The sequence below is a fragment of the Pseudoxanthomonas sp. genome (assembly GCF_051953815.1).
Taxonomy (GTDB): domain Bacteria; phylum Pseudomonadota; class Gammaproteobacteria; order Xanthomonadales; family Xanthomonadaceae; genus Pseudoxanthomonas_A.
The window spans coordinates 1-51997 of record NZ_JBQCIJ010000023.1; the positions used below are offsets into that span (position 1 = coordinate 1).

General features: G+C 67.3%; 47 protein-coding genes and 1 pseudogene. 32 read left to right on the forward strand and 16 right to left on the reverse strand.

Features of this window, described 5'->3' with window-relative positions; genetic code table 11:
- From ACTHN1_RS06175 to ACTHN1_RS06195, 5 genes are all read left to right on the forward strand, one after another.
- Positions 1-1621 (forward strand): M1 family metallopeptidase (locus tag ACTHN1_RS06175; protein WP_440470083.1); only part of this gene is annotated, 1621 nt, incomplete at its 5' end.
- The gene (locus ACTHN1_RS06180; protein WP_440470084.1) at positions 1618-2508 is read left to right on the forward strand and encodes a hypothetical protein; all 891 of its coding nucleotides are present in this window, start codon (positions 1618-1620) and stop codon (positions 2506-2508) included. The genes ACTHN1_RS06175 and ACTHN1_RS06180, both read left to right, overlap by 4 nt.
- Positions 2509-2600: 92 nt before the next feature.
- Positions 2601-3593, forward strand: a complete 993-nt coding sequence (locus ACTHN1_RS06185; protein WP_440470126.1) for a YheT family hydrolase — start codon at positions 2601-2603, stop codon at positions 3591-3593.
- 52 nt (positions 3594-3645) lie between these two features.
- Positions 3646-4248 (forward strand): YbhB/YbcL family Raf kinase inhibitor-like protein, encoded by a 603-nt coding sequence (locus ACTHN1_RS06190; protein ID WP_440470085.1) that lies wholly within the window; start codon positions 3646-3648, stop codon positions 4246-4248.
- 57 nt (positions 4249-4305) lie between these two features.
- On the forward strand, positions 4306-5373 hold the full coding sequence (locus ACTHN1_RS06195) for a glycosyl hydrolase family 28-related protein (protein ID WP_440470086.1): 1068 nt from the start codon (positions 4306-4308) through the stop codon (positions 5371-5373).
- 45 nt (positions 5374-5418) lie between these two features.
- On the opposite strand, the gene ACTHN1_RS06200 is transcribed toward ACTHN1_RS06195, so the two are convergent.
- Positions 5419-6246, reverse strand: coding sequence for a DUF4377 domain-containing protein (locus ACTHN1_RS06200; RefSeq protein ID WP_440470087.1), 828 nt, complete (start codon positions 6244-6246; stop codon positions 5419-5421).
- A gap of 130 nt (positions 6247-6376) precedes the next feature.
- The gene (locus ACTHN1_RS06205) at positions 6377-7171 is read right to left on the reverse strand and encodes an undecaprenyl-diphosphate phosphatase (protein ID WP_440470088.1); all 795 of its coding nucleotides are present in this window, start codon (positions 7169-7171) and stop codon (positions 6377-6379) included.
- Between the two features lie 211 nt (positions 7172-7382).
- Between ACTHN1_RS06205 and glnA the strand changes: the two genes are divergently transcribed.
- The 6 genes from glnA to ACTHN1_RS06235 all read left to right on the forward strand — a co-directional run bounded on the left by glnA (position 7383) and on the right by ACTHN1_RS06235 (position 14125).
- On the forward strand, positions 7383-8792 hold the full coding sequence (glnA, locus tag ACTHN1_RS06210; RefSeq protein WP_440470089.1) for a type I glutamate--ammonia ligase: 1410 nt from the start codon (positions 7383-7385) through the stop codon (positions 8790-8792).
- Positions 8793-9129: 337 nt separating this feature from the next.
- A complete protein-coding gene (locus ACTHN1_RS06215) occupies positions 9130-9468 on the forward strand; it encodes a P-II family nitrogen regulator (protein WP_055941078.1) in 339 nt (112 codons plus the stop codon).
- 90 nt (positions 9469-9558) lie between these two features.
- A complete protein-coding gene (locus ACTHN1_RS06220) occupies positions 9559-10965 on the forward strand; it encodes an ammonium transporter (RefSeq protein WP_440470127.1) in 1407 nt (468 codons plus the stop codon).
- 61 nt (positions 10966-11026) lie between these two features.
- Positions 11027-12076 carry a two-component system sensor histidine kinase NtrB gene (locus ACTHN1_RS06225; protein ID WP_440470090.1) on the forward strand — a complete coding sequence of 350 codons (1050 nt, stop codon included), beginning with the start codon at positions 11027-11029 and terminating at the stop codon, positions 12074-12076.
- Entirely contained in the window at positions 12066-13502 is a 1437-nt protein-coding gene (gene ntrC, locus ACTHN1_RS06230) for a nitrogen regulation protein NR(I) (RefSeq protein WP_440470091.1), read from the forward strand. Before ACTHN1_RS06225 ends, ntrC begins: the two co-directional genes overlap by 11 nt.
- 56 nt (positions 13503-13558) lie before the next feature.
- Entirely contained in the window at positions 13559-14125 is a 567-nt protein-coding gene (locus ACTHN1_RS06235) for a superoxide dismutase family protein (RefSeq protein WP_440470092.1), read from the forward strand.
- A gap of 86 nt (positions 14126-14211) precedes the next feature.
- On the opposite strand, the gene ACTHN1_RS06240 is transcribed toward ACTHN1_RS06235, so the two are convergent.
- Complete coding sequence (locus ACTHN1_RS06240; protein ID WP_440470093.1) at positions 14212-15099, reverse strand: hypothetical protein; 888 nt, start codon at positions 15097-15099, stop codon at positions 14212-14214.
- Between the two features lie 97 nt (positions 15100-15196).
- On the opposite strand from ACTHN1_RS06240, the gene ACTHN1_RS06245 reads away from it, so the two are divergent.
- Complete coding sequence (locus ACTHN1_RS06245) at positions 15197-16477, forward strand: acetyl-CoA C-acetyltransferase (protein ID WP_440470094.1); 1281 nt, start codon at positions 15197-15199, stop codon at positions 16475-16477.
- A gap of 70 nt (positions 16478-16547) precedes the next feature.
- On the opposite strand, the gene ACTHN1_RS06250 is transcribed toward ACTHN1_RS06245, so the two are convergent.
- From ACTHN1_RS06250 to ACTHN1_RS06260, 3 genes and pseudogenes are all read right to left on the reverse strand, one after another.
- Positions 16548-17810 carry a heme biosynthesis protein HemY gene (locus tag ACTHN1_RS06250; protein ID WP_440470095.1) on the reverse strand — a complete coding sequence of 421 codons (1263 nt, stop codon included), beginning with the start codon at positions 17808-17810 and terminating at the stop codon, positions 16548-16550.
- Entirely contained in the window at positions 17807-18823 is a 1017-nt protein-coding gene (locus ACTHN1_RS06255; RefSeq protein ID WP_440470096.1) for a uroporphyrinogen-III C-methyltransferase, read from the reverse strand. Before ACTHN1_RS06255 ends, ACTHN1_RS06250 begins: the two co-directional genes overlap by 4 nt.
- Before the next feature lie 39 nt (positions 18824-18862).
- Positions 18863-19634, reverse strand: a pseudogene (locus tag ACTHN1_RS06260) (uroporphyrinogen-III synthase).
- A 16-nt stretch (positions 19635-19650) separates the two neighbouring features.
- On the opposite strand from ACTHN1_RS06260, the gene ACTHN1_RS06265 reads away from it, so the two are divergent.
- From ACTHN1_RS06265 to ACTHN1_RS06285, 5 genes are all read left to right on the forward strand, one after another.
- Positions 19651-20109: a YiiD C-terminal domain-containing protein gene (locus ACTHN1_RS06265; protein WP_440470097.1), complete on the forward strand. Its 459-nt coding sequence runs from the start codon at positions 19651-19653 to the stop codon at positions 20107-20109.
- 30 nt (positions 20110-20139) lie between these two features.
- On the forward strand, positions 20140-20562 hold the full coding sequence (locus ACTHN1_RS06270; protein ID WP_440470098.1) for a hypothetical protein: 423 nt from the start codon (positions 20140-20142) through the stop codon (positions 20560-20562).
- Between the two features lie 58 nt (positions 20563-20620).
- A complete protein-coding gene (locus tag ACTHN1_RS06275) occupies positions 20621-21055 on the forward strand; it encodes a rhodanese-like domain-containing protein (RefSeq protein WP_440470099.1) in 435 nt (144 codons plus the stop codon).
- 90 nt (positions 21056-21145) lie between these two features.
- Positions 21146-21661, forward strand: coding sequence for a protein-export chaperone SecB (gene secB / locus ACTHN1_RS06280; RefSeq protein WP_440470100.1), 516 nt, complete (start codon positions 21146-21148; stop codon positions 21659-21661).
- Between the two features lie 52 nt (positions 21662-21713).
- Positions 21714-22736: an NAD(P)H-dependent glycerol-3-phosphate dehydrogenase gene (locus ACTHN1_RS06285; protein WP_440470101.1), complete on the forward strand. Its 1023-nt coding sequence runs from the start codon at positions 21714-21716 to the stop codon at positions 22734-22736.
- 461 nt (positions 22737-23197) lie between these two features.
- Here the strand turns inward: ACTHN1_RS06285 and ACTHN1_RS06290 are convergent, their stop codons facing one another.
- Positions 23198-23785: an OmpO family porin gene (locus ACTHN1_RS06290; protein WP_440470102.1), complete on the reverse strand. Its 588-nt coding sequence runs from the start codon at positions 23783-23785 to the stop codon at positions 23198-23200.
- Positions 23786-24083: 298 nt separating this feature from the next.
- Here ACTHN1_RS06290 and ACTHN1_RS06295 point away from each other — a divergent pair, with 298 nt between their 5' ends.
- Complete coding sequence (locus tag ACTHN1_RS06295; RefSeq protein WP_440470103.1) at positions 24084-24593, forward strand: DUF305 domain-containing protein; 510 nt, start codon at positions 24084-24086, stop codon at positions 24591-24593.
- On the opposite strand, the gene ACTHN1_RS06300 is transcribed toward ACTHN1_RS06295, so the two are convergent.
- The 5 genes from ACTHN1_RS06300 to ACTHN1_RS06320 are packed head-to-tail and all read right to left on the reverse strand — an operon-like array spanning position 24583 to position 30090.
- Positions 24583-25881 (reverse strand): APC family permease, encoded by a 1299-nt coding sequence (locus tag ACTHN1_RS06300; protein WP_440470104.1) that lies wholly within the window; start codon positions 25879-25881, stop codon positions 24583-24585. The genes ACTHN1_RS06295 and ACTHN1_RS06300 overlap by 11 nt on opposite strands.
- A complete protein-coding gene (locus ACTHN1_RS06305; RefSeq protein WP_440470105.1) occupies positions 25878-26678 on the reverse strand; it encodes a L,D-transpeptidase family protein in 801 nt (266 codons plus the stop codon). Before ACTHN1_RS06305 ends, ACTHN1_RS06300 begins: the two co-directional genes overlap by 4 nt.
- 20 nt (positions 26679-26698) lie before the next feature.
- Positions 26699-27550 (reverse strand): MurR/RpiR family transcriptional regulator, encoded by an 852-nt coding sequence (locus tag ACTHN1_RS06310; protein WP_440470106.1) that lies wholly within the window; start codon positions 27548-27550, stop codon positions 26699-26701.
- Between the two features lie 40 nt (positions 27551-27590).
- Positions 27591-28688, reverse strand: a complete 1098-nt coding sequence (locus tag ACTHN1_RS06315; RefSeq protein WP_440470107.1) for a dipeptide epimerase — start codon at positions 28686-28688, stop codon at positions 27591-27593.
- A 7-nt stretch (positions 28689-28695) separates the two neighbouring features.
- The gene (locus ACTHN1_RS06320; RefSeq protein WP_440470108.1) at positions 28696-30090 is read right to left on the reverse strand and encodes a C40 family peptidase; all 1395 of its coding nucleotides are present in this window, start codon (positions 30088-30090) and stop codon (positions 28696-28698) included.
- Between the two features lie 373 nt (positions 30091-30463).
- Between ACTHN1_RS06320 and ACTHN1_RS06325 the strand changes: the two genes are divergently transcribed.
- From ACTHN1_RS06325 to ACTHN1_RS06345, 5 genes are all read left to right on the forward strand, one after another.
- Positions 30464-31894 carry a transglutaminase-like domain-containing protein gene (locus tag ACTHN1_RS06325; protein WP_440470109.1) on the forward strand — a complete coding sequence of 477 codons (1431 nt, stop codon included), beginning with the start codon at positions 30464-30466 and terminating at the stop codon, positions 31892-31894.
- Positions 31895-31936: 42 nt separating this feature from the next.
- Positions 31937-34933 carry a TonB-dependent receptor gene (locus ACTHN1_RS06330; protein ID WP_440470110.1) on the forward strand — a complete coding sequence of 999 codons (2997 nt, stop codon included), beginning with the start codon at positions 31937-31939 and terminating at the stop codon, positions 34931-34933.
- A gap of 62 nt (positions 34934-34995) precedes the next feature.
- On the forward strand, positions 34996-36564 hold the full coding sequence (locus ACTHN1_RS06335; RefSeq protein WP_440470111.1) for a serine hydrolase: 1569 nt from the start codon (positions 34996-34998) through the stop codon (positions 36562-36564).
- 1 nt (position 36565) lies between these two features.
- Entirely contained in the window at positions 36566-37276 is a 711-nt protein-coding gene (locus ACTHN1_RS06340) for a M15 family metallopeptidase (RefSeq protein WP_440470112.1), read from the forward strand.
- Positions 37273-38553 (forward strand): NAD(P)/FAD-dependent oxidoreductase, encoded by a 1281-nt coding sequence (locus ACTHN1_RS06345; protein ID WP_440470113.1) that lies wholly within the window; start codon positions 37273-37275, stop codon positions 38551-38553. Before ACTHN1_RS06340 ends, ACTHN1_RS06345 begins: the two co-directional genes overlap by 4 nt.
- An 11-nt stretch (positions 38554-38564) precedes the next feature.
- Here the strand turns inward: ACTHN1_RS06345 and trmL are convergent, their stop codons facing one another.
- The 3 genes from trmL to ACTHN1_RS06360 form a co-directional block, all read right to left on the reverse strand.
- A complete protein-coding gene (gene trmL, locus ACTHN1_RS06350) occupies positions 38565-39041 on the reverse strand; it encodes a tRNA (uridine(34)/cytosine(34)/5-carboxymethylaminomethyluridine(34)-2'-O)-methyltransferase TrmL (RefSeq protein ID WP_440470114.1) in 477 nt (158 codons plus the stop codon).
- Between the two features lie 319 nt (positions 39042-39360).
- A complete protein-coding gene (locus ACTHN1_RS06355) occupies positions 39361-39753 on the reverse strand; it encodes a hypothetical protein (protein WP_440470115.1) in 393 nt (130 codons plus the stop codon).
- A gap of 392 nt (positions 39754-40145) precedes the next feature.
- Positions 40146-40850: an SDR family oxidoreductase gene (locus ACTHN1_RS06360; RefSeq protein WP_440470116.1), complete on the reverse strand. Its 705-nt coding sequence runs from the start codon at positions 40848-40850 to the stop codon at positions 40146-40148.
- Between the two features lie 114 nt (positions 40851-40964).
- On the opposite strand from ACTHN1_RS06360, the gene ACTHN1_RS06365 reads away from it, so the two are divergent.
- From ACTHN1_RS06365 to ACTHN1_RS06380, 4 genes are all read left to right on the forward strand, one after another.
- Positions 40965-43844 (forward strand): M16 family metallopeptidase, encoded by a 2880-nt coding sequence (locus ACTHN1_RS06365; protein WP_440470117.1) that lies wholly within the window; start codon positions 40965-40967, stop codon positions 43842-43844.
- A 149-nt stretch (positions 43845-43993) separates the two neighbouring features.
- A complete protein-coding gene (locus ACTHN1_RS06370; RefSeq protein ID WP_440470118.1) occupies positions 43994-44305 on the forward strand; it encodes a DUF4156 domain-containing protein in 312 nt (103 codons plus the stop codon).
- A 364-nt stretch (positions 44306-44669) separates the two neighbouring features.
- Positions 44670-45686, forward strand: a complete 1017-nt coding sequence (locus tag ACTHN1_RS06375) for a 3-oxoacyl-ACP synthase III (protein ID WP_440470119.1) — start codon at positions 44670-44672, stop codon at positions 45684-45686.
- 66 nt (positions 45687-45752) lie between these two features.
- Entirely contained in the window at positions 45753-46646 is an 894-nt protein-coding gene (locus ACTHN1_RS06380; RefSeq protein ID WP_440470120.1) for an alpha/beta fold hydrolase, read from the forward strand.
- A 25-nt stretch (positions 46647-46671) separates the two neighbouring features.
- Here the strand turns inward: ACTHN1_RS06380 and ACTHN1_RS06385 are convergent, their stop codons facing one another.
- Positions 46672-47103 carry a YkgJ family cysteine cluster protein gene (locus tag ACTHN1_RS06385; RefSeq protein WP_440470121.1) on the reverse strand — a complete coding sequence of 144 codons (432 nt, stop codon included), beginning with the start codon at positions 47101-47103 and terminating at the stop codon, positions 46672-46674.
- Positions 47104-47201: 98 nt separating this feature from the next.
- Between ACTHN1_RS06385 and oleC the strand changes: the two genes are divergently transcribed.
- The 5 genes from oleC to ubiB form a co-directional block, all read left to right on the forward strand.
- On the forward strand, positions 47202-48848 hold the full coding sequence (oleC, locus tag ACTHN1_RS06390) for an olefin beta-lactone synthetase (protein WP_440470122.1): 1647 nt from the start codon (positions 47202-47204) through the stop codon (positions 48846-48848).
- Entirely contained in the window at positions 48845-49858 is a 1014-nt protein-coding gene (gene oleD, locus ACTHN1_RS06395; protein WP_440470123.1) for a 2-alkyl-3-oxoalkanoate reductase, read from the forward strand. Before oleC ends, oleD begins: the two co-directional genes overlap by 4 nt.
- 61 nt (positions 49859-49919) lie before the next feature.
- The gene (locus ACTHN1_RS06400) at positions 49920-50078 is read left to right on the forward strand and encodes a DUF1328 domain-containing protein (protein ID WP_141454537.1); all 159 of its coding nucleotides are present in this window, start codon (positions 49920-49922) and stop codon (positions 50076-50078) included.
- A 61-nt stretch (positions 50079-50139) separates the two neighbouring features.
- The gene (locus tag ACTHN1_RS06405; RefSeq protein WP_440470124.1) at positions 50140-50781 is read left to right on the forward strand and encodes a ubiquinone biosynthesis accessory factor UbiJ; all 642 of its coding nucleotides are present in this window, start codon (positions 50140-50142) and stop codon (positions 50779-50781) included.
- On the forward strand, positions 50778-51997 hold a 1220-nt coding region (gene ubiB / locus ACTHN1_RS06410; protein ID WP_440470125.1), incomplete at its 3' end, for a 2-polyprenylphenol 6-hydroxylase. The genes ACTHN1_RS06405 and ubiB, both read left to right, overlap by 4 nt.

A 51997-nucleotide genomic window follows, 5' to 3' on the forward strand; every position in this document is an offset into this window, starting at 1 on the left:
CACCACCCTGGACATCGACTTCGACGCGCAGCTGCCGCGGGTGATCGCGCGCACCGGCTACTTCGGCAGCTTCCACCTGATCGCGCAGTGGTTCCCGAAGATCGGCGTGCTGGAACTGCCGGGCGAGCGCGGCGCCACCACCCCGCGCTGGAAAGGGCATGAGTTCCACCAGCACACCGAGTTCTACGCCGACTTCGGCAGCTACGACGTGACCCTGGACGTGCCCAGCGACTATCGCGTCGGCGCGACCGGTGAACTGCAGGGCACGCCGGAAACCGCCAACGGCCGCAGCCTGCATCGCTACGTGCAGCACGACGTGCACGACTTCGCCTGGACCGCGGACAGGAACTATGCCGAACCGCTGCTGGGCGACTGGACCGGGCCGGGCAGCCCGCCGGTGAAGATCCGCGTGCTGTATCCGCCCGAGTTCAAGGCCAGCGCGGCGCCGGCGCTGAAGGCGACCCAGGAATCGCTGACCTATTTCTCGCGCACGCTGGGCCCGTATCCGTATCGCACGGTGACGGTGGTGATTCCGGCCCACAACGCGACCGAGGCCGGGGGCATGGAGTACCCGACCTTCTTCACCGCCGATTCGTTCGAGAAGGTGGCGCCGCTGGGCATGAACGCGCTGCTGCTGGATTTCGTCACCATCCACGAGTTCGGCCACGGCTACTTCTACGGCATCCTCGCCTCCAACGAGTTCGAGGAACCGATGCTGGACGAGGGCCTCAACGAGTACTGGGACCAGCGCATGCTGCGCGAGGCCGGCCGCCGCTACGTCATCGCGCCGGAATGGATGCGCCGGCTGGGCATCCGCCCGCACCTGGGCGAGTTCGAACTGGAGCGGCTGGGCGCGCGGCTGGACGATCCGGCCGACGGCACCGGCGCCAATTCCTGGGGACGGCTGTCGAGCAGCAGCTATGGCGCGGTGTACTCGCGCACCGCGACGGTGATGCGGGATCTGGAAGCGCAGCTGGGCACGCCCGCCATCGAGAAGGCGTTCAAGGAGTATTACGCCACCTGGAAGTTCCGCCACCCCAGCATCGCCGACCTGCGCGAATCGCTGGCGGTGTCGACGGGACGTCGCGACGTGGTCGAGCGGGTGTTCGCCCAGCAGGTGTACGCCACCCGCAAGGTCGACGACCGCATCGAGCGTTTCACCAGCAACGAAGTGCTGCCGCTGGCCGGTTTCCAGATGGAAAAGGGCAAGCGCGTGGATGTGAGCGAGGCCGAACGCGACAAGCGGATCAGCCAGCAGCGCGAAGCATGGAACAAGGCCAATCCCAAGGCCAAGCCTGGCAGCGGGCCGTTCCCCTGGCGGACCACCGTGCTGGTGCGCCGCGAGGGCGCGACGGTGCCGCAGACGCTGGTGGTCACCTTCGCCGACGGCACCCGCAAGACGATGCAGTGGGACGACGACGCGACCTGGAAACGATTCGTCTGGGAGGGTTCGAGCAAGGCGGTGTCGGTGCAGATGGATCCGCAGAAACTGCACTACCTCGATGCCAGCAAGCTGGATGACAGCCGCACGCTGGAAAGCGACGGCAGTGCCGCCCGCCGCTGGAGCGCCGACTTCGCGGCGCTGTTCCAAGCCCTGCAGACCTTCCTGGTGAGCCTATGAACGCGAGTCCCCGTTTTGGTTTCTGGCGCCACCTGTTCGGCGCGCTTGCCGGCGCCCTGCAGTGGCGCGTGCTGGTGCTGTGGATGATCGCGCTGGGCGTGGTCGCGTTGATCGCGGCCTTCCCGGTCTGGCGCGCGCTGGACGGTGCGCTGAGCCACACCATCGATGCCGCCCGTCATGCGGTCGGCCTGGATGCGCTGGCGCTGGCGGATCTCAACAAGGTCTTCGACAAGGACGCCAGCGTCGGTTTCGGCGTGCTGATCAGCCTGGTGCTCAGCCTGCTGCTGTCGCCATGGTTGACCGGCGTGATGCTGGCCGGGATCCGCTATGGCGCGGCGGGCCGGCTCGGCGTGCTGGCCGGGGAAGGCATGCGCGAATACGGACGCCAGCTGCGGCTGATGATCTGGTCGCTGCTGCCGCTGGGCATCGCCATCGGACTGGGATCGTGGTGGATGGAGATCGCCGCCACCCACGCCGAGGAGGCGGTGCTGGCCTCCAGCGCGCGCAATGGTGGCCGTCTGGCATTGGCCGGCGCGGTGCTGGTGTTCGTCCTCATGCACGCGGGCATCGAGCTGACCCGTGCCCGCATCGCGGTGCTGGATGACACCCGCTCGGTGATCCGCGCGTGGTGGCGCAGCTTCAGGCTGTTCCTGCGCCGCCCGTTCGCGGTGCTCGGCCTGTACCTGATGGTCTGCGTGATCGGTTTCGCGGTGGCGCTGGCGCTGGCATGGCTGCGCAGCCGCGTGGCCGGCATCGGCTGGGGCGCGTTCGTGCTGGCCGTGGTGTGCGCGCAACTGGTGGTGGCGGCGCTGGCCTGGGTCCGGCTGGCGCGCCTGCGCGCGCTGGCCGCGGTGGTCGAGGACGATGCGGCGCGCCGGGCCGCCTGACGGAACGCAGCATGCCGCCGCGCGTCTACCGCGCGGCGGCCATTTTGGAGCGACAATGGCCCACCCTCCACGGGCATGGTTCGCCGTCGATGTTGACCGCCGCTGATTACCGACCTCCTCGCTGGTTGCGCAATCCGCACGTGCAATCGGTGCTGGGTTCCAGCCCGATCCGCCGCAGGCGTGGCGAGCACGCATTGCAGCGCGTCGGCGCGACGAGCGAGGAAGTCATCGTCGACGGTGGCGACGGCGTGCGCCTGCAGGGTTTCCACAGCCGGGTGCCCGGCCGCGTTCCGCGCGCGCTGGCGGTGCTGCTGCATGGCTGGGAAGGCAGCGCCGATTCCAGTTACATGCGGATGACCGCCGCCGAGCTGCTGCTGCGCGGCTTCGACGTGTTCCGGCTGAACTTCCGCGATCACGGCGATACCCATCACCTCAACGAGGAACTGTTCCACTCCAATCGCATCGACGAAGTCGTCCACGCGGTGGGCGATGTCGCGATTCGCTATCCGGCCCGACCGATGGTGCTGGCGGGTTATTCGCTGGGCGGGAACTTCGCCCTGCGCGTGGCCCTGCGTGCGCGGCAGGCCGGCCTGCCGTTGCAGCGGGTGGCGGCGGTGTGCCCGTTGCTGGATCCGCACCGGACCATGGATTACATCGAGAACGGGCTGCAGATCTACGACTGGTATTTCCGTCGCAAGTGGCGCAGTTCGCTGCTGCGCAAGCGCCAGCTGTTTCCGGAGCGCCACGCCTACGACGACGCGGTGCTGGCGCAGGACATGCGCGGGCTGATGCGCTGGGTGGCCGAGCGCCATACCGGTTTCGGCACGCTCGAGGCCTACTTCGACGGCTACTCGATCGCCGGCGAGCGCCTGGCCGGACTGGAGATTCCGTCGGACATCCTGATGGCGCAGGACGATCCGGTCATTCCGTTCGAGGATTTCGAGCATTGGCACCTGCCCGCGAACGCGCATCTTGAAATCGCGCCGTGGGGCGGGCATTGCGGCTTCATCGAGAATGCCGCCTGCGATGGTTTCGCCGAGCGCTGGGTGGCCGATCGCCTGGAGGCGGCGCTCGCCGACGCCTGATTCGCCACGCGTTACCATGGCGGCCGTTCAACCTCACCGAGGAGTTCCGCGCATGCGCATCCGCAGCCAGAGTTTCGACGCCGGCCAGCCCATTCCCGCCGAGTTCGCCATGGGCCGGCCCGACGGATTCGCCGGCAACCGCAATCCGCACCTGGCCTGGGACGACGTACCCGCCGGAACACGCTCGTTCGCGTTGCTATGCATCGATCCCGATGCGCCGACGGTCGCCGAAACGGTGGGGCGCGAGGACATGGAGATTCCGCACGACCAGCCGCGCGCGGATTTCGTCCACTGGACGATGATCGACATTCCCGCCGAGGTGCGCGAGATCGCGGCCGGCAGCTGCAGTGACGGCGTCACCGCGCGCGGCAAGGCGTCGCCGCCCGGCCCGGCCGGCGTGCGCCAAGGATTGAACGATTACACCGGCTGGTTCGCCGGCGACGCGCAGATGGGCGGCGATTACCTCGGCTACGACGGCCCCTATCCGCCGTTCAACGATCAGCGCGTGCATCGCTACTTTTTCAAGCTGTACGCACTGGACGTCGCCTCACTCGACGTGCCCGCCCGCTTCACCGCCGCGGATGTGCAGCGCGCGGTGCGGGGGCACACACTGGCCGAGGCGGATGTGCATGGCACCTATTCCCTCAAGGCGTAGTCATCAAGACGTGACATTCCAACGACCGAACCCCTTCACCCTGCAGGCCAGAACACCATGAATCCCATGCGCAGAAACATGCTCATCGGAGCATCGGTTGCGGGTGGTGCGCTGCTTGTTGGGAGCGCCGGCGGAACGCCCGCCCAAGGCGTGGCCTATGGCCACAATGTCACCGACTACGGTGCCGATCCGACGGGAGTCGGGGACAGCACACTGGCATTTCAGAACGCGATTGCCGCGGCAACCGGAAATGGTGGGCATGGGGGACTGGTATTGGTTCCTCCGGGCCACTATCGATTGAACTCGACCATCGATCTGCCCAGCTATCTGAGCCTTCTTGGTCCAGGCACTCCACACTCGGCAATTCTCGATTTTTCCGGGCAGACCTCAGGTTCCGCGCTTCGGGTCACGGGTTTCGGCCACGTGAGAGTTGCTGGCCTGGCGATCATGGGAGCTGCCGCCCACGGTATCGAGGTGACTAGCGACAATCCCCAAAGCTACAAGAACTTCTGCCAGTTCTCTGATTTGTACGTGTTCGAATCCGGTGTCGATGGCTTTCATCTTTCAAACACCTACATGACGACGCTCGAACGTTGCTGGGTGAAGAACGCAGCCAGATTCGGGTTTAGATGTTCGGGTTTTCACACGTCGTTGAAGCTCGATACGTGTTGGGCGGACAGCTGCGGAAATACAGGCTTCAATCTGAATGCAACGGTCTACTCCACGTTGAACAATTGTGGCGCGGATTCCAACCAGAGCTATGGATATTTCCTGTCAAACTGTCAGTCGATATCGATGACAGGCTGTGGCGCCGAAGGCAACTTCTATTCTTCTGTGGGCTTGGCGGCGACGGACGGCTGGGCCGCGGAGAAGAAGGCCGCCGAAGGCGATATCCGCGGAATCACGATAAGCAGCTTCTTTTCCCTCGAGGGGAACAAGAGCGGTGAGGCAGCGTTCGGTTCCTACCTTACCCTTTACACGGAAGACTCGAGATTGATTGAGGGCAGCAGCCTCAACCATCACGCTCGAGGTTCAGAAGGCCTGGCGGTGGTCATCAAGCGCGGATTCGAAACCGCCAGTCGAATCAATTTCCCCGTGTTCCAGGGCGAAAACAAGGTCGCCTGAATCGGGAAGCGGCAGATTCCTAGGTAATCTGCCGCTCCTGCTGACTTACTTCTTCACGCTCTCGGATTCGACCACCATGTCCAGCACGTAGGCGGTGTCGGAGGCGTCGGCCGGCACCGGGTTGCGCTTGAAGCGCTTCACCCGCAGCACGTTGCGGATGCCGGCTTCGTGGGTGTAACCCTCGATGTCCTCGTAGAAGTTCTGCCACTCGCCTCCGGTCGACTTCACACCCTTGTCGTCGTAGCGGATCTCGCGCACCTGCAGGCACTGCTTGTTCGGAATCAGCGGGTGGCTGCACGGCTTGGTTTCGGCCGCGACTTCCAGGAACGCCTGTTCGCCGGGACCGCCGTAGCGGGTTTCGGCGGTGGGTTCGCCGGCAAAGGTCAGCACGTCGCCGGCGGCGTTGGTCAGGGTCAGGCGGGCTTCGTCGCCGGCCTGCACGGCCAGCGCGGAGCTGCCTTCCAGTCGCTTGCTGGCTTCACCGTCCAGCGCCATCAGCTTGCTGTCGGCGCAGGCCATCTGGGTCGACATCATGCTCGACACCGCCAGCTTGTCGCCTTCCAGGGTGTAACCACCGCCCATCCGGTTGCAGCTGTTGCTCACGCCCAGGCGGCCTTCGGCGAAATCCAGGGTCAGCGGCTGATCGGCGCGCGCGAACAGCGCGTCGATGCGCTTGCCCTGCGCATCCTTGGCGTCCTGCAGGCGCCAGTGATAGGCGCCCAGCGCGGCGGCGCCGGTGGGCGCGGCTGGTGCGGGCGTGGCGGCCGGCGCGGTGGCCGCGGGCGGTTCGGCGGCCGGAGCCGGCGTGTCCTGTGCGGGCTTGGCGCAGGCGGCCAGGGCGATCGGCAGGGCGAGCAGGATGAGTCGTTTCATGGGGTTCTCCTTGAGGGTGACCAATGCAAACGGATGGTGATCCGGGACGGGGTGAGTCATCGACCCACGCCGCTCAGGTGCCGTTGGGGAAGCGCCGATCCCCGGGGTCACCGCATGGCGCTGGTGTGGCTCAGCTTCCGGCGGGCATCAACAGCAGCAGCAGCGCGCCGAAAACGATGCGGTAGAAAGCGAAGCCGGTGTAGCGGTGCGACTTGATATAGCCCAGCAGCCATTTGACGACGATGAAGCCGGTCATCGTGGCGGCGGCGAAGGCCAGGCCGACCTCGCCCCAGTTCTCGCTGCCGATGGCGCCGTCCTTGACCAGTTCCAGGAAGGCGTAGCTGCTGGCGGCGAACATGGTCGGGATGCCGACCAGGAATACGAATTCGGTGGCCGACGAACGCCGGCTGGTGCCGGCCAGCATCGCCATGAAGATGGCGGCGGCCGAACGCGAGGTGCCGGGGAACACGCCGGCCACGACCTGCGCCAGGCCCACCAGCACCGCCACCTTCCAGGTGATGTCGGGTTGGTCGCCGCGCTTGCCGGCGAAGTGTTCGGCCACCAGCATCCACACGCCGCCGAGGATCAGCGCCCAGGCGATCGGAGTGAGCGTCTCGGGCAGCTCCCAGCCGGCCAGCCGCACCGGCAGGCCGACCAGCGCGGTCACCAGGAAGGCGGTGGCGATCTTGGCCAGATAGTCGCGGTTGGCCGGCTCGCGCCAGCCGCGCGCCAGTTCCCACAGGCGTTCGCGGAATACCAGGGTGATGGCGAGGATGGCGCCGGCCTGGATGACGATGTTGAAGAAGTCGGAGCGGTGGCCGAGCCAGCGCTCGGCGATGAGCAGGTGACCGGTGCTGGAGATGGGCAGGAACTCGGTGATGCCTTCGATGATGCCGAGCAGGAGCGCGGCGAGCAGGTCGGTCATGGGCGCGGGTGGGTGGGCGTGGAACGACAAGGATAGTGGATTCACACTGATTCATATTGGTGCAATGCGCGCGCGAAACGCACCAAACAAGTGCTAACCGGGGATGCCATGTCACTGTGAAAGCTTTGAAAACAAACACTTGCGTAGGCCGCAGGGTTGGCATGCTGTTTGCTGAAGAACAGGCACGTTCCTACCAACCTGAGGTTCCAAGATGTCTGCGGACACTGTTGAAAAGCTGATCAAGGACAACAAGGTCGAGTTCGTCGACCTGCGTTTCGCGGACGTCCGCGGCGTGCAGCATCACGTCACCTTCCCGGTCAACATCGTGGAGCCCTCGCTGTTCGAGGACGGCAAGATGTTCGACGGCAGCTCCATCGCCGGCTGGAAGGGCATCAACGAGTCCGACATGGTGCTGCTGCCCGACGCCAGCACCGCTTTCCTGGATCCGTTCACCGCCGATCCGACCATCGTGCTGACCTGCGACGTGCTGGACCCGGCCACCATGCAGGGCTATTCGCGCTGCCCGCGCGGTGTCGCCAAGCGCGCCGAGGCCTACCTGAAGTCCAGCGGCATCGCCGACCAGGCGTTCTTCGGTCCGGAGCCGGAATTCTTCATCTTCGATTCGGTCCGCTACGCCAATGAAATGGGCCACACCTTCTTCAAGATCGATTCCGAGGAAGCGGCCTGGAACAGCGGCACCAAGTACGAAGGCGGCAACAGCGGCTATCGTCCCGGCGTGAAGGGCGGCTACTTCCCGGTCGCCCCGGCCGACACCCTGCACGACATCCGCGCCGAGATGTGCAAGACCCTGGAGCAGGTCGGCATCGAAGTCGAGGTGCACCACCACGAAGTGGCGACCGCCGGCCAGTGCGAAATCGGCACCAAGTTCAACTCGCTGGTCAAGAAGGCCGACGAGCTGCTGACGATGAAGTACATCATCAAGAACGTCGCCTTCCGCAACGGCAAGACCGCGACCTTCATGCCCAAGCCGATCGTCGGCGACAACGGCAGCGGCATGCACGTGCACCAGTCGCTGGCCAAGGGCGGTACCAACCTGTTCTCCGGTGACGGCTACGGCGGCCTGTCGCAGATGGCGCTGTGGTACATCGGCGGCATCTTCAAGCACGCCCGCGCGATCAACGCCTTCACCAACTCGGGCACCAACAGCTACAAGCGCCTGGTGCCGGGCTTCGAAGCACCGGTGATGCTGGCCTACTCGGCCCGCAACCGTTCGGCTTCCTGCCGCATTCCGTGGGTGTCCAACCCGAAGGCCCGCCGCATCGAGATCCGTTTCCCGGATCCTCTGCAGACCGGCTACCTGACCTTCGCCGCGCTGATGATGGCCGGCCTGGACGGCATCAAGAACCAGATCGACCCGGGCGCGCCGAGCGACAAGGATCTGTACGACCTGCCGCCGGAAGAAGAGAAGAACATCCCGCAGGTCTGCTCCAGCCTGGACCAGGCGCTGGAAGCGCTGGACAAGGACCGCGACTTCCTCAAGGCCGGCGGCGTGTTCAGCGATGACTTCATCGATGGCTACATCGCGCTGAAGATGCAGGAAGTGACCAAGTTCCGCGCGGCCACGCACCCGCTGGAATACCAGCTGTACTACGGCAACTGAGCAACCGCGGCGATGGCGACGGAAAACCCCTCCCACCCGTCGCCATCGCCGCACCTCGACCCGGCTGGGGAGCCGGGGAGCCGCCACGCTTCAAGGAGATCGCAACACCGGCAACACAGGGGAACGCAAGACAGTGCAACACAGGAGAGATCCATGAGCCGCCACTCCCTCCCACGTCACCGTCCGTCACCGCGATGCACCGCGGCGATGGCCGGTGCGGCTCATGGGTTGTTCCGCACCGAGAACGTGTCCGCTGCCAGGGGGCTGCGCGCACGGGTGTCCTGAAACCACCGGCCGGCTGCGGCCGGCCGGTTCCATCCACCATCGGGGTATGCGCATGAAACTGATCACCGCCATCATCCGGCCGTTCAAGCTCGACGAGGTCCGAGAATCCTTGTCGCAGGCGGGCGTGTCCGGCATCACCGTCACCGAAGTGAAAGGCTTCGGCCGGCAGAAGGGCCACACCGAGCTGTATCGCGGCGCCGAGTACGTCGTCGATTTCCTGCCCAAGATCAAGATCGAAACCGTCGTCACCGACGAACGCCTGGAGGCGGTCATCGAGGCCATCCAGCAGGCCGCCGGCACCGGCAAGATCGGCGACGGCAAGATTTTCGTGACCACCATCGACCAGGTCATCCGCATCCGCACCGGCGAAGTCGGCGCGGACGCGCTCTAACACTCGGAGCCCCACATGAAGACTCGACTGTTCGACGGGTGGAAAGCCCGTGCGCAAGCGTTGTGCCTGGCCGCCGTGTGCGGCGTGACGATGATGGGATTCGCGGCCGGCGCGTCCGCGCAGGATCCGGCGCCGGCACCGGCGCAGGAAGCCGCCGCCGCCAGTGCCCCGGCAACCACCGAAACCACGCCTCCCGCGGTGGCGGCGGCCACGCCGGCACCGGCGGCCGCACCGGCCGAAGCCACCGCGGCGGCGGATCCCGCGCCGGTGGTGGAGAAGGGCGACGTCGCCTGGATGCTCACCTCCACGTTGCTGGTGCTGCTGATGGTGGTGCCCGGGTTGGCGCTGTTCTACGGCGGCATGGTGCGTTCGAAGAACGTACTGTCGGTGCTGATCCAGGTCGCCACCGTGTTCTCGCTGCTGGTGATCCTGTGGGTGTTCTACGGCTACAGCCTGGCGTTCTCGGGCGAGGGGCCGTGGATCGGCAATCTCGACAAGGCGCTGCTGAAAGGGGTGACGCTGGAATCGCTCGCCGCGACCTTCACTGCCGGGGTGAGCCTGCCGGAGTACGTGTTCGTCGTGTTCCAGGCGACCTTCGCCGGCATCACCGGAGCGCTGATCGTCGGCGCCTTTGCCGAGCGCGTGCGGTTCGCGGCGGTGCTGCTGTTCTCGGTGCTGTGGTTCACCTTCGGCTATCTGCCGCTGGCGCACATGGTGTGGGCGGCGGGCGGCTTCCTGTTCGAGAAAGGCGCGCTGGATTTCGCCGGCGGCACCGTGGTGCACATCAACGCGGGCGTGGCCGGCCTGCTCGGCGCGTACTTCGTCGGCAAGCGCGTCGGCTTCGGACGCGAAGCGCTGAAGCCGCACAACGTGACCTTCACCTTCGTCGGCGCCTCGCTGCTGTGGGTGGGCTGGTTCGGCTTCAACGCCGGTTCCAACCTGGAAGCCAATGCCGGCGCGGCGCTGGCCTTCCTCAACACCCTGCTCGCCACCGCCGCGGCGATACTGGGCTGGGCGGCGACCGAGAAGTTCACCAAGGGCAAGTCCTCCGCACTGGGCGTGGCCTCCGGCGCGGTCGCCGGCCTGGTCGGCATCACCCCGGCCTGCGGCACGGTCGGACCGTTCGGCGCGATCGTCATCGGCCTGGCCGCCGGCGTGATCTGCGTGTGGGGCGTGAATGGACTGAAGCGCCTGCTCGGCGCGGACGACAGCCTGGACGTGTTCGGCGTGCATGGCCTGGGCGGCATCGTCGGCGCGATCCTCACCGGCGTGTTCAGCGCGGCCTCGCTGGGCGGGGTGAAGGGCGAGGGCTACGACATCGCCAGCCAGGTCGGCATCCAGGCGCTGGGCGTCGGCATCACCCTGGTCTGGATCGGTGTGGTGTCCGTGGTGTCGTTCCTGATCGCCAAGGCCGTGTTCGGCCTGCGCGTGCCGGAAGAAGCCGAGCGCGAGGGTCTGGACATCACCTCCCACGGTGAGTCGGCCTACGAGGCCTGATCCCGCCACCGGGCCGGCTTTGCACTAAACTGGTGCAATGTCGGCCCCGGTGACTTTTCCCATGTTTCCCGCACCCGCCCCCGATGCGCTCAGCACGCCGGTGGCCTGGGCCGACGCGTCCGGGCACATCGCGGGGGTCAACGCGGCGTTCGCCCGCTGGCTGGGTGTCAGCGCCCGCAGGTTGCTGGGGCAGCCGCTGGCGGCACTGGAAATGGAGGGCGACGCGATGGCGCGCTTCCTGGACAACACCGACCGCGAACTCCTGCGCCTGCACCGCATGGCGCTGGGCATGCCCGGCGAGGCCCCGCGCTTCGCCGAGGGCTGGCTGTCGCGCCTGGAGGGCGGCGGCTGGCTGCTGGAGGCGCATCCGGTGGACGAATTCCCGGCGCCCGACCCCACCCAGGTGCTGCCGAGCGCGCTCGGCGCGGCGCTCAAGGGGCTGGCCCACGAATTGCGCAATCCGCTGGCCGGGCTGAAGGGCGCCGCACAACTGCTCGCGCGCCGGGCCGGCCAGCGCGCCGACAACGAAGACGAGCGCGAACTGATCGAACTGATCGAATCGGAGATCGGCCGCCTCAACACCCTGCTCGATCAGTTGCTGTCGCCCGCGCCGCAACGGCCGCATGCGCCGCTCAACATCCACGCGGTGCTGGAACGCGTGCTGCGCCTGGCCGAAACCGAAGGCGGCTGGTCGGTGCGCCTGCAACGCGACTACGACCCCAGCCTGCCGGAACTGCCCGGCGACGCCGATCGGTTGACCCAGGCGGTCTGGAACCTGGTGCGCAACGCCATCCAGGCCGGCGCGGCCAGCGTGATCCTGCGCACGCGGGTGGAGCATGGCCTGCGCATCCACGATCATCTGCACGCGATGGCGCTGCGGGTGGAGATCATCGACGACGGCCGCGGCGTGCCGGAAGAATTGGCCGAGCACCTGTTCCTGCCGCTGGTCAGCGGTCGCGCCGAAGGCAGCGGACTGGGCCTCGCGCTGGCACAGCAGGTCGCGCGCGAACACCGCGGCACGCTGACCTATCGCTCCCGTCCCGGCCATACCGTTTTCACCCTGCTGCTGCCGCGCGATGGCGACGGGGAAGAGGAACGCCATGTCCACTGATTCCGCGCCCTCCCATGCGCAGCGCATCTGGGTGGTCGATGACGATCGCTCGGTGCGCTTCGTCCTGGCCACCGCGCTGCGCGATGCCGGCTACGACGTCGACGGTTTCGACAGCGCCGCCGCCGCGTTGCAGGCGCTGGGCGCGCGTGGCGCGCCGGATCTGCTGTTCACCGACGTGCGCATGCCCGGCGACGACGGCCTGGTCCTGCTCGACCGGCTGAAGGCCACGCACCCGCAACTGCCGGTGATCGTGATGTCCGCCTACACCGATGTCGCCAGCACCGCCGGCGCGTTCCGTGGCGGCGCGCACGAGTTCCTGTCCAAGCCTTTTGATCTGGACGACGCGGTCGCGCTGGCCGCGCGCGCGCTGCCGGACGCCGAGCAGGAAGCCGCGCCCGCGCCCGAGCCCGGCGCATCGACGCAGGGGACGCCGCACCTGATCGGCGATACGCCGGCGATGCGCGCGCTGTTCCGCGCCATTGGCCGACTGGCGCAGGCGCCGCTGTCGGTGCTGATCAATGGCGAAACCGGTACCGGCAAGGAACTGGTCGCCCGCGCGCTGCACCAGGAATCGCCGCGCGCGCGCAAGCCCTTCGTCGCGCTCAACACCGCGGCCATCCCCGCCGAACTGCTGGAGAGCGAACTGTTCGGCCACGAGGCGGGTGCCTTCACCGGCGCGCAGAAACGCCACATCGGCCGTTTCGAGCAGGCCGACGGTGGCACCCTGTTCCTGGATGAAATCGGCGACATGCCGCTGCCATTGCAGACGCGCCTGCTGCGGGTATTGGCCGAAGGCGAATTCTTCCGGGTCGGCGGACGCGAGCTCATCCGGGTCGACGTGCGGGTGATCGCGGCCACCCACCAGCACCTGGAGGCGCTGGTCGCCGAGGGACGTTTCCGCGCCGACCTGCTGCACCGGCTCGACGTGGTGCGCCTGCAACTGCCGCCGTTGCGCGAGCGCCTGGCCGACGTGCCGCAACTGGCGGAGAATTTCCTGGCTTCGGCCACCCGCAAGCTGGACATCGCGCCCAAGCGCTTCTCGCACGCGGCCGCCGCGCTGCTGCAATCGTATGCGTGGCCGGGCAACGTCCGCGAACTGGAAAACGTGTGCTGGCGCCTGGCCGCGCTGGCGCCGGGCGATGTCATCACCGGCGCCGATCTGGAAGCGGTGTTGCCACGCGGCACCTCCGCGCTCCCTTCCGCGACCGCGGCCGGATGGGACGAGGCGCTGGCCGCCTGGGCACGCGCGCGCTTGTCCGAAGGCGTCGAGGGCCTGCACGCCGAGGCGCGCGAACGCTTCGATCGAACCCTGCTGGAAGTGGCCCTGGAGTTCACCCAGGGTCGGCGCGCCGAGGCCGCGACGCGGCTGGGCGTGGGCCGCAATACGGTGACCCGCAAGCTTGGCCCCGGCAGGAAGCGGCGCTGACTTCATTGCACCTGAATGAAGCTGGGGTTACGTTTGCGGGCTCACGCTTTCAGGAGATGACCATGCGTACCGTATTGCTTGCCACCGTCACCGCCGTCGCGCTCACCGCCTGCGGCAGCCATCCGAAGCCGGCCGAACAACCCGCCGCGCCGACGGCCACCAGCACCGCCAAGCAGGGCATCGTCAATCTCGCATCGGCGTCGGGCAGCCTGGTCAGCGGCAAGATCACCCTCGCGCCGATGGCCGATGGCGTGCACCTGACCGGTGAAGTCGGCGGCCTGCCGGCCAACAGCACGCACGGTTTCCATGTGCACGAGAAGGGCGATTGCAGCGCGGTGGACGCCAGCAGCGCCGGTCCGCATTTCAACCCGACCGGCAGCGCCCACGGCAAGGCCGGCGGCGGCGCGCACCATGCCGGCGACATGGACAACGTCGTCGCCAATGCGGAAGGCGTGGCGCGCATCAACGTGCATCTCACCGGCGTCACCCTCGGTGGCGGCGCGCCCAACGACATCGCCGGCCGCGCGCTGATCGTGCACGGTTCGCCGGACGACTACACCAGCCAGCCGGCCGGCAACGCCGGCGCGCGCGTGGCCTGCGGCATCATCACCGTCACCCAGTGACGGCGTCGCGCTGACGCCCGGTCATGAGCGGGCGGCGATGAAAGACCCGCGCGGGAACGATCGATGTCGTTCCCGCGTCGTTCGCCTCAGGCCTGGCCCAGCGCTTCGCGCGGATCCGCGTATCCGGCGCAGTGCGCGAACGTCACCGGAATGCCATGCGCTTCCAACACCGCGGCGAACTGCTGCTGGCGGGCGAGGAAATGGTTGTACGCGCGCTCCAGTCGTTCGTCGGTGGATTCCTGCGGCGCGTAGCGCGCGCGCCAGGCGGAGGGTTCGAACAGGGCGATGTGCACTTCGCCGCCGCTGTAGCGCAGCAGCGGTTCCGGCGGTGCATCCAGCCATTCTTCCTGCTCCGGCGCCAGCAGCGCGGTTTCGATGATCGGCCACAGCGCCTCCAGCCCGCCGTGGCCGTACTGCATCGCGGTCATCGCCGCGAGATCGTGCAGGGTCAGGTAGCGCGCGTGCTCGATCTGCGCACCGAAAGCCTGCTGCGCCAGCAACGCGGTGTCGGCCTGGGCCATGCCGGTTTCCAGCAGCACGGCTTCCAACCGTTCGGCAACTTCGGAAACCGTATGGTCTTCGCCGCTCAGCATGAACGGCAGCACCCGCAGCGGACCGCCCGCAAGGTCCGCATCGGCGGCGAACGGTTGTGGCACCTCGCCGCGCTCATCGGCACCGAAGGCGATCATCCGCGGCCCGCTGTTGCGGCCCGGAGCACGCTGATGCAGCTCTTCCAGGCGCCGATGCAGCGGCCAGCCGGGGCGCAGCGCCTCGGCCGGATCGAAGTGCGCGGCCGCCAGGGTCAGGTCCAGATCGCGGATGGCGGGCACCAGCGTCGCCAGATCGCGGCCGACCCGCTCCACCAGCATGGCGGCGTCGGCGGGCCGCAGCGCGGCCTGTCCGGGGACGTTTCCGGCGGAGAGTTCCAGCGCCAGGAATCCCTTCACGTCGGCGGTCGTTGCGGATGCGGTCATATCAAGGTTTGGCGGCGATGGAGGGGGGCATTACACTCTCGCATTATGCCTGCCGCCGCCGCGGCTTCCGATCCACTGCTCCGTGATGAGGTCCTCCATGCCAGCCGCCCGTCCCGTCGCCATCCTCGGTGGCGTCCGCATTCCGTTCTGCCGGCAGAACACCGCCTACGCGGATGTGGGCAACCTGGGCATGTCGGTGCGTACGCTGGGCGCGCTGGTCGAGCGCTTCGGCCTGCATGGCCAGCAACTCGGCGAAGTGGCGATGGGCGCGGTGATCAAGCATTCCAGCGACTGGAACCTGGGCCGTGAAGCGACGCTCTCCTCCGGGCTGTCGCCGCTGACTCCGGGCATTACCCTGCAGCGCGCCTGCGGTACCAGCCTGGACAGCATCATCACGGTCGCCAACAAGATCGCGCTGGGCCAGATCGAATCCGGCATCGGCGGCGGTTCGGACACCACCTCCGACGTGCCGATCGTCTACGGCAAGAAACTGCGCGCGCGGATCCTCGCCGCCAATCGCGCCAAGACCACCCAGGACAAGATCAAGACGCTGGTGAAGGGCTTCAAGTTCAGCGAACTCAAGCCCGAGTTTCCCGGCGTGGCCGAGCCGCGCACCGGCAAGAGCATGGGCGATCACTGCGAAGACATGGCGAAGGAGTGGAACATCTCCCGCGATTCGCAGGACGAACTGGCGGTGGCTTCGCACAAGAAACTGGCGGCGGCCTACGAGCGCGGCTTCTTCAGCGATCTGATCGCGCCGTTCCGCGGGCTGGAGCGCGACAACATCCTGCGTCCGGACACTTCGCTGGAAAAGCTCGCCACGCTCAAGCCGGCGTTCGACAAGACCTCCGGACGCGGCACCCTGACCGCGGCCAACTCCACCCCGCTCACCGACGGCGCCGCCGCGGTGCTGCTGGCGAGCGAGGACTGGGCGCGCACGCACGGACACGAGCCGCTGGCCTATCTGCGCGACGCGCAGGTGGCGGCGGTCGACTTCGTGCATGGCGAGGGCCTGTTGATGGCGCCGACGGTCGCGGTGCCGGAAATGCTCAAGCGGCACGGACTGACGCTGCAGGATTTCGATTTCTACGAGATCCACGAAGCCTTCGCCGCGCAGGTGCTGTGCACGCTGCGCGCCTGGGAAAGCGAGGACTACTGCCGCAACCGGCTGGGCCTGGATGCGCCGCTGGGCCGGATCGATCCGGAGAAGATGAACCCGAACGGCTCCTCGTTGGCGACCGGCCATCCGTTCGCCGCGACCGGCGCGCGCATCGTCGCCACCGCCGCCAAGGAGCTGAAGCAGCGCGGCGGCGGCCGTTGCCTGGTGTCCATCTGCACCGCCGGTGGCATGGGCGTGGTCGCGATCATCGAGCGCTGATCCGCGCGCGAAGGCGTTCGCGGCCGTGGCCGCATCTGCGCGCTTGTGTGTCGAACGCGCGGCCCGTGTGTCAGCCGCGCAGTCTCGGCAAGCCGTGTTCGTCGCGTTCCTCGACCACCGCGGCATCGAAGATCTTCTGCTTCATGTCGCGTCCCGGCAATTCGATCGAGGCTTCCCCGCGCTGCGCGCGCAGGGCATTGGCGTAGCTGCGCCGCGCGCTGGCCTCGTCGCCCGCGGCGGTGAAACCCTCGCCCAGTTCCTCCCAGGCATCCGCGCCCGCGCCCTGCGCCAGCGCGCGATGCAGGAATTCCTGCGCCTGCGGCCACTGGCCCTGCTGGCGGGCCAGGCGCGCCAGCGTGACCAGCAGCGCGGGACTGGCCGGATGACCCTGCAACCAGCGCTGCGCGCTGGCCCGGCGCGAATCGGCCTTGCCCACCGGCAGGCGCCCGTACAGGGCGACCAGCGATTCATCCCAGCGCGCGTCGATCGCCGATTCGAGGCTGCGGATCGCCGCGTCTTCCCAGCGCATCGCCGCGGCGCGTTCGGCATAGGCGGCGACCACCGCCGGATCGTTGCGCAGCGCCTTGGGCAGCGTTTCCCAGCGCTCGGCCAGGACGTTGGCGTCATTGGCCTCGCGCACGGCGCGCGCGGCGAGATCCTTTTCCAGCGCGTCGAGCTGGCCGGTCGAGAGCGACTGCTGCTGCTTCATCGCGCCCAGCAGGCCATACGCTTCGCCACTGCGATTGAGTTGGGTCAGCGCCTGCGCGCGCAAGGACAGGCCGCGCGGCGGCAGCGGTTGCGCGACCGGGGATTCCAGCGCGGTCAGCGCCTCGATCGGTGACTGCCGCGCCAGCGCGCGGTCCGCGGCGGCCAGCGCGTGCGCGGTGGCGCTGCGCTGGGCGAGTGCGTCCAGGTGGCGCCGGGCGGCGGCGTCATCCTCGCGCGCATCGGCGGAACGCAATGCGGCGATGCGCGCGATCGCACCGACCTCGTCGTCTTCGGCCGCCCGCTCCAGCAGTTTCTCGGCGCGGTTCCAGTGTCCGCCGTGCAGGCTGTCCAGCCCTTCGATCAAGCGCGCACGCGCCTGCTTGCGGCGATGCCGCGCCCATGCGCGGAACGGCAGGGTCAACAGCTTCAGCACCAGCCAGATCGCGGCGGCGACCAGCAACAGCGACAGCAGCGCGCGCGGTACGTCGGTTTCCCAATCGTTGCCGCCGAACTGCACGAACACCCGGCCGAAATCACGGGTATGTTCCTGCGCCAGCCATTGCGCGGCGAACACGCCGAGGGCCAGCAGGACCAGCAGGATGACGGTGGTGCGGAACACCTTCATGGCGTGGCCTCCGGTCGGGGCGCCGCGGGAGCGGTGAAGCCCGCGTTGCGCAGGCTGCGCAGCTGTTCCAGGGTGCTGCCCAGCAACGGATTGTCGGCGCGCAACGGCAGACTGCGCATGGCGGCTATCTGCTGGCGACCCTGACGCAGGGCCGGTGAATCCGGCCACAACCGGGTCAGCCATTGATCGATGCGGTTCAGCGAGGACTGGAAGCCGGCGGCGTCGCCGCGTTCCAGCGCCGCGTGCGCCAGACTGATCTCGATGCGCAGCGCGGCTTCGCCGGCGTTGCGATCCGACGGCGCGACGAACGCCGCCTGTCGGCTCGGCCGCACGTCCACCAGCGGCGCCAGCCAGCGCTGCCAGCGGCTTTGTTCCGACGCGCCCGCCGCCGCCGGTCGCTGCGGCCAACCGGCCAGGCCGCCGGCGAAAGCGTCGAGCTGCTGGCTCAGGCGCGCGCGCTGACCCACGCCGAGCGCGTCCAGCGCCTGGCGTTCCTGGGTGAGCGTCTGCTTGAGGTTCAGCAGGCGGTGATCATCGATCCCTTCCAGCGCGCCGGCCGCCAATGCGTAGGCGCGGCGCGCACCGTCCAGATCATCGGCCACGCTCATGCGCTGGCCGGCCAGCGACAGCAGCATCTCCACCTCGTCCAGGCGCAGCGCCTGCGCGCCATGGCGGCTGGGGTCGGCGAGCTTGGCGACGCTTTCCTCCAGCAGCGCGCCCCGCTGCCCGAGCCCGAGCACCTCGTCCCGCAGGATCCGGTTGGTGGCCGCCGCATCCTGCACGCGCTGGGTCAGGGTCCGCTGATCGCGGCGCACCGATTCCAGACGCTGATCGAGCGCGGCCAGGTGTTGCGCTTCGTCCGCCGCCTTGGCCTGGGCCTGCGCGTCACGCGCCTTCCAGGCGCGCCAGCCCAGCGTGGCGACCACCGCCAGCGCGATCAGCACCAGCAGCCAGAGGAATGCGCCACGGCCGGTACGGGGGCGGGAGGAGGTGGAAATTGTTTCGTCGTTCACTCGGCCGTCCTTGTCATCGTTCTGGCGGGCGTCGTGCGCTCATGCTAGCGGATCAGACCGCAGGAGGGCGTCTTCCGCGCAGTCCAGCATTTGTGAGTTGCGTGGCCCGGCGGCCAGATGGATCCGCGTGAAGCCTGCTTGCGCCGCTTGTTCAGACAAGCGCTCGCTGGCGGCGATGGCCGGCATGCGCAGCCACTTCTCACGGCTCGTGGCAGGCAGTTGCGCCAGCACGCGTTCCAGCGCGCCACCGCTGCTGATCATCACGCAGGCGGGAGCCCGCAGTGCTTCGAGCGCCTGCAGACTGCGACGCGACAGCGGAATGTCGACCCGCGAATACACATCGGCGCGATCCAGTTCCGCGCCGCGTACCTGCAGAGCAGGCGCCAGCAGGTTGCGGCCGGCCGGCGCGGTGACGAAACCAATCCGCCGGCCGGCGATCGATTGCAGCTCGGGCAGCGCCAGCAGGCCTTCGCTGTCCATCCGCGCCGGCGCGCTGACCCGGGGAATTCCCAGGCGATGCAGCGCGCGCGCGGTACCGCTGCCGACCGCCAGCCAGATCTGGCCCGGCCTGGCCCGCAGTCGCCGCAGACGCGCGGCCGCGGCGACCGCCGCGGGACTGGTGAACAGCACGTGGTCGGCATCCAGCGCGCGTGCCAGCGCGCCGCGCGCCTCGTCGTCGTCGCGCACGACGATCCGCCATGGCGACACCGCCAGCAGCGCCGCGCCGCGCCGCCGCACGGCGCAGGGCGTCGTGCCCGCCCTGCGGCCGCAGCGAGATCACGTACCATCCTGCGTCTTTACCGGAAGCCATGAGCCGATTATCCGTGATGAACGCCGAAGCTGCGCTGGATCATCTGCGCGCGCATTGCCGCGAAATGCCCCCCGTGGCCGCCATGCAGGTGGAGGTCGACGGCTACGCGGACGGCATCCTGAGGCTGACGGCGCCCCTGGCGGCGAACGTCAATGACAAGGGCACCGCGTTCGGCGGCAGCCTGACCTCGCTGATGACGGTGGCCGGCTGGGGCCGGGTGACGCTGGGCCTGGAGATGGCCGGCGAAACCGCCGAGGTCTACGTGGCCGACAGCAGCATCCGCTACCTCGCGCCGCTGCGCGCGGACCTGTGCGCGGAAGCCGCGTTCGCGCCGGGCGAGTCCTTCGAGACCTTCCTGTCGACCCTGCGCCAGCGCGGACGCGCGCGGATCCAGGTGGAAGCGGTGGTGCGCCTGCCCGAAGGTGGCGCGGCCACCACCCTGAGCGGCCGTTTCGTCGCCATCGCCAAGCGGTAGGATGACCGCACCTGTGGGGGAGAAGAACACATGCGGATGAGCCTGCGGTGGATGCTGTTGCTGGTCCTGGCGATGGTCGCGTTCGGCGCGCAGGCCGCGGGCGGGCGGCAGCGCGCCAAGCTGGAGCAGGTCCAGAATGCCTACGCGGCGGCGATTCGCTGGGGCGATTTCGAAGGCGCGTGGACCTTCGTCGAGCCCGCCTACGCCAAGGCGCATCCGATGGGCGAGTTCGAACTCCGCCGGTACGAACAGATCCAGGTGTCCGGCTACCGCGACCTGTCCAGCCTGGTGGAACCGGACGAGGTGGTCGCGCGGCTGATCGAAGTACGGGTGATCAACCGCCATACCCAGGCCGAGCGCACCCTGCGCTACCGCGAGCGCTGGCGCTGGGACGCCGAGGCCAAGCGATGGTGGCTGGTGGGCGGCCTGCCCGACTTCTGGGAGGGGGAGTAGCCCCGCCAGCCCCCGTCGCTATGCGACAATCGCGGTTTTCCCCGACCCGCGTATTCCCGTGAGTTTCGAAAAACTGCAGGCGTTCGTCGCCCATAGTCCGGTCCTGTCGCTGCTGCTCGTCGGCCTGACCCTGGTCATCCTCTACACCGAAATCGCCCGCCTGTTCCGCGGCTACAAGGCCCTGCGCCCGGCGGAACTGACCGGTCTCATCAACCGTGAGAACGCCCTGGTCGTGGATCTTTCGGCCAGCGGCGACTTCGACAAGGGACACATCGCGGGCAGCCGCAATGTCGCGCCCAGCCAGTTCGATCCGGAAAGCAAGCTGCTGGCCCCGGCCAAGGCGCTGCCGGTCGTGATGGTGTGCCGCAACGGCCAGGCATCGGCGGATGCGGCCAAGCGCCTGAAGAAGGCCGGCTTCACCCAGGTGTACTGGCTGGATGGCGGCATCGCCGCCTGGCAGCAGGCCGACCTGCCGCTGGTCAAGGGCCGCTGAGCCGCCCTTGATTCGGGGCGGTCGCGTCGCCAAGACATGCCATAATCAACCTCTTTACCTTCCGTTCAACCGAATTCCCGGAGTTCCGAAATGTCCGAAGAAACCAACAATGGCGCCGTCGCGCCGGCCGAAGCTGGCGCCGCGTTCACCGTCGAGAAGATCTACGTCAAGGACGTTTCGTTCGAAGTCCCCGGCGCGCCGGCCATCTTCACCGAGAACGTGCAGCCGGACCTGCAGCTCAACCTCAACCAGCGCGTGCAGCGCCTGAACGAGAACGCCTTCGAAGTCGTGCTGGGCGTGACCCTGACCTGCAAGGCCGGCGACAAGACCGCCTACGTGGCGGAAGTCCAGCAGGCCGGCATCTTCGGCCTGGTCGGCCTGGAGCCGCAGGCGGTCGACGTGCTGCTCGGCACCCAGTGCCCGAACATCCTGTTCCCGTACGTGCGTCAGCTGGTCAGCGATCTGGTCCAGTCCGGTGGTTTCCCGCCGTTCTTCCTGCAGCCGATCAATTTCGACGCCCTGTACGCCGAAACCCTGCGTCAGCGCGCCGCGCAGCAGGCCGGTGAAGGCGAACTGGCCAACACGGAACCGGCGGGCAACGCCTGATTCATGAGGCACAATCCCGTCGTGGCGCGAACCGCGCCGATGGGGGTGACGCATGGCTGATTCCCTGAGGATCGCCGTCCTCGGCGCGGGCTCGTGGGGCACCGCGCTGGCGACGCTGATGGCCCGCAATGGCCACCACGTCGTCCTGTGGGGTCGTGACGAAAAGGTCGCGACCGCCATCGACACGCAGCACGAGAATCCGCGCTACCTGCCGGGCATCGCGCTGCCGGACAGCCTGCGCGCCACCACCGATCTGGCAACCGCCATGCAGGGCGCCGAACTGGTCCTCGTGGTGGTGCCGTCGCACGCCTTCACCGAGACGCTGAAGCTGATCGCGCCGCTACGGCCGGCCGGCGCCGGCGTGGCCTGGGCGACCAAGGGATTCGAGCCCGGTTCGGGCCGCTTCCTGCACGAGGTCGCCGAGGAAATCCTGGGAGAGGACGTGCCGCTGGCCGTGGTCACCGGTCCGTCGTTCGCCAAGGAAGTCGCGCTCGGCCTGCCCACCGCGGTCACCGTGCACGGGCATGACGCCGGCTTCGCCCAGCTGATGGCCGAAGTGCTGCACGGCCCCGCGTTCCGCGCCTACACCGGTGACGACATGGTCGGCGCCGAACTCGGCGGCGCGATGAAGAACGTGCTGGCCGTGGCCACCGGTGTCGCCGATGGCATGCAGTTGGGGTTGAACGCGCGCGCCGGCCTGATCACCCGTGGCCTCAATGAAATGCTGCGGTTGGCGGCGGCGATCGGCGGCAAGCCGGAAACCCTGATGGGCCTGGCCGGCCTGGGCGACCTGGTGCTCACCGCCACCGGCGATCTGTCGCGCAACCGGCGGCTGGGCCTGGCGCTGGGACGCGGTCAGCCGATCCAGGACGCCATCCGCGAAATCGGCCAGGTGGTCGAGTCGATGCAGGCCGCCGACGAAGTCATGCGCCAGGCCGAACGGCACGCCATCGATCTGCCGATCTCCAGCGCGGTCCGCGCCGTGCTGCACGGCGAGATGACGCCGACGCTGGGCCTGCAGCAGTTGCTGGCGCGCGAACAGAAGCCGGAATATCCGGAAACGCTGTTCAAGTAACGCGTTAAGAGCCCTGAAAGACGAAAAAGCTCGGCCAATGGCCGGGCTTTTTCGTGGGCGGTTAGCTGCGAAGCCCGGTCGCTGAAGGAAGGACGATTTGCGGGCCGGTTGATGCGCGCAAGAGCGTCCGGTGTTCAAGCACAGCAAAAGCAAATCCCCCTCGGTCCCCCTTCTTCGAAGGGGGAGGCAAGACAACGGCAACCGCGAGACAGAGCAGTTCCCCTTTGAATCAGCCTCCCTTTGAAAAAAGGGGGCGGGCGCCCGCGAAGCGGGTGACGGGGGATTTGCTTCTGCCGCGGAGACAAAATCCCGCTCGATGTCCTTCTTCAAAAAGGAAGACAAGCGCAGATCATGACGGACCCGGCGCGGACCCGAAAAAATGAAGCCCGGCTTGTGGCCGGGCTTCGGTCGCGACGCGGGGAGAGAGAGACACGTCGCGGGAGGCGGTATCGCTTGCCGGATTACCAGCTGAAGCGCGGACCGACGAACCACTGGGTGTCGCCGCCGTCGACGATCTTCACGTCGGCCGAGGCGCTCCAGTTCGGGTTGAACTTCACCTGCGCGCCGAGGCGGCCGTAGAAGTCACCGTCGTAGTCGTCGCCGTCTTCGTAACCGGCCAGGGCATAGCCGTTCAGGCGGTTGGTCAGCGCGCTGTTCACGCCGACTTCGACGCTGTAACCATCAGCGCTGAAGCTCGGGACGCGGACGCCGGACGGGGTGGTGAAGCGGTCGGTCTTGACCTTCTCGTAGGCCACGCGGGTCAGCAGGTCCACGCGCTTGGACAGCTCGTGGTTGTAGCCGACGCCGACGCGCCACTGGTCGAAATCGACCTTCACGTTGTCCACTTCCTGCTGGCTGTAATCAGCGAACAGGTGGAAGTTCGGGTGGATGGCCACCGAACCCTTCAGCGCCCAGCCGTCGGAATCCGGACCGTCAACATTCGTCTTGGTGTAGCCGCCTTCCACGTAGTTGTAGGAGACGCCATCGGCCGCGGAGGCGGCGAACGGCAGGGCGGCCAGCAGGGTCAGGGCAAGCAAGGACTTCTTCATACGCTCAAACCTCGATTTTTGTAGTTGGTATCCAGCGCTGAAGGCATCGCCCGTTCGCTGCTGGTGATGTGAATTATCCGTTAGCGCCCTCAATGCGCCCTGAATATCAAACTGAGCAGTACATAAATTAGGCCGAAAAATCAGGAACTTTCGGCACATGTACTCGGGTGTTCAAACTCCAGCGCGCGTAGCGAGATGAGCAAACCAACCTGACATCCAAGGCTGTTGTTGTGCACAGGACGGCGACTTGGCGCGGGCTAGCGTGACGTGGTGGCAACCGGAACAGGGAGTCCATCCCATGCACGCTTCTTCGCAGGAAACGCATCGCGAATCTCCCCACGCTTCCGGCCCGTATGTCCGGCTGCTTGGGATGCTGTCGCTGTCCTTCATCGCCATGTATGCACTGATGTATGCCATGGTCGATCGGCCGGGCAATGTCTTTCACAACATCAACCAGGCGTACATGGCCGGCTTGATGGTTTCACCGATGCTGTTGATCGAGCTCTGGTTGATGCGCGCGATGTATCCGAACCGGGGCGCCAATGCACTGCTGCTGGCAGGTGGGCTGCTGGTGGGAGCCTTGTGCTGGTCCGGGATTCGCGGCCAGTGGGGTGTCGGGGATCAGCAGTTCCTGCGCTCGATGATCCCGCATCACGCAGGCGCGATCCTGATGTGCCGGGAGGCCGATCTGCGAACGACGGAACTGCGCCGGTTGTGCGAGCGAATCATCCAGGGCCAGCAGGCGGAGATCGAGCAGATGAAATCCCGCCTGCAAGGCCCATCGAGTGAGTCGCCGATTAAGGAATGAGCGCCGGCTTGCGCCGCAGCAGATACAGCAGCGCGCCGATGCCCAGGGCGACCGCCGCGGCGATCAGGTTGCCCACGTTGGCGCTGACCAGCAGTCCCAGCGAGAGGATCAGCGCGGCCAGTGGAATCAGCGGGCCGCCCGGCAGTTTCAGCGCGCCCGGATGATCGGCGTAGCGGCGTTGCAGCACCAGCACCGACAGGGTGGTGCCGATGTAGGCGCACAGGCGCGCCACCACCGACAGCAGCGCCAGCTGCACGAACGAGCCGGATAGCGCGAGCGCGAGCGCAAGCACGCCCTGGGTCACGATCGCCACGGCGGGAGTGTGGAAGCGGGGATGGATGTTGGCGAGGACGCGGGGACCGAAACCGTCCTGGGCCAGCGAATACAGCACGCGCGGGCCGAACAGCATGGTGTTGCTGTTGGTGCCGAGGATGGAAATCGTCGCGCCGACGGTGAGGATCAAGGCCAGGCCTTCGCCGCTGAAGCTGCCCGCCGCGTCGGCCAGCGGCGTCTGCGACTGCGCCAGTCCGGCCAGCGTGCCCTGCGCGACCAACTGCACCGCCGCGTAGATGATCGTGACCGTGGCGATCATGGTGAGCAGCGCGAACGGCACGTCGCGGCGCGGGTTCTTGAACTCGCCGGCGGCGGCCGGGATGTTCTCGAAGCCGGCGTAGGCGAACAGCAGCAGCAGGGCCGCTTCGCCCAGGTTGCGCAGCGGCGGCAGCTCACCGCTGCGCAGCAGGTCGAGATCGATGTAGAACAGGCCGATGACGATGAACAGCGCCAGCGGCAGCAGCTTGCCGATGACCAGCGCCACGCCGGTGCGCGCGGCCGACTTCACGCCGATGACGTTGATCAACGTCAGCAGTCCCAGCGAGCCGACCACCACCGCCAGGCGTCCGCCACCGGAGGCCGCGGGCGCCCAGAAACGCGCGACCGCATCGGCCAGGCCGTTGCTGAGCGCGGCGGCCGAGGCGATGCGGGTCAGCCAGACCATCCAGCCGATCTCGAAACCGACGAACGGACCGAACGCCTCGCGCGCATACAGATAGCTGCCGCCGGGCTGGTCGAAATAGCTGGCCGCCTGCGCGTAGCACAGCACCAGCAATGCCACGGCGACACCCGCCAGCAGCACCGCCCAGACACTGGCCGGTCCGAGCAGCACCGCGGTGGCGGCGGGCAGCAGGTAGATGCCGCTGCCGATGACGTCGTTGATCGACAGGCCGACAATCTGCCAGCGGCTGACCGCGCGGACGAATCCCGGATTGGAAGGAGGGGCTTCGCTCATGGCGCGGCCTCCGCGAAGGCGGGCAGTTGCCAGTCGGCGCGCAGGCGCCGGTACTCGGCTTCCGGCAGCAGCACGAACACCGGATGTCGCCTGTCGTCCAGCCAGCCCAGCAGGCGATCCATCACCGGTTCGGCCATCGCCGTGCAGCCGGCGGTGGCTTCGCCCGGCGCCTTCCACAGATGGGCGAAGATGCAGCTGCCCGCGCCGCTGACGTTGTCGGGGTTGTGCTGGATCACGAAGCCCTCCTTGTAACGGACATCGCCGCCGGCATGCAGATCGCGGCGCATCGGTTCGGTGGAACCTTCGACCGCGGCGGTGCCGACCTGCTCGCTGTCGACGATCCGGTTGTACAGCGGCGAGGCGGGCACGTCGATGCAGTAATGGGATGCCCGCATCGGTGCGTAGGCCAGGCCGGTGTCGCGCTGGGCGGCATAGCCGAACGCTTCGCCCAGGGTGAACACGCCGGCCGGCGCCTTGCCGTCGCCCTCGCGTTTCTGCGGGCCATCCGCCTGCGCGGGATGCAGGCCGCGTCCCCAGGCGGCGCCGGCGCGGCCGACCGTGACCGCGGTGGGCGCCTGCCGCGCATGCCAGCCGCCGCCCTCGCGTTCGAACGTCTGCATGCGCCCACCGCTGGCCTCCCAGTCCGGTGTGATCACCAGGATCAACTGCTGCGCCTGTCGCCAGGCCGAAGCGGGTGACGTGGTGGTGGACGCCACCGTCGCCTGGGCGGGAAGGCAGGCCCCGAAGGCGGCGGCTAGGACAAGGTTCGACAGCGCGAAGCGGAACACAGAGGCCATGTTGGCTCCGGGACGGGGAATCAGGAATCCAGCAGGTGCTGGATCCGTTCCAGGTTGATGTTCAATTGCCGATGGCGATCGTCGTGGTTGTGGCAGAGCAGGACGAACAGCACGTCCAGCAGGTACTGCAGCGAGGAACGGTAGAGCAGGGCTTCCACATGCGGCGCCGAATCGTGCGCCGACACCACCAGCGAGGCGTCGGCATGCGCGCGCAGCGGGTTGGAGGTGTGGCGGGTGATCGACACCACCTTGCCTTCGGCGTCCTGGAACTGGCGGCTGATCTGCGAAAGTGTGGGCAGCTTGCCGAACTCGGAGAACACCAGCAGCACGTCGCCCGGGCGCGCCGCCGAGAGGTTGGCCATCATCAGGATGGGATCGGCGTGATGGACGGTCAGCACGCCCAGCAGCGACAGCCGCATCGCGAACTCGCGCGCGAACAGGCCGTCATCCCCGAGCCCGTAGACGAACACCTTGTCCGCCTGGTGGATCAGGCCGGCGATGTGCTCGATGTTGGCGGGGGGATTGAGCAGGCGGGTTTCCTCCTCGGCCGCCGCCTTGCCGCGCCGCAGTCCCGCTTCCAGGCGCTGGTAGGCGTCGGGCTCGTCGGGACTGTCGATCTGGCGGGGCTGCGGATCACCGCCGTTGCGGGCCACCGCCTCGCCGATGGAGAACTTGAGATCCGGATAGCCCTTGAAACCGAACTTCTGCGCGAACTTGACCACGCTGGACTGGCTGATGCCCAGCGCGCTGGCCAGCTGCTGCGAGGAATAGTCGCGCAGCAGGTGGGCGTTCTCGAGGATGAAGTCGGCGATGCGGCGCTCGATCGCCGACATGTGGTCGCGTTCGGATCGGATTTTGACCAGGGGCGGCATGTGCGCTCTTTATCCCATCCTGCGTCGCGTCGGTCCAGGGTCAGACCGAAATGAGTTCCAGGCCGTGGATGGTCTGGATGCCCAGGCCGGGGGCGTCGGTGATGGAGATCTCCGACTCGTTGAAGATGACCCCGCCTTCGACCGGATTGAACTGGCACAGCGACGGGCCGTCCAGGTCCACCTTGGTGATGGACTGCGACTTGGCCACCGCCAGGTGCACGGCGGCGGCGACGCTGATGCTGGTCTCCAGCATGCAGCCGATCATGCACTCCACCCCGTACAGCGAAGCGATGTCGGCGATGCGCACGGCGTTGGAGATGCCGCCGGTCTTCATCAGCTTGATGTTGATGATGTCGGCCGCGCGCATCTTGATCAGGTCGATGACCTCGGTGGGGCCGAACACGCTCTCGTCGGCCATCACCGGCGTGTGCACGCGGTCGGTGACGTACTTCAGGCCGTCGATGTCCTGCGCCTTGACCGGCTGTTCCAGCAGTTCCAGGACGACACCGGCGTCCTCCAGGTTGTGCATGGCGAACACCGCCTGCTTGGCGCTCCAGCCCTGGTTGGCGTCCAGGCGCAGCAGCGCGCGTCCTTCCACCGCCGAATAGATCGCCTTGACCCGTTCGATGTCCAGGCCGATGTCCTTGCCCACCTTGATCTTCAGCGATTCGAAACCGCGTTCCACCGCGTTGATGGAGTCGGCCACCATCTTGTCGATGTAGTCGACGCTGATGGTGATGTCGGTGGTGATCACCGGATCGCCGCCGCCCAGCATCTTGTACAGCGGCGCGCCATACAGCTGGCCGAACAGATCGTAGATGGCGATCTCGACGGCGGCCTTGGCGCTGGTGTTGCGCTCCAGCGCGGTCTGGATGAGATGGGTGATGTGGTTGAGGTTGGCGATGTCCTGGCCGATCAGGCGGGGTTTGATGAAGCGCGCGATGGCCTCGATGATCGAGCCATGGGTATCGCCGGTGATGACCGCCGTGGCGGGCGCCTCGCCATAACCGACCTGGCCGGTGTCGGTGCGCACGATGACCACGATGTCCTCCACCGTGTCGACCGTGCGCAGGGCCGTCTTGAAGGCGGTTTTCAGCGGCACGCGCAGCATGCCGAACTGGATGTCGGTGATTTTCATGGGGGCCTTAGGGGCGGATTCTCTGGATGCTGTAGATGCGATCGATGAAGGTCTTGTCGCCACCGAACAGCAGGGGCTCCAGCGGCGTCACCGACACGGCGTTGAGCGAGGCGCGCACCAGCTGGCCGCGGCCATCTTTGTAGGTGATGCCGGTGGTGTCGTGGATCAGGTAGGTCTGCCCGTTCTCCTTGCCGATCACCATCATCACGTGGCCGGGGATGTAGATCAGATCGCCGACCTGCAGCTCCCGGACGACCTTCATGCGCGCGGCGCGATCGTCCTTGTCGGTGAAGGCGATGCGGTTGAGCGCCGGGCTCACGCCCTGGTCGCTGGTGTTGCGCGGCAGCTCCACGCCGAAGCTGCGATAGACCTCGGAGACGAAGCCGCTGCAGTCACGGGTGTTGTAGGAATGACCCCAGCCGTAGCGCTCGCCGAGGAACTTGAAGCCCTGCTGGAGCAGGTGGGCGCGGGTGAGCGGCAGGTACTCGGTGCCGACGTCGGCGTTCTTCGGCAGCAGCGCCGGCACCAGTTCCAGCTTGCCGTCCGCGCCGCGGATCGGCAGCTGGATGACCCAGGACGTATACGGATGCTGGCCATTGACCGGCTTGTCGGCCGGCCACTCGCTCAGCAGCGGGACACGCACACCCATGTCCAGCTGCAGCTCTGACACGCCGGGTTGCTCGGGCGTGTGCACGGTATGCACGGTCGGTCCGGTGACGATCAGGGTGGGGGTGCGATGCGCGTAGGCGAACACCTGATCGCGCGCGCCTTCGGCCAGATGGGTATTTTCGATCCAGGCCGCGTACAGCGGGCTGATCACGAACGACCATTGCCGATCGCGGCTTTCGTGCAGGACGATCACCGGGGTGCCGGGAAACAGCGCGCTTTCCTGGAACCGATCGATGTCGGTGTCGCCGGCTTCGCGGAACACGCGCAGACGGGTGGGAAAGGTGCGCAGATCGGCGCGGCGGACCACCAGCGCGTAGCGCACGTCGGTCTGTGCCGGCACCGCATCCAGCGCCGCGTTGGCGACGATGCCGTCGAGGGTGGCCTTGTCGATTGCCTGGCCCTTCTCGTCGTACAGGGTGCGGGTGGGCGCGCTGGACAGCTCGCCCACCCATTCGCGCACCTCGTCGGCGCTGAAGCGCGCCGGCAGGCCTTCGATGTCGTGGACCGAACGATCCAGCTGGTGCAGGCGCTCGTTCTGGGCGGCGATCGCCGACGGCTCCAGGACGACCTGGTCGGGCTGGGCAAGCTTGTCGATCCAGTACTGCGGATCCAGGTGCCGATCCTCCACGCCGATGACGGCATGGGCGGGCACCGGGAGCGCCGGGGCTGGTTCGCGGGCGAGCAGCCCGCTTGCCGGGAAGGCAAGCAGGAGGGATAGCAACAGGGAACGCATGCGGTCACCTCGGATGCGGGACGCGGGACGCGAGGCTTGCCCGGCTTGCGTGTGCGCGGCGTGGCGCCGGACCGGACCGGTGTGTTGTTTCATCAGCCTCCCCTCGGAACGGATACGACGGCCCGGCGTTGCACGGACGGCAAACGGCCGGGTCGATTCCGAGGAATATTTACTTCTTTTTCCGAAAGATTCAAGAATAAATTATTGACCGGGTTCTCCGGTCGTGTTACACAACGGTGACCAGTCGGCTGAGGGGCCAGTGATCGACGTGGACGCCAGCGGGGGCCAGCGACATCGTTCCATTCGAAGGGAGCACCGGGGTGCGGGGCGATCCGTGCGCGTGCGTGCGACTGCATGGCCGATATTACTCCTGATGGGACTGGTTGCGTCCAGCGTCGCCGGCGAATTGCCGCCGCCTGCGCCGCCGGCCATCGTCGCCCAGGTCGACGCGGGTCATTTCGCCGAGGCCGAACAGGCCATCGCAAAGGCGCTGGCGCGGCCGGGCCTGGCGGATGAACAGCGTGACGCGCTGCAATACGAACGCGAGCGCATGCGTCGCATCCGCCTGGATTTCCGGCTCACCGAAGCGGACGTGCTGGCCCAGCTGCGCAAGCAGATTCCGGATCTGAGGCAGGAAGAATTCGCGGCCTGGGATCAGGCCAGCCGCATCGAGCGCATGACCATCGACGGCGAGAAGCGCTACTTCAGCCGCTCGGTGTCGAACCTCATCCGGTTGTACCCGGATGTCGCCGCGCGTCGCGCGCCGCCGGTGAAACCTTTCTCCGAAGGACCCTTCGAAAGCCTGCATCCGCATCACCGTGAAGCGCTGGAACAGGCGCGCGCCACCGGCGCCAACAGCGTCGCGCCGCGGCGGCTGCGGGTCACCCAGTCGCTGGTGGTGAATGCGGATGCCGTGCCCGCCGGGGAAACCGTGCGCGCATGGATTCCGTATCCGCAGGCGATACCGGGCCAGCAGGACGGCATCCGCTTCGTCGCCAGCGTGCCCGCGAAATCGTCCATCGCGCCGGAGGGCACGCCGCAGCGCACCGTCTACCTGGAACAGCCCGCGCGTGCCGGGCAGCCGACCCGTTTCTCCATCAGCTACGAGTTGACCATCCACGCGCGCCATTTCGACATCGACCCGGAAAAGGTCGCGGCCGCGACGTCGACGCCGGAACTTGCGCCCTACCTGGCCGAGCGCGGTCCGCATGTGGTCTTCACCGACGACATCAAGCGTTTCTCCGCCAAGGTGGTGGGCGGGGAGAAGAATCCCTATCGCATCGCGAAGAAACTGTTCGACGCGGTGGATCGGATTCCCTGGGGCGGCGCGCGCGAGTACTCCACCATTTCCAACATCAGCGATTACGCACTGCATTCCGACCACGCCGACTGTGGCCAGCAGACGCTTCTGCTGATCACGCTGCTGCGCTACAACGGCATTCCCGCGCGCTGGCAGTCGGGCTGGACGTACTCGGACGAAGCGGTCGGCTACGACAACATGCACGACTGGGGCTGGATGTACCTGGCGCCCTACGGCTGGGTGCCGATGGACGTGACCACCGGCGCCCTGCGCAGCGATGACGCGGGCCTGCGTGATTTCTATTTCGGCGGGCTCGACGCCTACCGGATCAGCTTCAACGACGATTTTTCGCGGCCATTGGTGCCGGCCAAGCAGCACTTCCGTTCGGAAACGGTGGATTCGCAGCGTGGCGAGGCCGAATGGCGCGGAGGCAATCTCTATTTCGATCAATGGGACTACCAGTTCGAATGGACCATGCTGCCGATCGGGGGCAGCAACCACTAAACCGGGCGGGATCACTTCAACACCTAGCAGGAGAGAGCGGGGATGAATGGCAAGACCTTGAAGAAAGCGGCGCTGTGTATCGCGCTGGGCACGTGCATCGCGTCGATGGCGCCGATGGTGATGGCGCAGAACGTCAACGGCGCGGTGGCCGGTCGTGCCAACGCCGGCGATACGATCACGGTGACCAACACCGCCACCGGCCTGACCCGTACGGTGACCGCGAACGCCGATGGCAGCTATCGCCTGAGCCAGCTGCCGGTAGGCGACTACAGCCTGCAGCTCAAGCGTGATGGCCAGAACGTCGGCAATCCCATCGCGGTCAACGTGTCGCTTGGCGGCACCACCAACGTCAATCTGGGGGGCGAAGGCGGACTGGTGAACCTGGACGCGCTGCAGGTCGTGGGTTCGCGCGTCGTCAATCGCGTGGACGTACGCTCCGTGGAGTCGGCCACCAATATCCGGCGTGACGAAATCGCGCGCCTGCCGGTGGATCAGAGCCTGAGCTCGGTCGCCTTGCTGGCCCCGGGCGTGGTGTCCTCAGGCGCGACCTTCGGAGGCTTGACCTTCGGTGGCTCGTCGGTGGCTGAGAATGCCGTCTACATCAACGGGCTCAACGTGACCGACCCGTATCGTCGCCAGGGCTTCTCCACCGTCCCGTTCAACTTCTATGAAGAGTTCCAGATCAAGACGGGCGGCTACTCCGCCGAGTTCGGTCGCAGCACCGGTGGCGTGATCAATGCCGTCACCCGCTCCGGCAGCAACGAATTCCATGCCGGCGCGGTGGTGACGCTAGAGCCGGCAGGTTGGGCGGCGTCTAAGGAAAACCATTTCCATCGCGACGGCACCGACGATGAGCGTAGCCTCACCAGTCGGGACAGCAGCCCGCTGTACAAGACCAACATCTGGGCATCCGGCCCGATCCTGAAGGACCGCTTGTTCTTCTTCGCCATGTATGAAATGCGCGACAGTAGGCCGAAAGACATTGACAGGAACGAGGCGGCATACACCGATAGCGACAACGACTTCTGGGGCGCCAAGCTGGATTGGCAGATCACGGACAATCATCTGTTGGAACTGCTCGCTTTCTCCGACAAGGCGGACTCGACTACTACGTATTACAAATACAACTGGGATACCGGACAGCGAGGGGCATGGGACGGCGATGGTACCAGTGGAACGGGCGGAGACAACTGGTCGGTGACGTACACCGGACACTTCGGCAACAACTTCACCGCCAAGGCGATGTATGGCGAAAACAAGCGGCGCGCGGTCAACAGCTCGTCAGTGCAGGATGTGTGCAGCATTGTGACGTTGGCCAACAGCTATACCCGTGATTTCGGCGACTTGGACGGGCGAGAAGGTTGTTATCCGGGAACCAGCGGCATCACCAATCGCTGGGACAAGCGCGAAGCGGCACGATTGGATTTCGAATGGACGCTGGGCGACCATCTGCTGCGCTTTGGCGCGGATCAGGAAATCATGGATTCGGTGAGCTCCACCATCTATCCCGGTGATGGCGTTAGCTACCAGGCGCAAAGCCTCGGACCCAATGCGACCTTGCCCAATGGGGCCACCGTTCCCGCGGGTGTGCTCATGACCATTGACGCTCGCCACTACGTCACGGGTGCGCCCGTCACGACGGAGGCGAAAGCCATCTACATTGAGGACAACTGGAACGTTACGCCCAACCTTCTGCTGAATCTGGGTGTGCGCTTCGACGCCTTCCACAACAAACTGGCCTCTGGGGCAACCTTCGCGAAGGCCGATTTCTCCGATATGATCTCGCCGCGCTTCGGTTTCAGCTGGGACATGAAGGGAGACGGCACGACCAAGGTGTTCGGCAATGCTGGTCGCTATTACATCCCGCTGACCAACAAGCTCACCGACTATTTCGGTGGTGGTACCACGGACGAGCATACTTACTATGTCCTCAACGGCTGGATAGAACGTCCCCATCCGGTCACCGGCGAGATGTACCTATACCCCGACCTGGGGCCGCAGATCGGCCCGGTCAATACCGATGGCAACACACCGCCTCCCGACGACGTGCGGACGGCTGTCGCGGACAACATCAAGCAGGTCTTCCAGGATGAATTCATCCTGGGCTTCCAGCAGGCCATCAATGAGGCGTGGTCGTATGGTGTCAATGCCACCTATCGCAAAGTAACTCGTGCGGTGGAGGACGCGCGCATCAACCATGTTGAGGGGTGCCCGTGGTACTCCGGTGACTGGCCGATCATCAATCCAGGTGAAACCACGCGACTGTGGTGCCCGGACACGAACAACTGGGTCACCTTCGATTCCTCGAAGGATGGCTACAGGGCTTCCGGTAGCGGTGCGATCATGGGGTACAAGAAGCCCCGGCGCACGTATAAAGCGGTTGAGTTCCAAGTGGACCGCGCCTGGGACGACAAGTGGGCATTCAATGCCAGTTACCTGTGGTCCAAGTCCGAGGGCAACATCGAAGGTCCGGTGAATTCCGATACCGGCTACGCGGACACCAATCTGGTCCAGTACTACGATCATCCGGCGGTCAATGAGCGCTACGGCGTCCTGTTCAACGACTACCGTCACCAGTTCAAGTTCCGTGGCAGCTATAAACTCAACGATATGTGGAGTTTCGGTTCGACGCTGTCGGTGCGTTCTGGCGGTCCCATCACCGCATTTGGCGTGGTATGGCCGAACGACAATCGCGCTGCGGGCGGTCCTGGCGAGTTCAGTGGTGGCGGTTCCGGCTGGTTGTGCACGGCCAACTGCAACGACTGGCGGACGCGGCAGCTGCAATACAGCCCTCGCGGTGCTTTCGGCCGCATGCCCTGGGTTTGGGATTTGGGCGCCAGCGTGGTCTGGACCTTGCCGGTGGAAGGCGTCGATCTGACGGCGCGTCTTTCCGTATACAACCTGCTCAACAACCAGAAGGTGATCAACGTGCATTCGCGTTATGAAAGCGCGCCGGGTACCAAGATGCCGTACTTTGGCGAGGGTACGGTCTGGCAAGCACCACGCTACGCGCAGTTTGTTGTGACCTACAACTTCTGAGCAACCAACAGGCACTCCGGAGTCATTCCGGAGTGCCTGGCTTTGCGGTACGGAATCACCGAATGCCCAAAACCAGAAAGCGTGTGAATCTCCTCCTTCCCTGCCTCCTGCTGGCGGGGATTTCTTTTTCCGCGACCGCCATCGAACGCAGCCGGGCCGATGCCGCGGTCGAGGACACCATCGCCCGCTATCGACTGCCCGGCATCGCCGTGGGCATCATCGAGGACGACAAGGTTGTCTATCAGCGCACCGAGGGCGAGCTGGCCGTGGGCGGCGGCCAGCGCATCGATGCCGACACCCTGTTCAAGATTGCCTCCAACAGCAAGGCCATGACCGCCGGCGTGCTGGCGCGGCTGGTGGATCAGGGCAAGCTGAAATGGGATGACCCGGTCACCCGGTATCTGCCGCGGTTCCGCATGCATGATCCGTGGGTGACGCGGAACATGCAGGTGCGGGACCTGTTGATCCACAACAGCGGGCTGGGGCTGGGCGCCGGGGATCTGATGCTGTGGCCGGAACCCAACGATTTCACCCGCGCCGACATCATCGCCGGGCTCGAGCATCTCAAGCCGACCCACAGCTTCCGCTCGCACTACGCCTACGACAATCTGCTGTACGTGGTCGCCGGCGAAGTGGCGGCGGCGGCCGGCGGCGCGCCCTATGACGTGCTGGTGCGACGAGAACTCTTCGAACCGCTCGGAATGAGCCGCTGCCAGGTCGGCCAATGGAACCGAGAGCAGGTCGGCAACGTCGCCCAGCCGCACATGCGCACGGCCGACGGCAATACGCCCATCCGCGAGGACGGCGCCATGGTTCCGGATATCACTTCGATGGCCGCCGGCGGCATCCGTTGCAGCCTCAACGACATGCTGACCTGGATGCGCATGTGGCTGTCTCCGGAGCGCAAGCCCGCGTGGTTGAGCGAGGAACAGCGGCGCGCCGTCTGGACCGCGCACATGCCGATGCCGGTTTCGGCGCGGATGCGCGCGTGGGACAACAGCCACTTTTCCGCCTACGGCTACGGCTGGCGGTTGTCGGACGTGGATGGGGTCTGGAAGGTCGCCCATACCGGCACGCTCGCCGGCATGTATTCCTCGGTCATCCTGCTGCCGGACAGGAAGGTCGGCATCGTCATCCTGATCAATGGCGAAGGCGAGGACGCGCGCTCGGTGCTCGGCGAGGTGCTGACCAAGCACTACACCGCGCCGTCGCGGGCCGTTTCGGTGGCTCACTACGCCGACGCCATCGACGCCGAGGACGCGGCGGTGCCGGCGCGGAAACGCAAGCCGGACACCTCGTCGCGGGTGCTGGCGAACGCGGGTGAACTCGCGGGACGCATCGGTCGCTATCGCGATCCCTGGTTCGGCGAGGTGATGCTGTGCGCGAAGGGCAACGAGGTCCGCTTCCGCGCCGCGCGCTCGCCGATGCTGGCGGGAAGGGTGATGAAGGTGGGCGATCGCTGGCTGGTGGACTGGGACGATGACAGCGTCGACGCCGAGCCCTGGTTGAGGTTCCATCCGGCGGGCAAGGGCGGCACCGCGCGCATGACCCTGTCGCATGTCGATCCGGATGCCGATTTCAGCTATGACTATGCCGACCTGGATTTCCAGCGGGTGGGCGGGTGTGATTGACATGACCGGCTGGCGGGCGTGGTGCGTCGGAGCGTGGATGCTGCTGGGCGTGACCGTCGCGCAGGCGGGCGAAGTGAAGGTGTCGGATGCCACCCGTTTCGATCAGGTCGATCTGGTCGACGTGGGCGCGCTCATTCCGGAGGCGACGCTGGAGATCCGCTACGCCGGCGATGACAACTTCGTCGGTCGTCCGGTGGAGGGTTACCTGGCGCCGAAGTGCTACCTGCTGCGGCCGGCGGCCGAGGCCCTGCGACAGGTTGCCGCGGACCTGGCCGGCGATGGCTACCGCCTGCGCTTGTTCGACTGCTACCGGCCGGTGCGTGCGGTGCGCGATTTCGTGCGCTGGGCGCACGACCTGGCCGATCAGAAGACCAAGCCGCGCTTCTATCCCAATCTGGACAAGTCGAGCCTGCTGGACGGTTACATCGCCGAAACGTCGGGGCACAGCCGCGGCGCCACCGTGGACCTGGGGCTTGAACGTTGCGATGGTGCGCGCTGCGAACTGCTTGACATGGGCACTGGTTTCGACCGGTTCGATACCCTGGCCAACACCGATGATCCGCGCATCGACGGCGAGCGGAAGGCCAATCGCCAGCGCTTGCGTGCGGCCATGCAGCGCCGCGGCTTCCGCAACTATCCGCTGGAGTGGTGGCACTACACTTTCCAGCCGGAACCCACGCCCGCCACCGCCTACGATATTCCGGTGCAATGAGCTCCGTCTCCTGGCGTCCCCGCCCGCGCGTCGTCGACGTCGCGGTGATCGGATGTGGCATCGTCGGCCTGTCCACCGCGTTCCAGTTGCAGCGGCGTGGTCTGTCCTGCCTGCTCATCGATCCGCGCGGGCCGGCGGGTGACGCGTCGTTCGGCAACGCAGGCGCGGTGGCGGTCGGCAACCTGATGCCAGCGTCCACGCCGGGCATGGCGTGGCCGGCCTTGCGTGGGCTGCGGAATCCGCTGGCGCCATTCAAACTCGATGCCGGCGCCTGGCCGCACTATGCCGACTGGCTGTGGCGATTCCTGCGCGCCGGCCGCCAGGAGCGACTGGCACCGATCGTCGACGCGACCCACGCCCTCAACCGCGCGGCGCGCGCGGCCTGGCTGGATCTGGCGGGCGCCATCGGTGCCCTCGAGTTGATCAGCGCAACGGGATACCTGCACGTCTACAGCGAAGCGGTCACGTTCGCGCGGGCGGCGGGCGCGCGCGAGCACATGCGGCGCAACGGCGTGGCCTTCGACGTGCTGGATGCGGCGCAGCTGCGTGATCTCGAACCCGGGCTGGCGGCGATCGCACGGCATGGCGTTCTGCAACGGGATTCGTTGTTCGTGAAGGATCCGGGGGAATTCTGCCGGCGTCTGTTCAACTGGCTGTGCGCGCGCGGCGCCGACACGCTGATTGCCAGCGCGCGGACGATTGAGCGCGAAGGCGAGGGCTATCGCGTCCGCACCTCGGGCGGCGACGCGCATGCCGATCAGGTCGTGGTCGCCGCCGGCGCCTGGAGTGGCGAACTGCTGCGTCCGTTCGGATGGCGCCTGCCGGTCGCGGCGGGGCGCGGCTACCACGCGATGTATCCGCGCCAGGAAGGCGTCGTTCGACGTCCGACCCTGTGGGCGGAGCGCTACATGGTGGTGTCGCCGATGCGTTCCGGCGTGCGGGTGACCGGTTTCAAGGAGATGACCGCGCCCGGGCGCCCGGTGCGGCCGGCGTTGATCCAGGGACTCGCGCCACAGGCCCGCCTGCTGTTTCCCTCGCTGTCCGGCGAACCGGTTTCCGACTGGGCGGGCCTGCGTCCCTGCACACCGGATTCGTTGCCGATCCTGGATCGCGTCGACGACGAACGCCTCTTCATCGCCACCGGACATGGTCATCTCGGACTGACCCAGGGGCCGGTCAGCGGCGAACTGATGGCGCGCTTGATGGTGGGAGAAGCCGCATCGATCCCGCTGGCACCCTACCGGCTGGCGCGCTTTGGTCGCTACGCGCGCGGCTGAGCAAGAGGCGCTCAGGCGCCGCCGGCGAAACCCTGCTGCCGCCAGGCTTCGAACACCATCACCGCGACCGTGTTGGACAGATTGAGGCTGCGGTTGTCCGGGCGCATCGGCAGGCGCAGGCGATGCTCGGCCGGCAGCGCATCCAGCACCTCCTGTGGCAGGCCGCGGGTTTCGGGGCCGAACAGGAAGGCGTCGCCCGGCTGGTAGCGCGGCTGGTCGAAGCGGACCGTGCCACGGGTGCTCAGCGCGAACAGACGGGCCGGGGCGACCGCGGCCAGCGCGGCGTCCAGCGAATCATGCACCCGCAGATCGGCGTACTCGTGATAGTCCAGTCCGGCGCGGCGGAGCTGCCGATCCTCCAGATCGAAACCCAATGGGCGGATCAGGTGCAGCCGCGCGCCGGTGTTGGCGCACAGGCGGATGACGTTGCCGGTATTGGGCGGGATTTCCGGCTGGTAGAGCAGGACGTCGAGGGAAAGCGTTGTCATGCGCGGATTCTACGGGCCGGCCCCGTCGCTTCCCATGCGCCATGGCGCCAGGGAGGCGGAATGCGCACGCCGTATCGGCCTTCGGGAGTCGGGTGAAGCCGCATCGCTCGGATGCGGCTTCGCCGGGAGGCGACCGGGGGATCGCGGAAATCGCTGCCGGATTCAACGGGAATCAACGGCTCGGTGGAGCGGCCTGCGCGCGTCGATGACGGGGCGCGGCGGGAGTACAGGTACTGCAGCGGCTGGAACGCGCTTTACCGGAGGGTGGAACGATGGAGCGGGTGGAGCCTTGAAACGCTTGCGTGGATCAATCCGGTAATCAGCGCGCGGCCAGCTGCTGGGCCAGCACACCCGCCTGCACGGCGAACTGCTGCAGATCTTCGGCCGACGGACGCACGGTGATGGTCGGCATGTCGACGATGCTGGCGGTCTGGCTGGCCAGGTAGTAAGCCAGGTCGCGCGCGTCGGGGTTCACGGTCACGGCCGGCAGATTGACCACCTTCACGTCCTTGTAGGTCAGGTAGTGCGTCAGGTCGGCGGCGTCCGGAGTCACGGTGACGGCCGGCAGGTCGACGATACGGGTAGCGGTGGAAGCGGCGACCGGGGCCTGGACGTTGTTGTCGGCGTAGGTCTTGGCCGACAGGAACATGGAACCGGCACACAGCGCGAACACGGCGGCGGCGGTCAGCGGGAGCAGGGTCTTGGTGTTCATTGTTTTGCCTCTGTAGTGATGTTGTTGGGTGGTGTGGTAGTAAGGTAGTACACCTAATCAGGCAGATCAAGCGGAACTTGTGTTTCCAGTTCCTGTATTCAGCTTTCAGTCAGGATTACTTGGGTCTGTTTCGTTGGCGTGAGTAGTAATGCAGAACCCGTGCCAATCTCAAATTATTGAATTACAAGGAAATCCGTTTCGCTCTGGGTGTCCGTGTCCGGCCAGTGTCCGGGCCGTGCTGTCCGTCTTTCATGAATCAGGACGGGCCTGGTGGCGGGATGTGACCTCCAACACGCCCTTCCCACCGCCATCCGGTCAACTCCGGGGCTTGCTGGTTTGGATGCGGTTTAGGTGGGAACCGTTGCGATGGACCGGGTTTTGTTGGCCCGCGTTCACCAGGGCAGGGGCTGGCCCTGCCAATCGAAGAACTCGCCGGACTGATCCAGCGTGAGCGGGTGGAGCACGCGCAACAGGCCGGCCACCGATTCCTGCGCCGAAAGGGCGGCCTGCGCGCCGCCCATGTCGGTGCGGACCCAGCCCGGGTGCAACGCCACCACCTTGATGCCGCGAGGCGCGAGGGCCTGCGCGAGCAGGGAGGTGGCCATGTTCTGCGCGGCCTTGCCCATCGCATAGCTGGGAGTGCGGAATTCCTGCCGAAGCGCGATCGATCCGACTTCCGAGGAGATATTGGCCACGGTGGCGCCCTCGGCCAGCTGCGGCGCCAGCGCCTGGGTCAGCAGGAAAGGACCGGCGGCGTTGGTGTGGAAACTGGCGTCGAGGTCGGATGGCCGCACCTGGCCGAACCGCTCGCCGCCACGCAGCACGCCCGCGTTGTTGATCAGCAGGTCCAGCGGCTCCTCATCCGTGACCAGCGGGACTTCCGCGGCCAGGGCCGCGTGCGAGCGCGGGTCGGCCAGATCCAGGGGCAGTACCTGCAGGCGACCCGGATGCTCGCCGGCCAGCAGGTTGAGCGTGGTGGCCTTGCCGGGCTGTCGGCAGGCGGCGATCACGTGGTCGCCGCGCGCCAGCAACTGGCGGACGAACTCCAGGCCCAGGCCGCGATTGGCCCCGGTGACCAGGCAGTGGTGGCGATCCATGAGACACCTCGCTTCGAGGGGCACGTGCCATGAGGCCTAGTGTATGGCCCCCGCGACCGGGTTAGCATCGGGGGTTCTTGGGGAATCCCGTACCTGTATACAAGGAGTCACACGATGATCGCATCCCGTCGGCCGCGCGCCGCGCTGCTTGCCGTCGCCCTCGGCACCGCCCTGGGAAGCCTGGCCTATGCGCCGGCCCCCGCCCAGGCCCAGGCCAAACCGGCCGGTACCGACATCGTCATTCCCTACGAGGAATTCACCCTGCCCAACGGCCTGCGGGTGATCGTGCATACCGATCGCAAGGCGCCGATCGTGGCGGTCAACGTCTGGTACCACGTCGGCAGCAAGAACGAGCAGCCCGGTCGCACGGGTTTCGCGCACCTGTTCGAGCATCTGATGTTCCAGGGCAGCGAGAACCACAAGGGCGAGTTCTTCGAACCCTTCGAACTGGTCGGCGCCACCGACCAGAACGGCACCACCAACCAGGATCGCACCAACTACTTCCAGAACGTGCCGACCACCGCGCTGGACATGGCGCTGTGGATGGAATCCGATCGCATGGGCCACCTGCTCGGCGCGATCGACCAGAAGGCGCTGGACGAGCAGCGCGGCGTGGTCCAGAACGAAAAGCGCCAGGGCGAGAACCAGCCCTATGGCCGTCGCATCTACACCAAGATCTTCGAGGCCCTGTATCCGCCGGGCCATCCCTACAGCTGGCAGACCATCGGTTCGATGGCCGATCTGGACGCCGCGACCCTGGACGACGTGAAGACCTGGTTCCGCAGCTGGTATGGCCCGAACAATGCCGTGCTGGTGCTGGCCGGCGACATCGATCTGAAGACCGCCAAGGAAAAGGTCACCCGCTACTTCGGCGACATCCCGGCCAGCGCGACGCTGGCGGACATGAAGCCCAACATCCCCAAGCGCGCGCAGGACACCCGCGAGACGGTGCCGGATCGCGTGCCGCAGGTGCGCATCTACCGCGCCTGGCCGGTGGCCGAGATGGGCACCCCCGACGCGACCCAGCTGGAGCTGTTCTCGCAGATCCTCGGCGGCAGCGCGTCCTCGCGCCTGGATGCCCGGCTGGTGCATGGTGACAAGATCGCCGACCAGGTCAGCACTTCGCCGTGGCTGAGCGAAATCGCCGGCACCTTCATCGTCAGCGCCACCGTCAAGGACGGCGTGGATCCGGCCAAGGTGGAAAAGGTGCTGGACGAGGAAATCCAGCGCCTGATCAGCGAAGGCCCCACCGCGGAGGAAGTCGAGCAGGCGCGCACCTACAGCCGCGCCGGTTTCGTGCGCGGCATCGAGCGCATCGGCGGATTCGGCGGCAAGTCCGACGTGCTGGCCTCCTGCACGGTCTACCAGGGCAAGCCGGACTGCTATCGCGACGAACTCGATGAACTGATGAAGGCCACGCCGGCCAGCATCCAGGCCGCCGCACGCAAGTGGCTGGGCAAGGGCTCGCATACCCTGGTGGTGCAGCCCAGCGACAAGCCGCTGTCCTCGTTGCCGGAAACCGTGCTGGCCGCCCCGGCGACCCAACCGGCGCGGATCCCGGCGGTGGATCCGAAGTTCAAGACGGTCAAGACCGATGTCGATCGCAGCCAGGGCGTGCCCAAGACCACGTCCTTCCCGGACCTGAAGTTCCCGGCGATGCACCGCGCCAAGCTGTCCAACGGCATGGAAGTGGTGCTGGCCGAGCGGCGCGAGACGCCGGTGGTGCAGCTGTCGGTGCAGTTCCCCGGCGGCTATACCGCCGACGTGGGCAAGAAGCTCGGCACCGCCAGCTTCACCATGCAGATGCTGGATGAAGGCGCCGGCGACTACAGCGCGCTGCAGTTCGCCGCGCGCAAGGAAGCACTGGGCGCCGAACTGACCACCGGCGCGGGCTTGGACAGCGCATCGGTGGGCCTGTCGGCGTTGAGCGACAAGCTGCCCGAATCGCTGGACCTGCTGGCCGACGTGCTGCGCCGCCCGACCTTCGACGGCGATGAAATCGAACGCGTCCGCGCGACCTGGATCGCCGGCATCAAGCAGGAAAAGGCGCGTCCGCAGACCGCCGCGCTGCGGGTGATGCCGCCGCTGCTGTACGGCCAGGGACATCCCTATGCGATTCCGTTCACCGGCAGCGGCACCGAGGCGTCGATCGCCTCGCTGACCCGCGATGACCTGACCGCGTTCCACCGTGACTGGCTGCAGCCGGACAAGGCCCGCGTCATCGTGGTCGGCGACACCACCCTGGCCGAGATCGTGCCGCTGCTGGAAGCGCGCCTGGGCGACTGGAAGACCGCGCCCAACGCGCCGGCGCTGCCGGGCGTGCCGTCGGTGGCCAAGCCGAACGCGCCGCGCGTGTTCCTTATCGACCAGCCGGGCGCGATCCAGTCCAACATCTACGTCGGCCAGCTGATCCCGCCGACCGGCGACAAGGGCACGATCGATTTCGATTTCGCCAACGGTGTGCTCGGCGGCCAGTTCAGCTCGCGCCTCAACATGAACCTGCGCGAGGACAAGCACTGGGCGTACGGTTCGTACAGCGGCGCCTCGAACACCCTGGGCCAGCGCCCGTGGTTCGCGCAGGCGGCGGTGCAGAGCGACAAGACCGTGGATTCGGTAAAGGAACTGAAGTCGGAGATCACCCGCTTCGCCTCCGGCGAAGCGCCGGCGACCGAGGCCGAGGTCACCAAGATCCGCGCCAGCAACACGCTGGAACTGCCGGGCGCCTATGAAACCGCGGCCGCGGTGATGGGCCAGATCACCAGCAACCTGCGCTACGGACGTCCGGACGACTACATCCTGACCTACAAGGCGCGCAACGAGGCGATCACCTCCAAGGACGTGACCGTCGCGGCGAAGACGCTGGAACCCAACGCGCTGACCTACGTGGTCGTCGGTGACCTGGCCAAGATCGCGCAGCCGATCCGCGACCTGAAGATCGGCGAGGTGACCACGCTCGACGCCGACGGCAAGCCGGTCACGGCCGCCAAGAAGTAAGCCGTCGCCGAAGCCTCCCTTCCCGACACGGAAGGGAGGCCCGGTTCTTTCCAGGACGGGCCGCTTCCGCTCCGCCCGGGGCGGAAGCCACCCGTGATTCATCCCGGTTGGGCCAGAATGCCCGCCGTTTCCCGCAAAGAGGCGAATCCATGCGCAGCTTCATTCTCCTCACCGCCGTCGTGGCCCTCTCGGCCTGCACCTGGGTGCCGCTGGCGCCTAACGCCAAGGGCGTGCGCGTCATCGCCGCTGGCGGGACGCCCGCTGGCTGCGAAAAGCAGGGCGAGGTGTCGGTATCGGTCAAGGACAAGGTCGCGTTCTACGAGCGCAACAACCTGCGCGTGCGCGATGAACTGGAAACACTGGCGCGCAACGAGGCGCCGGGCATCCAGGCCAATACCATCCAGCCGCTGGGCGATCCCGCCAACGGCGAACAGCGCTTCGCGGCGTACCGCTGCCGCTGAGGCGGACCGCGCCGCGCACCTTGCCGCGCGCGTGCCGCCCCTCCCGGCACCCCCCGTCCGAAGCCCCGGGCCCGTCGGCCTGGAAGCCTCCGCTCGTCCATGCATCCGGGATGCCGCGCGCAGGCGCAAACGGTCCCGCGCCGCCGTCGCGCGGCGCCCCTTGCGGCGTGGACCGGAAGCCCGGACGACGAGCCCTATCCGGAGCGGGCCGGCCTTCGCCAGACGGTAGCGTACGGAAAATGTGATGGCCATCACTAAAATTGCCCCCTGGGCTTCCCTGTCATGGCTTTCATAAAGATGCGGTGAAGTCCGGAAGCCGGTAACCTTGTCGCCCCCTTCCGCCTGAGCCTTGGCGCTACTTTCGATGCTCTTCAAGAACGTCTCCATCGCGGGACTGGCGCACGTCGATGCGCCACACACGCTGACCTCCAAGGAAATCAACGAGCAGCTCAAGCCCACGCTCGAGCGCCTGGGCATCCGCACGGACGTGCTCGGCGACATCGCCGGCATCCATGCGCGCCGTCTTTGGGACGACGAGCAGCAGGCGTCCGACGTGGCTACCCTGGCGGCGCGCAAGGCGCTGGAAGACGCCGGCGTGTCGGCTGATCGCATCGGCCTGCTGGTCAACACCTCGGTCAGCCGCGACTACCTGGAGCCGTCCACCGCCAGCATCGTCTCGGGCAACCTCGGCCTGAGTGAGCACTGCCAGAACTTCGACGTGGCCAACGCCTGCCTGGCCTTCATCAACGGCATGGACATCGCCGCCCGCATGCTCGAGCGCGGCGAGATCGACTACGCCCTGGTCGTGGATGGCGAGACCGCCAACCTGGCCTACAAGAAGACGCTCGAGCGGATGACCACGCCGGACATCACCGAAGAGCAGTTCCGCAACGAGCTGGCCACGCTGACGCTGGGCTGCGGCGCCGCCGCGATGGTGATGGCGCGCGCCGAACTGGTGCCCGAGGCGCCGCGCTACAAGGGTGGCGTGACCCGCTCGGCGACCGAGTGGAACAAGCTCTGCCGCGGCAACCTGGACCGCATGGTCACCGACACCCGCATGCTGCTGATCGAGGGCATCAAGCTGGCGCAGAAGACCTTCATCGCCGCCAAGCAGGCGCTGGGCTGGGCGGTGGACGAACTGGATCAGTTCGTCATCCACCAGGTCAGCCAGGTCCACACCGCCGCCTTCATCAAGGCCTTCGGCATCGACCCGAAGAAGGTGCTGACCATCTTCGGCGAGCACGGCAACATCGGCCCGGCCAGCGTGCCGATCGTGCTGAGCAAGCTGAAGGAGCTGGGCCGCCTGAAGAAGGGCGATCGCATCGCCCTGCTCGGCATCGGTTCCGGACTGAACTGCTCGATGGCCGAAGTGGTCTGGTGACGCCGGCCCACTGACCTTTCCCGAGGGCCGGTTCGCCGGCCCTTTTGTTTACCGCGGCACCGTGCGATGAATCTTCCCGGATATCCCTTCACCCCCCAGCGTTTCGAAGTCCGCCCCGGGCTGTCCATGAGCTATCTGGACGAAGGCCCGCGTGACGGCGAGGTGGTGGTGATGCTGCACGGCAATCCGTCGTGGAGCTATTACTGGCGGAACCTGGTCACGGGCCTGGCCGATCGCTACCGCTGCATCGTGCCGGACCATGTCGGCATGGGTTTTTCGGACAAGCCGTCCGACGATCGCTACGACTACACCCTGCAGTCGCGCGTGGACGACCTGGCCGCGCTGCTGCGCCACCTGGGCATCACCGGTCCGGTCACCCTCGCCGTGCATGACTGGGGCGGCATGATCGGCTTCGGCTGGGCGCTTTCGCACGCCGCCCAGGTCAAGCGGCTGGTGATCACCAACACCGCCGCGTTCCCGCTGCCGCGGGCCAAGCCGATGCCGTGGCAGATCGCGCTGGGCCGCGACTGGAAGTTCGGCGCCTTCATCATCCGCGCGTTCAATGCGTTCTCCAGCGGCGCTTCCTATCTGGGCGTGGAGAACCGGATGCCGGCCGATGTCCGCCGCGCCTACGTCTCGCCCTATGACAGCTGGGCCAACCGCATCTCCACGGTGCGTTTCATGCAGGACATCCCGCTGGGGCCGGGTGACAAGGCCTGGGCGCTGCTGGAGGAAGCCGGCCGCCGGTTGCCGGAATTCGCCGATCGCCCGGCGCTGCTCGGCTGGGGCCTGCAGGACTTCGTGTTCGACAAGCACTTCCTGGCCGGTTTCCGCGCCGCGCTGCCGCAGGCGGAAGTGCACGCCTGGGACGACGCCGGCCACTACGTGCTGGAAGACAAGGCGACCGAACTGGTGCCGCTGATCCGCGATTTCCTCGAACGGCATCCGCTCGAGGGCTGAGCGCGACCGCCCGCGGGTGTCCGGCTCAGGCCGCCCGGATCGGCGGCAGCGGCGTCGACGGATCGTTGTCGTGATCGTCGGGATTGCTGTCGTCGTCGTTGGCCGCGCCGTCGCGCCAGCGCCAGTCCGCCGCGGTCAGGGCCGGCAGGCCCCAGGCGATGCGGGCCTTGTCGCATTGCGGACTCGGTTCGCCGAATTCCCAGGAGGCCGGCACGTCGCGGCACACGGTCGGACGCTGCGGATGGATGCTGCAACGCGAACGCACGCCGATCTCCGCATCCAGCGCCACGCAGCGCGGCTTCTGTTCCCAGGTGCCCCGCATGACCACGCGGTGCGGGTCGAAGGGCTCGGTGAGTTCGGCCGGCACCGGTCCGCCCAGGGCGGGATCGGTCTCGCTCCAGTGGAAACTGACGCGGAAGTAGGCGCAGCAGGCGCCGCAGGTCAGGCAGGGATGCATGGGAAGCTCGGGCCGTGCGCGAAGCGGGAAAAAGGGGTGCGGAATTGTGAGGCCTCCCTCGGCTGACGCAAGTACCGTCCAGCGGCGACAATGCGCGGATGACCGAACCCTGCAATATCGCCGCCACCCTGCCACGGCTGGCCCGGGAGCAGCCCGACCGCGTCGCGATGCGCTGCCCCGGCGCCGACGGCCGCTACGCCCCGGTGCTGACCTATGCCCAACTGGACGCCCGCAGCGACGCCATCGCCGCCGGACTGGGCCGCTATGGAATCGGCCGCGGTACCCGCACGGTGGTCATGGTCCGGCCCACGCCGGAGTTCTTCCTGCTGATGTTCGCCCTGTTCAAGGCCGGCGCGGTGCCGGTGCTGGTGGATCCGGGCATCGACAGGCGCGCGCTGAAGCAATGCCTGGACGAAGCCGAACCGGAAGCCTTCATCGGCATCCCGCTGGCCCAGATCGCGCGCCTGCTGCTGGGCTGGGCGCGCCGCGCGCGCCGCATCGTCACCGTCGGCACGCGCTGGGGCTGGGGCGGCACGACGCTGGCGCGGGTGGAGAGCCAGGGCGAGGGTGCCGGCCCGCAACTGGCGGACACCGCGCCGGACGACATGGCGGCGATCCTGTTCACCAGCGGCTCGACCGGCGTGCCCAAGGGCGTGGTGTACCGGCATCGCCATTTCGCCGGCCAGATCGATCTGCTGCGCGAGGCCTTCGCCATGCAGCCGGGCGGCGTGGATCTGCCGACCTTTCCGCCGTTCGCTCTGTTCGACCCGGCGCTCGGCCTGACCTCGATCATCCCTGACATGGATCCCACCCGGCCGGCCAATGCCGATCCGGAAAAACTGCATGCGGCGATCGCGCGGTTCGGCGTCACCCAGCTGTTCGGTTCGCCGGCCCTGATGAAGGTGCTGGCCGACCACGGCCAGGCCCTGCCGACGGTGCGCCGGGTGACCTCGGCCGGTGCGCCGGTGCCGCCGGATACGGTGGCCCGGATCCGCGCGCTGCTGCCGGATGACGCGCAGTTCTGGACCCCGTACGGCGCGACCGAGTGCCTGCCGGTGGCGGTGATCGAGGGACGCGAGCTGGAAGCCACGCGCGAGGCCACCGAGGCCGGCGCCGGCACCTGCGTGGGCCGGCCGGTGCCGCCCAACCAGGTGCGCATCATCCGCATCGACGACGGCGCCATCGCCGACTGGTCGCAGGCCGAGCCGTTGCCGGATGGCGAAGTGGGCGAGATCACCGTGGCCGGGCCGACCGCCACCGACAGCTATTTCAATCGCGACGCCGCCACCCGCATCGCCAAGATCCGCGAGCGCACGAGTGACGGCAGCGAACGCATCGTCCACCGCATGGGCGACGTCGGCTACTTCGACGCGCAGGGACGCCTGTGGTTCTGCGGCCGCAAGACCCAGCGCGTGGAAACCGCGCGCGGCCCGCTCTACACCGAACAGGCCGAGCCGATCTTCAACACTCATCCGGACGTGCGCCGCACCGCGCTGGTCGGCGTGGGCGAGCCCGGGCGCCAGCGGCCGGTGCTGTGCTTCGAACTGTTGCCCGAAGTGGCGGCGATGCGTCGCGACGCGGTCGCCGACGACCTGCGCGCGCTCGCGCGACGGCATCCGCACACGGCCGGCATCGAGACTTTCCTGTGCCATCCGGGCTTTCCGGTGGACATCCGCCACAACGCCAAGATCGGCCGCGAGAAGCTGGCGGTCTGGGCGGCGCAGCAAGGGGAGCGACGCGCATGAAGATCCTGGTCACCGGCGGCGGCGGATTCCTCGGCCAAGCCCTGTGCCGTGGCCTGGTCGAGCGCGGGCACCACGTCATCAGCTTCAATCGCGGCCACTATCCGGCGCTGGCGGCGCTCGGCGTAGGCCAGGTGCAGGGGGATCTGGCCGACGCGCACGCGCTGATGCACACGGCGGCCGGCGTCGACGCGATCTTCCACAACGCCGCCAAGGCGGGCGCGTGGGGCGCCTACAAGCTCTATCACCAGGCCAACGTGGTCGGCACCGAAAACGTGCTGGCGGCCTGCCGCCAGCATGGCATCCGCCGGCTGATCTACACCTCCACCCCGAGCGTGACCCATCGCGCCACCCATCCGGTGGAAGGCGGCACCGCCGACAACGTGCCGTATGGCGAAGGCTTCAAGGCGCCGTACGCCACCACCAAACTCATTGCCGAAAAAGCGGTGCTGGCCGCGAACGGCCCCGATCTGGCGACCGTGGCGCTGCGTCCGCGCCTGATCTGGGGGCCGGGCGATCACCAGATCCTGCCGCGGCTGGTGGAACGCGCCAGATCCGGCCGCCTGCGCATCGTCGGCGACGGCAACAACCGGGTGGACACCACCTACATCGACAACGCCGCGCAGGCGCATTTCGATGCCTTCGAGCACCTGGCACCGGGCGCGCGCTGCGCCGGCAAGGCGTATTTCATCTCCAACGGCGAACCCAAGCCGATGGGCGAACTGCTGAACACCCTGCTGGCCGCGGCCGGCGCGCCCGGCGTGGACAGGCATCTGTCGTTCAAGGCGGCCTTCCGCATCGGCGCCGTCTGCGAAGCGCTGTGGACGCTGCTGCCCCTGAAGGGCGAACCGCCGATGACCCGCTTCCTGGCCGAACAGCTCAGCACCACGCATTGGTACGACATGACGCCGGCGCGGGAAGACTTCGGCTACGTGCCACGCGTTTCGTTTAACGAAGGCATCATCCGGCTGAAGTCATCACTCCGCGACAACACCGCCGTCACTCCTCCGTGACCCCGGGGCCTCCAGCATGGGCGTGCGCCGAATGGAGCGCGTCCATGTTTCAGGAGATCCCATGCTGCGCTATGCCGTCATTTTCTTTGTTATCGCGCTGATCGCGGCGGTGCTCGGTTTCAGCGGCATCGCCGGCGCCGCGAGCAACATCGCCTGGATCCTGTTCGTCGTCTTCCTGATCCTGGCCATCATTTCCCTGTTCCGCGGTCGCAGCGTCTAGCACGCCGGCCGTCCGGCCGCGGCCGGCGATGCCGGGCAGGGCGTATGGGTAGAATGGCGGCATGTCCGCCTCTCCCTTCGATCTGCTCAAGCCCTTCGCCGGCCGCGCGCTGGAAACGGCGCTCAATCGCGCGCTGGCCCTGGATCCCGATACCCGTGCCGGCCTGGCGCCACTGGAAGGACGCCGGGTGGTGCTGGCCCTGGAAGCGCCCGCGCTGGCGATGGGGATACGGGTCGGGGGCGGTGAACTGCAGATCGGCCCGGTCCATGAGGTGCTCGAACCGGATCTGGCCGTGCGCGCCACTCTGGGAGGCGTGCTGTCGCAACTGCCCTTCCTGAGGCGCGACAACGCCGCGCCGGTGGGCCGCATGCGCATTTCCGGCGACGCCGATCTGGCGCGCCGGCTGCAGACCCTGGCCGAACGGTTCGATCCGGACTGGCAGCAACCGTTCACCGCCGCCTTCGGCGACATCCTCGGCGTGCAGATCGCCAACGCGCTGCGCGCCGGCCTGCGCCAGGCCCGCGCCGCCGCGCGTGGATTCGCGGAGAACACCGCCGAATACCTCACCGAGGAATCGCGCGACGTGGTCGCGCGCGCCGAGCTGAACGCCTTCCATGATGACGTCGACGCATTGCGCGACGATGTCGAACGCCTGGCCGCGCGCGTGCAGCGGCTGGCCGCCCGGCGCGGGAGCGCCGCATGAGGCCGGTGCTGCGGGCCAGCAAGATTGGCCGGGTGCTGCTGCGCTATCGACTGGACGATCTGCTCGACGACACCCCGGCCGAGCGCTGGCTGAAACTGGCGCGCCCGTTCGTGCCGCGCGCCTCGGCCGAAATCGCCGCGCAGCCGCGTGGCGCGCGCCTGCGCCTGGCGCTGCAGGAACTGGGGCCGATCTTCGTCAAGTTCGGCCAGATCCTCTCCACCCGCCGCGATCTCGTCCCGCCCGACGTCGCCGAGGAACTGGCGCTGCTGCAGGATCGCGTGCAGCCTTTCGACGGCGACGCCGCGCGCCTGATCGTCGAACAGGCGCTCGGGCGCCCGGTCGGCGAAGCCTTCGCCGCCTTCGACACCTCGCCGCTGGCGTCGGCCTCCATCGCGCAGGTGCATGCGGCGACCTTGCCGGGCGGGCGCGAGGTGGTGGTCAAGGTGTTGCGGCCGGGCATCGAGAAGCAGATTGCCGCCGACATCGCCCTGCTCAAGTCGGTGGCCGCGCTGGTCGAGCGCGCCCATCCCAGCGCCGACAAGATCCGCCCGCGCGAGATCGTGGCCGAGATCGAATCCACCCTGGCGGCCGAACTGGATCTCCAGCGCGAGGGCGCCAACGCCAGCGTGATGCGGCGCTTCTGGAAGGATTCGGACGATCTCTACGTGCCGGAAATCCTGTGGTCGCACACCAGCGAGCGCGTGCTGACCATGGAGCGCGTGCACGGCATTCCTTCCGACGACATCGCCGCGCTGGACGCGGCGGGCGTCGATCGGCGCGCGCTCGCGGCCAAGGGCGTGCGGGTGTTCTACACCCAGGTGTTCCGCGACAACTTCTTCCACGCCGACGCCCACGCCGGCAACATCTGGGTCGACGCCGACCCCGCGCGCAAGGCGGATCCGCGCTTCATCGCGCTGGATTTCGGGATCATGGGCCAGCTCTCGACCGAGGACCAATACTACCTCGCCGAGAACTTCATGGCGATCTTCAACCGCGACTACCACCGCATCGCGGAACTGCACGTCAAGGCCGGCTGGATGCCGTCGCACATCCGCATCGACGAACTCGAGGCGGTGGCGCGCGCGGTGTGCGAGCCGTATTTCACACGGCCGTTGAGCGAGATCTCGCTCGGGGAAGTGCTGCTGAAGCTGTTCCGCACCGCGCAGCGCTACGAGCTGACGATCCAGCCGCAGCTCATCCTGCTGCAGAAGACGCT

Bases quoted from the DNA above. Each gene is read 5' to 3' on its own strand.
- ACTHN1_RS06300 (WP_440470104.1), bottom strand. From the start codon at position 25,881: ATGAGCGAAGCCCCTCCTTCCAATCCGGGATTCGTCCGCGCGGTCAGC.
- ACTHN1_RS06405 (WP_440470124.1), top strand. From the start codon at position 50,140: ATGTCCGCCTCTCCCTTCGATCTGCTCAAGCCCTTCGCCGGCCGCGCG.
- ACTHN1_RS06220 (WP_440470127.1), top strand. From the start codon at position 9,559: ATGATGGGATTCGCGGCCGGCGCGTCCGCGCAGGATCCGGCGCCGGCA.
- ACTHN1_RS06360 (WP_440470116.1), bottom strand. From the start codon at position 40,850: ATGGATCGCCACCACTGCCTGGTCACCGGGGCCAATCGCGGCCTGGGC.
- ACTHN1_RS06325 (WP_440470109.1), top strand. From the start codon at position 30,464: ATGGGACTGGTTGCGTCCAGCGTCGCCGGCGAATTGCCGCCGCCTGCG.
- ACTHN1_RS06330 (WP_440470110.1), top strand. From the start codon at position 31,937: ATGAATGGCAAGACCTTGAAGAAAGCGGCGCTGTGTATCGCGCTGGGC.
- ACTHN1_RS06195 (WP_440470086.1), top strand. From the start codon at position 4,306: ATGAATCCCATGCGCAGAAACATGCTCATCGGAGCATCGGTTGCGGGT.
- ACTHN1_RS06190 (WP_440470085.1), top strand. From the start codon at position 3,646: ATGCGCATCCGCAGCCAGAGTTTCGACGCCGGCCAGCCCATTCCCGCC.
- oleC (WP_440470122.1), top strand. From the start codon at position 47,202: ATGACCGAACCCTGCAATATCGCCGCCACCCTGCCACGGCTGGCCCGG.
- ACTHN1_RS06385 (WP_440470121.1), bottom strand. From the start codon at position 47,103: ATGCATCCCTGCCTGACCTGCGGCGCCTGCTGCGCCTACTTCCGCGTC.
- ACTHN1_RS06235 (WP_440470092.1), top strand. From the start codon at position 13,559: ATGACCATGCGTACCGTATTGCTTGCCACCGTCACCGCCGTCGCGCTC.
- ACTHN1_RS06200 (WP_440470087.1), bottom strand. From the start codon at position 6,246: ATGAAACGACTCATCCTGCTCGCCCTGCCGATCGCCCTGGCCGCCTGC.
- ACTHN1_RS06205 (WP_440470088.1), bottom strand. From the start codon at position 7,171: ATGACCGACCTGCTCGCCGCGCTCCTGCTCGGCATCATCGAAGGCATC.
- ACTHN1_RS06250 (WP_440470095.1), bottom strand. From the start codon at position 17,810: ATGAAGGTGTTCCGCACCACCGTCATCCTGCTGGTCCTGCTGGCCCTC.
- ACTHN1_RS06245 (WP_440470094.1), top strand. From the start codon at position 15,197: ATGCCAGCCGCCCGTCCCGTCGCCATCCTCGGTGGCGTCCGCATTCCG.
- ACTHN1_RS06335 (WP_440470111.1), top strand. From the start codon at position 34,996: ATGCCCAAAACCAGAAAGCGTGTGAATCTCCTCCTTCCCTGCCTCCTG.
- oleD (WP_440470123.1), top strand. From the start codon at position 48,845: ATGAAGATCCTGGTCACCGGCGGCGGCGGATTCCTCGGCCAAGCCCTG.
- ACTHN1_RS06305 (WP_440470105.1), bottom strand. From the start codon at position 26,678: ATGGCCTCTGTGTTCCGCTTCGCGCTGTCGAACCTTGTCCTAGCCGCC.
- ACTHN1_RS06265 (WP_440470097.1), top strand. From the start codon at position 19,651: ATGAACGCCGAAGCTGCGCTGGATCATCTGCGCGCGCATTGCCGCGAA.
- ACTHN1_RS06400 (WP_141454537.1), top strand. From the start codon at position 49,920: ATGCTGCGCTATGCCGTCATTTTCTTTGTTATCGCGCTGATCGCGGCG.
- ACTHN1_RS06375 (WP_440470119.1), top strand. From the start codon at position 44,670: ATGCTCTTCAAGAACGTCTCCATCGCGGGACTGGCGCACGTCGATGCG.
- ACTHN1_RS06290 (WP_440470102.1), bottom strand. From the start codon at position 23,785: ATGAAGAAGTCCTTGCTTGCCCTGACCCTGCTGGCCGCCCTGCCGTTC.
- ACTHN1_RS06380 (WP_440470120.1), top strand. From the start codon at position 45,753: ATGAATCTTCCCGGATATCCCTTCACCCCCCAGCGTTTCGAAGTCCGC.
- ACTHN1_RS06270 (WP_440470098.1), top strand. From the start codon at position 20,140: ATGCGGATGAGCCTGCGGTGGATGCTGTTGCTGGTCCTGGCGATGGTC.
- ACTHN1_RS06315 (WP_440470107.1), bottom strand. From the start codon at position 28,688: ATGAAAATCACCGACATCCAGTTCGGCATGCTGCGCGTGCCGCTGAAA.
- ACTHN1_RS06310 (WP_440470106.1), bottom strand. From the start codon at position 27,550: ATGCCGCCCCTGGTCAAAATCCGATCCGAACGCGACCACATGTCGGCG.
- ACTHN1_RS06320 (WP_440470108.1), bottom strand. From the start codon at position 30,090: ATGCGTTCCCTGTTGCTATCCCTCCTGCTTGCCTTCCCGGCAAGCGGG.
- secB (WP_440470100.1), top strand. From the start codon at position 21,146: ATGTCCGAAGAAACCAACAATGGCGCCGTCGCGCCGGCCGAAGCTGGC.
- ACTHN1_RS06345 (WP_440470113.1), top strand. From the start codon at position 37,273: ATGAGCTCCGTCTCCTGGCGTCCCCGCCCGCGCGTCGTCGACGTCGCG.
- ACTHN1_RS06365 (WP_440470117.1), top strand. From the start codon at position 40,965: ATGATCGCATCCCGTCGGCCGCGCGCCGCGCTGCTTGCCGTCGCCCTC.
- ACTHN1_RS06180 (WP_440470084.1), top strand. From the start codon at position 1,618: ATGAACGCGAGTCCCCGTTTTGGTTTCTGGCGCCACCTGTTCGGCGCG.
- ACTHN1_RS06295 (WP_440470103.1), top strand. From the start codon at position 24,084: ATGCACGCTTCTTCGCAGGAAACGCATCGCGAATCTCCCCACGCTTCC.
- ACTHN1_RS06215 (WP_055941078.1), top strand. From the start codon at position 9,130: ATGAAACTGATCACCGCCATCATCCGGCCGTTCAAGCTCGACGAGGTC.
- ACTHN1_RS06370 (WP_440470118.1), top strand. From the start codon at position 43,994: ATGCGCAGCTTCATTCTCCTCACCGCCGTCGTGGCCCTCTCGGCCTGC.
- ACTHN1_RS06240 (WP_440470093.1), bottom strand. From the start codon at position 15,099: ATGACCGCATCCGCAACGACCGCCGACGTGAAGGGATTCCTGGCGCTG.
- ACTHN1_RS06340 (WP_440470112.1), top strand. From the start codon at position 36,566: ATGACCGGCTGGCGGGCGTGGTGCGTCGGAGCGTGGATGCTGCTGGGC.
- ACTHN1_RS06355 (WP_440470115.1), bottom strand. From the start codon at position 39,753: ATGAACACCAAGACCCTGCTCCCGCTGACCGCCGCCGCCGTGTTCGCG.
- ACTHN1_RS06285 (WP_440470101.1), top strand. From the start codon at position 21,714: ATGGCTGATTCCCTGAGGATCGCCGTCCTCGGCGCGGGCTCGTGGGGC.
- glnA (WP_440470089.1), top strand. From the start codon at position 7,383: ATGTCTGCGGACACTGTTGAAAAGCTGATCAAGGACAACAAGGTCGAG.
- ACTHN1_RS06225 (WP_440470090.1), top strand. From the start codon at position 11,027: ATGTTTCCCGCACCCGCCCCCGATGCGCTCAGCACGCCGGTGGCCTGG.
- trmL (WP_440470114.1), bottom strand. From the start codon at position 39,041: ATGACAACGCTTTCCCTCGACGTCCTGCTCTACCAGCCGGAAATCCCG.
- ntrC (WP_440470091.1), top strand. From the start codon at position 12,066: ATGTCCACTGATTCCGCGCCCTCCCATGCGCAGCGCATCTGGGTGGTC.